The organism is Wolbachia endosymbiont (group A) of Pipizella viduata (assembly GCF_964028555.1).
Classification (GTDB): Bacteria; Pseudomonadota; Alphaproteobacteria; order Rickettsiales; family Anaplasmataceae; genus Wolbachia.
The window spans coordinates 1095757-1153427 of the sequence record NZ_OZ034787.1; the positions used below are offsets into that span (position 1 = coordinate 1095757).

56 protein-coding genes, 2 tRNA genes, 2 rRNA genes and 1 pseudogene (2 of these 61 only partly in view) are annotated in these 57671 nt (G+C 35.6%); 33 read left to right on the forward strand and 28 right to left on the reverse strand.

The window, feature by feature from the left end; genetic code table 11:
• The 3 genes in view from ABWU50_RS05260 to ABWU50_RS05270 are tightly spaced (at most 18 nt apart) and all read right to left on the reverse strand, a layout consistent with a single transcriptional unit that may run on beyond the window.
• Positions 1-1096, reverse strand: the 5' portion of a protein-coding gene (locus tag ABWU50_RS05260) for a UbiD family decarboxylase (RefSeq protein ID WP_353275620.1). It extends 392 nt beyond the left edge of the window; the window shows 1096 of its 1488 coding nt (coding positions 1-1096); it begins with the start codon at positions 1094-1096; the stop codon falls past the left edge of the window.
• 18 nt (positions 1097-1114) lie between these two features.
• Positions 1115-2584, reverse strand: a complete 1470-nt coding sequence (locus tag ABWU50_RS05265) for an AAA family ATPase (RefSeq protein WP_353275622.1) — start codon at positions 2582-2584, stop codon at positions 1115-1117.
• Complete coding sequence (locus ABWU50_RS05270; RefSeq protein WP_353275624.1) at positions 2562-2798, reverse strand: hypothetical protein; 237 nt, start codon at positions 2796-2798, stop codon at positions 2562-2564. Before ABWU50_RS05270 ends, ABWU50_RS05265 begins: the two co-directional genes overlap by 23 nt.
• A gap of 127 nt (positions 2799-2925) precedes the next feature.
• On the opposite strand from ABWU50_RS05270, the gene ABWU50_RS05275 reads away from it, so the two are divergent.
• From ABWU50_RS05275 to ABWU50_RS05285, 3 genes are all read left to right on the forward strand, one after another.
• On the forward strand, positions 2926-3708 hold the full coding sequence (locus ABWU50_RS05275; RefSeq protein WP_353275626.1) for a DsbA family protein: 783 nt from the start codon (positions 2926-2928) through the stop codon (positions 3706-3708).
• 194 nt (positions 3709-3902) lie between these two features.
• Positions 3903-5267 (forward strand): hypothetical protein, encoded by a 1365-nt coding sequence (locus ABWU50_RS05280; protein WP_353275627.1) that lies wholly within the window; start codon positions 3903-3905, stop codon positions 5265-5267.
• 52 nt (positions 5268-5319) lie between these two features.
• Positions 5320-5919: a TIGR02217 family protein gene (locus ABWU50_RS05285; RefSeq protein ID WP_353275629.1), complete on the forward strand. Its 600-nt coding sequence runs from the start codon at positions 5320-5322 to the stop codon at positions 5917-5919.
• On the opposite strand, the gene ABWU50_RS05290 is transcribed toward ABWU50_RS05285, so the two are convergent.
• Both ABWU50_RS05290 and ABWU50_RS05295 read right to left on the reverse strand, forming a co-directional pair.
• Positions 5912-8557: a 2-oxoglutarate dehydrogenase E1 component gene (locus ABWU50_RS05290; RefSeq protein WP_353275630.1), complete on the reverse strand. Its 2646-nt coding sequence runs from the start codon at positions 8555-8557 to the stop codon at positions 5912-5914. The genes ABWU50_RS05285 and ABWU50_RS05290 overlap by 8 nt on opposite strands.
• Positions 8558-8851: 294 nt before the next feature.
• Positions 8852-9682 (reverse strand): hypothetical protein, encoded by an 831-nt coding sequence (locus ABWU50_RS05295; RefSeq protein ID WP_353275631.1) that lies wholly within the window; start codon positions 9680-9682, stop codon positions 8852-8854.
• A 768-nt stretch (positions 9683-10450) separates the two neighbouring features.
• Here ABWU50_RS05295 and ABWU50_RS05300 point away from each other — a divergent pair.
• Positions 10451-10524: transfer RNA gene (locus ABWU50_RS05300), tRNA-Arg, on the forward strand.
• An 8-nt stretch (positions 10525-10532) separates the two neighbouring features.
• Here the strand turns inward: ABWU50_RS05300 and ABWU50_RS05305 are convergent.
• Both ABWU50_RS05305 and ABWU50_RS05310 read right to left on the reverse strand, forming a co-directional pair.
• Positions 10533-11483: a complex I NDUFA9 subunit family protein gene (locus tag ABWU50_RS05305; protein WP_353275633.1), complete on the reverse strand. Its 951-nt coding sequence runs from the start codon at positions 11481-11483 to the stop codon at positions 10533-10535.
• Between the two features lie 50 nt (positions 11484-11533).
• On the reverse strand, positions 11534-12910 hold the full coding sequence (locus tag ABWU50_RS05310) for a UDP-N-acetylmuramoyl-tripeptide--D-alanyl-D-alanine ligase (RefSeq protein WP_353275635.1): 1377 nt from the start codon (positions 12908-12910) through the stop codon (positions 11534-11536).
• 179 nt (positions 12911-13089) lie between these two features.
• Here ABWU50_RS05310 and ABWU50_RS05315 point away from each other — a divergent pair, with 179 nt between their 5' ends.
• Genes ABWU50_RS05315 through mdh form a run of 6 tightly spaced genes read left to right on the forward strand, consistent with a single transcriptional unit; the run spans position 13090 to position 16849 of the window.
• Positions 13090-14055: a hypothetical protein gene (locus tag ABWU50_RS05315; RefSeq protein WP_353275636.1), complete on the forward strand. Its 966-nt coding sequence runs from the start codon at positions 13090-13092 to the stop codon at positions 14053-14055.
• Positions 14056-14058: 3 nt separating this feature from the next.
• Entirely contained in the window at positions 14059-14427 is a 369-nt protein-coding gene (locus ABWU50_RS05320; protein ID WP_164224547.1) for an HIT domain-containing protein, read from the forward strand.
• 18 nt (positions 14428-14445) lie between these two features.
• On the forward strand, positions 14446-14799 hold the full coding sequence (locus tag ABWU50_RS05325; protein WP_006279576.1) for an NADH-quinone oxidoreductase subunit A: 354 nt from the start codon (positions 14446-14448) through the stop codon (positions 14797-14799).
• 3 nt (positions 14800-14802) lie between these two features.
• Entirely contained in the window at positions 14803-15318 is a 516-nt protein-coding gene (locus tag ABWU50_RS05330) for a NuoB/complex I 20 kDa subunit family protein (protein WP_164224545.1), read from the forward strand.
• Complete coding sequence (locus ABWU50_RS05335; protein WP_253307178.1) at positions 15311-15883, forward strand: NADH-quinone oxidoreductase subunit C; 573 nt, start codon at positions 15311-15313, stop codon at positions 15881-15883. The genes ABWU50_RS05330 and ABWU50_RS05335 overlap by 8 nt, the downstream gene beginning before the upstream one ends.
• Before the next feature lie 3 nt (positions 15884-15886).
• Positions 15887-16849: a malate dehydrogenase gene (gene mdh, locus ABWU50_RS05340; protein ID WP_353275638.1), complete on the forward strand. Its 963-nt coding sequence runs from the start codon at positions 15887-15889 to the stop codon at positions 16847-16849.
• Here mdh and ABWU50_RS05345 read toward each other — a convergent pair.
• The 3 genes from ABWU50_RS05345 to ABWU50_RS05355 are packed head-to-tail and all read right to left on the reverse strand — an operon-like array spanning position 16824 to position 18728.
• Positions 16824-17633, reverse strand: a complete 810-nt coding sequence (locus ABWU50_RS05345; RefSeq protein WP_353275640.1) for a TatD family hydrolase — start codon at positions 17631-17633, stop codon at positions 16824-16826. The two genes, mdh and ABWU50_RS05345, sit on opposite strands and share 26 nt — an antisense overlap.
• Positions 17630-18076, reverse strand: coding sequence for an RNA pyrophosphohydrolase (locus ABWU50_RS05350; RefSeq protein ID WP_410542071.1), 447 nt, complete (start codon positions 18074-18076; stop codon positions 17630-17632). The genes ABWU50_RS05345 and ABWU50_RS05350 overlap by 4 nt, the downstream gene beginning before the upstream one ends.
• A gap of 34 nt (positions 18077-18110) precedes the next feature.
• Positions 18111-18728, reverse strand: coding sequence for an AAA family ATPase (locus tag ABWU50_RS05355; protein ID WP_353275642.1), 618 nt, complete (start codon positions 18726-18728; stop codon positions 18111-18113).
• A gap of 180 nt (positions 18729-18908) precedes the next feature.
• On the opposite strand from ABWU50_RS05355, the gene rsfS reads away from it, so the two are divergent.
• From rsfS to ABWU50_RS05375, 4 genes are read left to right on the forward strand one after another with little or no spacing between them, the layout of a single operon-like run.
• On the forward strand, positions 18909-19235 hold the full coding sequence (gene rsfS, locus ABWU50_RS05360; RefSeq protein ID WP_253309997.1) for a ribosome silencing factor: 327 nt from the start codon (positions 18909-18911) through the stop codon (positions 19233-19235).
• Positions 19226-19420, forward strand: a complete 195-nt coding sequence (locus ABWU50_RS05365) for a hypothetical protein (protein WP_353275643.1) — start codon at positions 19226-19228, stop codon at positions 19418-19420. The genes rsfS and ABWU50_RS05365 overlap by 10 nt, the downstream gene beginning before the upstream one ends.
• Before the next feature lie 60 nt (positions 19421-19480).
• Complete coding sequence (gene tyrS / locus ABWU50_RS05370; protein ID WP_353275645.1) at positions 19481-20731, forward strand: tyrosine--tRNA ligase; 1251 nt, start codon at positions 19481-19483, stop codon at positions 20729-20731.
• A gap of 54 nt (positions 20732-20785) precedes the next feature.
• The gene (locus tag ABWU50_RS05375) at positions 20786-21346 is read left to right on the forward strand and encodes a hypothetical protein (protein ID WP_353275647.1); all 561 of its coding nucleotides are present in this window, start codon (positions 20786-20788) and stop codon (positions 21344-21346) included.
• A 98-nt stretch (positions 21347-21444) separates the two neighbouring features.
• On the opposite strand, the gene ABWU50_RS05380 is transcribed toward ABWU50_RS05375, so the two are convergent.
• Positions 21445-21666, reverse strand: coding sequence for a hypothetical protein (locus ABWU50_RS05380; protein ID WP_353275649.1), 222 nt, complete (start codon positions 21664-21666; stop codon positions 21445-21447).
• A 202-nt stretch (positions 21667-21868) separates the two neighbouring features.
• On the opposite strand from ABWU50_RS05380, the gene ABWU50_RS05390 reads away from it, so the two are divergent.
• Positions 21869-22336 carry an SWIM zinc finger domain-containing protein gene (locus ABWU50_RS05390; RefSeq protein WP_353275651.1) on the forward strand — a complete coding sequence of 156 codons (468 nt, stop codon included), beginning with the start codon at positions 21869-21871 and terminating at the stop codon, positions 22334-22336.
• A gap of 767 nt (positions 22337-23103) precedes the next feature.
• Here the strand turns inward: ABWU50_RS05390 and ABWU50_RS05395 are convergent.
• A complete protein-coding gene (locus ABWU50_RS05395) occupies positions 23104-23976 on the reverse strand; it encodes a hypothetical protein (protein ID WP_353275652.1) in 873 nt (290 codons plus the stop codon).
• A 115-nt stretch (positions 23977-24091) separates the two neighbouring features.
• Positions 24092-24442, reverse strand: coding sequence for a glutaredoxin 3 (gene grxC / locus ABWU50_RS05400; protein ID WP_353275653.1), 351 nt, complete (start codon positions 24440-24442; stop codon positions 24092-24094).
• 68 nt (positions 24443-24510) lie between these two features.
• On the opposite strand from grxC, the gene ribF reads away from it, so the two are divergent.
• The 4 genes from ribF to ABWU50_RS05420 are packed head-to-tail and all read left to right on the forward strand — an operon-like array spanning position 24511 to position 28583.
• Entirely contained in the window at positions 24511-25443 is a 933-nt protein-coding gene (gene ribF, locus ABWU50_RS05405; protein ID WP_264687999.1) for a riboflavin biosynthesis protein RibF, read from the forward strand.
• On the forward strand, positions 25440-25916 hold the full coding sequence (gene lspA, locus ABWU50_RS05410; protein WP_264731750.1) for a signal peptidase II: 477 nt from the start codon (positions 25440-25442) through the stop codon (positions 25914-25916). Before ribF ends, lspA begins: the two co-directional genes overlap by 4 nt.
• A 29-nt stretch (positions 25917-25945) precedes the next feature.
• The gene (locus ABWU50_RS05415) at positions 25946-27286 is read left to right on the forward strand and encodes a M16 family metallopeptidase (protein ID WP_353275655.1); all 1341 of its coding nucleotides are present in this window, start codon (positions 25946-25948) and stop codon (positions 27284-27286) included.
• A complete protein-coding gene (locus ABWU50_RS05420; protein WP_353275657.1) occupies positions 27273-28583 on the forward strand; it encodes a M16 family metallopeptidase in 1311 nt (436 codons plus the stop codon). Before ABWU50_RS05415 ends, ABWU50_RS05420 begins: the two co-directional genes overlap by 14 nt.
• Positions 28584-28585: 2 nt before the next feature.
• Here ABWU50_RS05420 and purN read toward each other — a convergent pair whose 3' ends face one another.
• Positions 28586-29152, reverse strand: a complete 567-nt coding sequence (gene purN, locus ABWU50_RS05425) for a phosphoribosylglycinamide formyltransferase (protein ID WP_064125413.1) — start codon at positions 29150-29152, stop codon at positions 28586-28588.
• 996 nt (positions 29153-30148) lie between these two features.
• Here purN and ABWU50_RS05430 point away from each other — a divergent pair.
• The gene (locus tag ABWU50_RS05430; RefSeq protein ID WP_353275659.1) at positions 30149-30934 is read left to right on the forward strand and encodes an enoyl-ACP reductase; all 786 of its coding nucleotides are present in this window, start codon (positions 30149-30151) and stop codon (positions 30932-30934) included.
• Here ABWU50_RS05430 and secD read toward each other — a convergent pair.
• Positions 30931-32448, reverse strand: coding sequence for a protein translocase subunit SecD (gene secD, locus ABWU50_RS05435; protein ID WP_353276374.1), 1518 nt, complete (start codon positions 32446-32448; stop codon positions 30931-30933). The two genes, ABWU50_RS05430 and secD, sit on opposite strands and share 4 nt — an antisense overlap.
• An 859-nt stretch (positions 32449-33307) precedes the next feature.
• Here secD and ABWU50_RS05440 point away from each other — a divergent pair.
• The 3 genes from ABWU50_RS05440 to murB are packed head-to-tail and all read left to right on the forward strand — an operon-like array spanning position 33308 to position 35316.
• A complete protein-coding gene (locus ABWU50_RS05440; protein ID WP_353275660.1) occupies positions 33308-33520 on the forward strand; it encodes a hypothetical protein in 213 nt (70 codons plus the stop codon).
• Positions 33521-33559: 39 nt separating this feature from the next.
• Positions 33560-34438: a hydroxymethylbilane synthase gene (gene hemC, locus ABWU50_RS05445; RefSeq protein WP_353275662.1), complete on the forward strand. Its 879-nt coding sequence runs from the start codon at positions 33560-33562 to the stop codon at positions 34436-34438.
• Complete coding sequence (gene murB, locus ABWU50_RS05450; RefSeq protein ID WP_353275664.1) at positions 34429-35316, forward strand: UDP-N-acetylmuramate dehydrogenase; 888 nt, start codon at positions 34429-34431, stop codon at positions 35314-35316. The genes hemC and murB overlap by 10 nt, the downstream gene beginning before the upstream one ends.
• Before the next feature lie 784 nt (positions 35317-36100).
• Here the strand turns inward: murB and ABWU50_RS05455 are convergent.
• From ABWU50_RS05455 to ABWU50_RS05470, 4 genes are all read right to left on the reverse strand, one after another.
• A complete protein-coding gene (locus ABWU50_RS05455) occupies positions 36101-36859 on the reverse strand; it encodes a cell division protein FtsQ/DivIB (protein ID WP_353275666.1) in 759 nt (252 codons plus the stop codon).
• A complete protein-coding gene (locus ABWU50_RS05460; protein ID WP_264732117.1) occupies positions 36840-37859 on the reverse strand; it encodes a D-alanine--D-alanine ligase in 1020 nt (339 codons plus the stop codon). The genes ABWU50_RS05455 and ABWU50_RS05460 overlap by 20 nt, the downstream gene beginning before the upstream one ends.
• Positions 37860-38174: 315 nt before the next feature.
• On the reverse strand, positions 38175-39350 hold the full coding sequence (locus ABWU50_RS05465) for a hypothetical protein (RefSeq protein WP_353275669.1): 1176 nt from the start codon (positions 39348-39350) through the stop codon (positions 38175-38177).
• 214 nt (positions 39351-39564) lie between these two features.
• Positions 39565-39939 carry a ferredoxin family protein gene (locus ABWU50_RS05470; protein WP_353275671.1) on the reverse strand — a complete coding sequence of 125 codons (375 nt, stop codon included), beginning with the start codon at positions 39937-39939 and terminating at the stop codon, positions 39565-39567.
• 61 nt (positions 39940-40000) lie between these two features.
• On the opposite strand from ABWU50_RS05470, the gene dprA reads away from it, so the two are divergent.
• Together dprA and ABWU50_RS06880 are read left to right on the forward strand one after the other, a co-directional pair.
• Complete coding sequence (dprA, locus tag ABWU50_RS05475) at positions 40001-41089, forward strand: DNA-processing protein DprA (RefSeq protein WP_353275672.1); 1089 nt, start codon at positions 40001-40003, stop codon at positions 41087-41089.
• A gap of 42 nt (positions 41090-41131) precedes the next feature.
• A complete protein-coding gene (locus ABWU50_RS06880; RefSeq protein WP_410542061.1) occupies positions 41132-41323 on the forward strand; it encodes a hypothetical protein in 192 nt (63 codons plus the stop codon).
• A gap of 118 nt (positions 41324-41441) precedes the next feature.
• Here the strand turns inward: ABWU50_RS06880 and ABWU50_RS05485 are convergent, their stop codons facing one another.
• Entirely contained in the window at positions 41442-42167 is a 726-nt protein-coding gene (locus tag ABWU50_RS05485; RefSeq protein WP_353275674.1) for a triosephosphate isomerase, read from the reverse strand.
• A gap of 24 nt (positions 42168-42191) precedes the next feature.
• Positions 42192-42264, reverse strand: a tRNA-Thr gene (locus ABWU50_RS05490).
• A 78-nt stretch (positions 42265-42342) separates the two neighbouring features.
• Here ABWU50_RS05490 and rsmA point away from each other — a divergent pair.
• On the forward strand, positions 42343-43161 hold the full coding sequence (rsmA, locus tag ABWU50_RS05495) for a 16S rRNA (adenine(1518)-N(6)/adenine(1519)-N(6))-dimethyltransferase RsmA (protein WP_264736236.1): 819 nt from the start codon (positions 42343-42345) through the stop codon (positions 43159-43161).
• Positions 43162-43192: 31 nt separating this feature from the next.
• Entirely contained in the window at positions 43193-44686 is a 1494-nt protein-coding gene (gene guaB, locus ABWU50_RS05500; protein WP_253309150.1) for an IMP dehydrogenase, read from the forward strand.
• 10 nt (positions 44687-44696) lie between these two features.
• Here the strand turns inward: guaB and fsa are convergent, their stop codons facing one another.
• The 4 genes from fsa to pstC all read right to left on the reverse strand — a co-directional run bounded on the left by fsa (position 44697) and on the right by pstC (position 48628).
• Complete coding sequence (gene fsa, locus ABWU50_RS05505; RefSeq protein ID WP_253309151.1) at positions 44697-45338, reverse strand: fructose-6-phosphate aldolase; 642 nt, start codon at positions 45336-45338, stop codon at positions 44697-44699.
• 315 nt (positions 45339-45653) lie between these two features.
• Positions 45654-45998: a F0F1 ATP synthase subunit epsilon gene (locus tag ABWU50_RS05515; RefSeq protein ID WP_353275675.1), complete on the reverse strand. Its 345-nt coding sequence runs from the start codon at positions 45996-45998 to the stop codon at positions 45654-45656.
• A 12-nt stretch (positions 45999-46010) separates the two neighbouring features.
• The gene (gene atpD / locus ABWU50_RS05520; RefSeq protein WP_353276379.1) at positions 46011-47438 is read right to left on the reverse strand and encodes a F0F1 ATP synthase subunit beta; all 1428 of its coding nucleotides are present in this window, start codon (positions 47436-47438) and stop codon (positions 46011-46013) included.
• Positions 47439-47539: 101 nt separating this feature from the next.
• On the reverse strand, positions 47540-48628 hold the full coding sequence (gene pstC / locus ABWU50_RS05525; protein WP_353275677.1) for a phosphate ABC transporter permease subunit PstC: 1089 nt from the start codon (positions 48626-48628) through the stop codon (positions 47540-47542).
• A 107-nt stretch (positions 48629-48735) separates the two neighbouring features.
• Between pstC and rpmH the strand changes: the two genes are divergently transcribed.
• The 3 genes and pseudogenes from rpmH (at position 48736) to ABWU50_RS05540 (ending at position 49527) form a co-directional block, all read left to right on the forward strand.
• Entirely contained in the window at positions 48736-48870 is a 135-nt protein-coding gene (rpmH, locus tag ABWU50_RS05530; protein ID WP_353275678.1) for a 50S ribosomal protein L34, read from the forward strand.
• Positions 48871-48937: 67 nt separating this feature from the next.
• Positions 48938-49213: pseudogene (rnpA, locus tag ABWU50_RS05535) on the forward strand (ribonuclease P protein component); the annotation flags it as partial.
• An 89-nt stretch (positions 49214-49302) separates the two neighbouring features.
• Entirely contained in the window at positions 49303-49527 is a 225-nt protein-coding gene (locus ABWU50_RS05540) for a hypothetical protein (protein ID WP_253309152.1), read from the forward strand.
• A gap of 16 nt (positions 49528-49543) precedes the next feature.
• On the opposite strand, the gene rrf is transcribed toward ABWU50_RS05540, so the two are convergent.
• Together rrf and ABWU50_RS05550 are read right to left on the reverse strand one after the other, a co-directional pair.
• Positions 49544-49650, reverse strand: a 5S ribosomal RNA gene (gene rrf / locus ABWU50_RS05545).
• 66 nt (positions 49651-49716) lie between these two features.
• Positions 49717-52482, reverse strand: a 23S ribosomal RNA gene (locus ABWU50_RS05550).
• Positions 52483-52814: 332 nt separating this feature from the next.
• Here ABWU50_RS05550 and ABWU50_RS05555 point away from each other — a divergent pair.
• The 3 genes from ABWU50_RS05555 to ABWU50_RS05565 all read left to right on the forward strand — a co-directional run bounded on the left by ABWU50_RS05555 (position 52815) and on the right by ABWU50_RS05565 (position 56604).
• Positions 52815-53891, forward strand: coding sequence for a methyltransferase domain-containing protein (locus ABWU50_RS05555; RefSeq protein WP_264329070.1), 1077 nt, complete (start codon positions 52815-52817; stop codon positions 53889-53891).
• Positions 53892-53949: 58 nt separating this feature from the next.
• Positions 53950-55734 (forward strand): ribonucleoside-diphosphate reductase subunit alpha, encoded by a 1785-nt coding sequence (locus ABWU50_RS05560; protein WP_353275679.1) that lies wholly within the window; start codon positions 53950-53952, stop codon positions 55732-55734.
• Positions 55735-56409: 675 nt separating this feature from the next.
• Complete coding sequence (locus tag ABWU50_RS05565; RefSeq protein WP_353275681.1) at positions 56410-56604, forward strand: hypothetical protein; 195 nt, start codon at positions 56410-56412, stop codon at positions 56602-56604.
• Here ABWU50_RS05565 and ABWU50_RS05570 read toward each other — a convergent pair.
• Positions 56561-57671: the 3' portion of a WPE palindromic element domain-containing protein gene (locus ABWU50_RS05570; protein ID WP_353275682.1), read on the reverse strand. 1772 nt of this gene lie beyond the right edge of the window; 1111 of the gene's 2883 nt are visible here — the last part of the coding sequence; the start codon falls outside the window, past its right edge; its stop codon occupies positions 56561-56563. The genes ABWU50_RS05565 and ABWU50_RS05570 overlap by 44 nt on opposite strands.

The following is a 57671-nucleotide window of genomic DNA, read 5'->3' on the forward strand; positions in this document are numbered from 1 at the left end:
TATATGAACAACCTTCTGGTGGTAGATAAAAATCCACTATCTCTGGAAATTGATTGATAAGAATGGGCACAAAGATTTCGTTGAGCGCTTCACCAAGAATTGATGGTTCATCAGGTGGCTTGCCAGTGAAAGTGCTGAGATAAATTGGATTTTTGCGCATAGTAATTGCAGTAATATTAAATTCTGGAAATTGCTCAACAGAATTATAGTAGCCGGTGTGATCTCCGTATGGCCCTTCATCTTGATATCTATCCAAACTTACATAGCCTTCCAGAACAATCTCTGCATGAGCTGGCACTTGAAGCGGAATAGTCTTACAATTTACAAGCTCAAGCGGTTTTTTGCGCAGCAACCCAGCAAATTGGTATTCTGACAATGTTTCTGGCACTGGAGTTACCGCAGCAATAATTGTTGCAGGATCACTACCGATCACAGCAGCAGCAGGAAATTTCATATTTTGTTCCTTCTCTTTCCATCGTTTGTGGTGACCTGCACCACCACGATGTGCAAGCCAGCGCATTAGAGTCGTTTTTTTATCTATAACCTGCATACGATATATTCCAAGATTGAAATTATCTTGCTTGTCTTCCGTTGGGCCTTTTGTCACCACAATTGGCCAGGTGATAAGTGGTGCAGGTTCATTTGGCCAGCATGTTTGAATAGGTAGCAAACTAAGATCCACCTCATCCCCAATTAGCACCACTTCTTGACATGGAGCCTTGCTCACAACTTTACTTCGCATCGACAATACAACTTTTAGTAAAGGAAACATTTTCACGGCATCTTTGAAGTTTTTTGGTGGCTCAGGTGATCGCAAAAATGCTAAAAGTTTACCAAGATCTCTTAGTTCACCAGGGTTTATGTTCAACCCCAATGCAATCCTCTTAATAGTACCAAATAAATTCACCAAAACAGGGATCAAGCTTTTACCATTCTCTTTAACAACATTCTCAAAAATTATAGCTGGCCCTTTGTTTGACAAAACCCTACGGTGAATTTCTGTCATTTCAAGAACTGTTGAAACTTCCTCCTTAATCCTAATCAGATCTTTTTTTTCTTCTAAGGCTTTAATGAAGTCGCGTAAGTTGGTGTACATATTAAAATTTAAAATAACTTAAAACAAGTCTTCTAGTGTAATCACATGATGTATCGTATCTTTTAGATATTGGTTCTCAGAAACTCCATTTGCAGCAATTAACACCCAGAATATTTGCTTCTTTGATTTCGTTTTTTCTCTATAAATTGCTTCTTTTCTTTTTAATTGTTCGACAAATTCCTTTGTTACTGTATAAGGTTTATCACTATATTTTATCTCACAGAGCATTACACATCCATCTTCTCGATCGAAAACTAGATCTATTTGAGCACCAGACTCTTTACTGTATTTTTCTGGTTGATATTGCCAATCTCCACATATAACTGCTATATGCTCTATATCTAATTTTTTTCTAATTACATTGGCATGTTTAAAACACACTGCTTCAAATGTTTGCCCTGTCCATGTTTGCCAAGCTGGTTTCTTTATTGCTAACTCCCAATAGTGAGCATCACTTATTATTGCCCTTTTTGTTACTTCCTTAAACGGCTCAATCCACGTTAGATAAAATAATACATATTCGTCCATTACCCTGTAATATACTCCTCTCTTTCCCTTGTTCAATGGTAAAAAACCACCAATAAATCCTGCTTCTTCTAAACTCCTTAATTTAGCAGTTAAGCGACCACCCTCAGTGATTTTAGTTGCTTTTATAAGTTCTTTTCTGCTTATCCCTTTTGGCTTTTTTGCAATCGCACGAATGATATTTAGATATGTCTCTGGCTCTTCATACAAGGAGTGAAACAACATATCAAATTCATCAAATAACAAACCACCCTTCTGAAAACAGATCATATTAATGTTTTGTGCTGCTGATAATCCTTTACTTACTTCCTTAAGGTAATGTGGTATTCCTCCAATAGCCATATAGATCTGTAATATCTGCTGGTGATTAAGGTTGATTCCTAAATATCTTAGATACTCTTTAGTTTCACGTAAGTTAAAAGGCTGCAAAGGTATCCTTGCGGTAATGCGGTTATGCAACCCCCCTTTGGTATAAATTATATTTTCCAACATCCAAGAAGCTGCTGAACCACATACAACCAAGATAAGCTTCTTTCGGTTTGTCCAATGTATATTCCAAAAATATTCTAACGTTTCTAGAAAACGAGACTTTCTTGTAGCTAACCATGGAAGTTCATCAAAAAATAAGACAATGTGTTCATTCTCATGTGTGTTATCAATAGCAAGTGTTAATTGTTGTAATGCATCCAGCCACACTTCAGGCAAAGCCATTTTTGCACCTTTATAAAAAGTATTTGATAACGACTGTGTAAAAATTGCAAGTTGTTCCTGCATAGTACCATTATTAAGACCTGTTTGTTCAAATAAAACATCGGCATGTTTACTGAAAAATTGTTTTATTAGGTACGTCTTACCCACACGACGCCGACCATACACTTCAATAACCTCAGCAAATGGGGAAAAGAGAAGCTTACTTTCTAGAATGGCTATTTCCTTTTCTCTACCAATTATTGGTTCGCTCATATAATTTACCGCCGCATTTGTTAGCATTATACACGGCGGTTATAAGATGATCAACTTTTTTTACCGCCATGGTTACAGTTGTTATACGCGGCGGTAAAAGATAGAGCATCTCATAATTGGCTATTCTGGCGATGGTTTGGTCATTTGCATCACCAAGTCTTCTGATGAGCTTTTCAGTAATGTGCTTGAGTTCCATTGTACGTAAAGTTTGCATTTGAGGCAAAACTGGTTATAAAATACACTTGATATAAATGTTTTCATATATTAATATTAGATGCTTCTTTTAATATACAGATAAATGTGTACTAAAGTTTTATGTTGTAGGTTTTTAAATAAATTGTATGTCTAGAATATCGTTTTTATTGATCCTTATACTGGCAGTAGCAAGTTTACCAGTAATAAACAATTGGCTTTCAAATCGCAGCCAAATGCTAAGCGATGATTATATAGGTGAGAAATTAGATAATTATATAAGTAGAAATTTTGATAAGATCGTAAAAACTCTCAAAGAGGAGTCGATTAAAAGTAGTTACGCTGCTCGAGATAATGTGACCAAAAGTAAAATTTCACAATACAAGGATCAAATATTTGACCTTACTTATCCTTACTCCGGAAATGAAAATAGTAGTGTTATAGCTGTAGGTTTCTTTGACTATTCTTGTGGATATTGCAAGACTATAAAAGACGATATAAAACAGTTAATTAACGACGGTAAAATTAAGTATATCTTTAGGGATGCTCCAATACTTGGTAATGACTCTTTAAGGGCAGCAAAAAGCGCTTTAGCTGTTTACTTTATTGATAAAGAAAAATATTTCGACTTTCACTATTCTGCTTTAAGTCACAAAGGAGGATTTTCAGACGAAAGCATATTGGATATAGTGAAAAGCATAGGGGTTAATGAAGACGACTTTAATAATTCCATGAAAAATAACGCGGACAAAATTGAGCAAATGATAAATGGCAGTAAGCTCCTAGTAAGAGATTTGGGAGTAGGTGGCACACCTTTTTTAATAATTGGGGATAGTCTGTTTGTAGGAGCAACTGATTTGAATGTATTACGCAAAAAAGTAGATGAATTAAGTCACAAGCAAAAACTAGCTTCAGCGATTAATTTGCTATAAAATTTTATTTTTTTACTTGATAACGTAAACGAATCCAATTATGAATGTGATAAATAGCAGTACGTATAAGATACGCAGTAGCTCAAGAAAAGCAGGTGATGCCTACAGTCGAGCATAACCTTAGCCTGCAAAGGTTGACTAATCCATTAAAAAGTGTTAAACTTAACATATAGCTACCATTCTGAAGTTACAATATGAAAGAGCCTAATTATACAAGAGAACCAATTGCTCTTTTTCGACAAATCAAAGAAAAGAAAAAATCAAGTGATTTACTGCATAATTTAAAAAATGCTTGTCCCAAAAATCTAAACATAGGAATTGCTATAAAGACAGGAGATTGCTTTTTTGACTCCGTGGCTCAAGGGTTGAATGAGTTAAATATAAAACCTGGTTATCGTTTTACCGCAAAATCATTAAGAAAAGATTGTGCAGATTATGCTGAAAACAAAAAGGACTCACGATGGGTTTTTAATGAAATAACAAAAAATATTGCTGAAGGATATGCTGTACCTATGATAGGTTCAAACGGAAATGTAATGAAAGATAACCAGAACAATATTATACCAGACAATATTGCATCTTTTGATAGATATTTAAAAGATATTAGAAGTATGGCTACAGAAGCTAGCCCACCTATATGGGGTCGCCCAAGGGTTGAAGGGAGAATGATATGTGATAAGTATGAAGTGGAGCTTTATATTTATTCAATAGAGGAAGATAGTCAAAAAGTTACAGTAACTAAAATTACAGCACATGATGATAATCTAGAAGTTTTTATACAAGATGTGAATCTTGATCAATTAAAGATAGATAATAGTAAAAAAACTGTAGGAGTAGTGAATTACATGCAACATTTTGTACCACTCCTTAGTGGAATTTCTGAAGATATAAAAGAAGATCAACAAGTTTCTAGTGAAGAAATTTTTAGTACAGATAAAAGAGTTCCTCCTTCTAATCAACCAGAGCAAGAAGTACAACAAGAAATAATTAATACCAGCACTAATGCGACTGTTTATACGGATAAAGAAATCCCTTTTTCTCATCAACTAGAGCAAAAAACACGACAAGAAGGAATTAATGCCAGCGCTAGTGCGACTGTTTATACGGATAGAGAAATTCCTACTTCTAATCAATCAGAGCAAAAAGTACAACAAGAAATAATTAATACCAGTACTAGTGCGCCGGTTTTACAAATTCACATAGATAAAGAAATCCCTTCCTCTCATCAGCAAGAACAAAAAACACAACAAAAAGAAATACAAAAAAAATTAATTAATAATTACAAGAAAGAAGCTGTTTATGGCACAGTTGCTGTGATAGCTGCTATAGTATTCACAGCATCTGCTATAGCTGCTATCATTACTCAAGCAATTCCTTTTGCATGTCTTGCTGGAATTGCTTTAGTTGCTGCATGTGTTTTTGTATATCAATTAACGCAGAGTCATAAGAACATTAACGAACTGAAAAGTGAGTTAGAAGAAAATAGTACCCTTACTTTTCTAGAAGAAATAGGATTAAAAATGCACGGTCTTATTAATAAAGCAACTTTAAAAATTTAAGATCTTTCCTGTTTTACTACACCACCTCAATTTTACTTTCATAGGAGGAAATATGTCATTCACAGAAATTAGATTTCCAGAAAATATATCTTATGGTTCCACTGGAGGACCGGAATTTTCCACTGACGTTGTAACAACTCATAACGGTTGTGAACAGCGCAACATCAATTGGTCTCATGCACGCACTAGATACAACATAGCTTACGGGGTCAGATCAAACGAGCAGCTAACAGAACTCATAACATTTTTTCATGCACGAAAAGGTAAAGCAATAGGGTTTCGTTTTAAGGATTGGTCAGATTTTATAGCCATTAATCAAAAGATTGGTATAGGAGATAACAAAAAAACGACTTTTCAGCTAATCAAAACTTATGTAAGTGGGGAAGATAAGCATATACGCATGATCAAAAAGCCAGTACATGGGACAGTAAAGATTTATTTAAATGGTAAAGAAGAGAGTGAATATTCAGTAAATTATTCAACGGGAGAAATAACATTTATGAAGCCACCAGTAAAAGATGCGATAATCACTGCGAGCTTCGAATTTGATGTGCCCGTGCGCTTTGATACAGATTACTTAAAAGCTTCTATTGATGACTATGGAAGCAATAGCTGGAATAACATTCCACTAGTAGAGGTGAAGTTTAATTAAGCTGCTTTAAAATTTCCTCCTGTTGCTGAGTGTGAACACTAGCATAACCACATGCAGGAGATGCAGCAGCAGGTCTTGCGATACACTTAGGTCTTTTTGCTTGAATATTGAGATCAGATAACACCTCGTCTATCAATGGGTTGACAAAAAACCATCCCCCCATATTTTTTGGTTCTTCTTGACACCATATAATTTCAGCTTTCTTGTACTTTTCAAGTTCGCTGCTTAATTTATCGGCCGGAAACGGATAGAATTGTTCTAAACGTATCACTGCTATATCGTTTATTTTTTGTGTTTCAAGCATTTCAATTATATCGTAATAAGCTTTACCACTGCATATTACAACTTTACGTATTTCATTATTTGAAACTAAACCTGTTCTACATTCTGGAATTACCGTGAGGAATTTTCCTTCAAAGTCAGATAGGTTAGAAACTGCTCTTTTATGACGCAATAGTGATTTAGGTGTAAACACTACTAAAGGCTTACGAAAGTCTCTATGCATTTGTCTGCGTAAGACGTGGAAGTAATTTGCCGGAGTGGAACAATTAACTACCTGCATATTATCCTCTGCGCAGAGTTGCAAAAATCTCTCTATACGTGCGGAGCTATGCTCAGGTCCTTGCCCTTCATAACCGTGGGGCAACAATAGAACTAGACCGCTTGATCGCAACCACTTTGTTTCTGCAGATGCGATAAACTGGTCGATCATAATTTGTGCACCATTTGCAAAATCACCAAATTGTCCTTCCCAGAGCACCAGTGAATACGGAGAATCAAGACTATATCCATATTCAAAGCCCATTACAGCATACTCTGATAAAGCGCTATCTATGACCTCAAAGTGAGCTTGCTTTTCATTTATATTGTTTAGCGGAATAAACGCTTCTTCTGTTGCCTGATCAACAAGCCTTGAATGACGGTGCGAGAAAGTCCCACGACCAGAATCTTGTCCTGATAAACGCACTCCTATTCCTTCTGTAAGCAGTGACGCAAATGCAAGACTTTCGGCAGTTGCCCAGTCTATATTGCTACCAGAATTTATGCTGTCTATTCTTCCATCGAGTATTTTTCTAACCTTATTGTTAATGTTAAAGCTACTTGGAATATTGCTATTTATATGCACACCCAATTTTTTCAACTCATCTGGCGGAACACCAGAATCCGTGTAGTATTCGCTCAAATCGTTCAGCTTTGCTCTTCTTAATTTTGACCACACTCCACCGAACCAGTCAGCTTTTTTTGGAGTGTAAGTCACTGATTCAGCAAGACTTTTATCTAATTTTGCCCTGAACTCACTGCGCAATTTATTTACTTCATCGCCATCTAATACTTTCTCTGCAGTCAATTTTTCTTCATACAATGTTCCAGGAGTTTTATGTTTTGATATCAGCTTATACATAAGTGGCTGAGTGAAATTCGGTTCATCGCCTTCATTATGGCCGTATTTGCGGTAGCATATTATATCAATCACTACGTCCTTTTTAAATTTCTGCCTATATTCCATCGCCAGACTTGCAGCAAAACTCACAGCTTCCGGGTTATCTCCATTCACATGGAAAACCGGAGCTTCTATTGATTTTGCTATGTCAGTGCAATAAAAAGAGGATCGTGCGCAGCATGGGTTAGCAGTAAAACCAACTTGATTGTTTATAACAATGTGCACAATACCACCCACTTTATAACCTTCAATGTTGCTTAGGCTCAAGGTCTCGGCAACGACACCTTGACCGATGAAAGCCGCATCACCATGAATTGATATGCCAAGCACAGACCTTATATTCTGTTTTGCTCTTATTCTTCCAGCCAAAACCGGATTTACCGCTTCAAGGTGAGATGGGTTAGGGGATAAACTTAAATGTATTTTTTTGCCACCTGTAAGTGCTCGATCAGAAGAATAGCCAAGGTGATATTTAACATCACCAGACACCTCAAGACCACTTGGGTATGCAAGGTTGCCTTGAAATTCAGATAGCATTGCCGCATATTCTTTGCCCATAACTTTGGTCAGAACATTAAGTCGTCCGCGGTGAGCCATGCCAAGAACTACTTCTTCAATGCCAAAAGCCGCAGAATCACTAATAATTCTCTCAATCGCAACAATAGCTAACTCTCCACCTTCGATAGAAAAACGCTTATATCCAGGAAATTTCATATGGAGAAATTGCTCGAACATCTCAGATTCGATCAAGTGCCTCAGGATTTCCTTTTTATCTTGTGAACTCAGCGTATAGGTTTGATTTTCGATCTTGTCCTGCAGCCATATTATCTCCTCATAAGAGGAGATATGCATAAATTCAAAACCGATATTCTTGCAGTAAATATCTCTATAGATTTCAGCGTCACTTGCCGGAGATAGATTTGAATATTTTTGGTAATCTATTTCTTGATTTTCACTTGGTGACAATGGGTTTAAGTCTGCAAAAAAGTGACCATAGGACCTGAAGAAATTTGCTAAACTAGAAACTGAATCATCTACCTTAGTTGCATTGCAGGGCTCTGCTTTATTAACTTCTAAATTGCTTGAAAAAATTCTATACCAATCTTCCCCGATTGATTTATCGCCCTGCAGATAACGGCTATACATTTCTTCCACAAATTCTGCATTATCGCCATAAAGGCAGCTTAAACTCGACATAATTACTATATAAGATATCAAACACTTATAAGTATAACTTAAGTTTTTTAAAAAAGAACTTTTTTAGTTTCTATACTTCATACTGCCGCGGTATCTCTTAGCATAGATCCCGCTAACACGTAGCGGGATGACGATTGTCAGGGTGTCATCACAGTGCCCAGACACTGGGATCCAGGAAACTTAACTCTACATCAAGTAAATGTACAATAAGAACTAGATTCCAGTGTCAGCTACTTGAATGACACCCTTCTTGGTGCAGATTGCTCTTAAATCACAATTCTCGTACAGTTGTGATTAAGCTAATGCATTGCCGCTTTCTCGAGAATTGCCTTCAGCATTTAGCCCAACATTATTTATTACTTGTTCAGCATTAACTTCATCAAAATTAGGAGAAGGCCATTTTGTTTGTACATAAAATACATCATGTATAGCTTTTGCAACAAGAAGAACTCCAGCAAGAGCAAATGCTGCCACTCCCGCATAACATAAGAAAGAGGCATCACATGAAGAGTAAATCGCAAAAGCAACATAACTTGTTAGAACTGCAAGAGCTAACTGACAAAATACACTGGATTTATCAATTCTCCCATACTCGACTAACAACTTCTCAACTTTATTCCTATAAGCTTCACTTTTATGGATGTTTAAAAATCCATCAATGTTTGTATTAGGATCTGCACCATTTTTTAAGAAAAGCTCTACAATTTCAATATTTCCATTCAATACAGCACAAGATAATAGATTTGTCCCTGCATAAGATTGGTTTATATAATCACCAAATTGTCCATTTTTGCTACTCTTGAACTTAGAAAAAAGCTTCTTTAGGTATTCTATATCTTCGCTAGAGGTAGCAGAACGGAAAACAGACTGTAGATCACTAAGAGAGTTAATATCATCATCTAAATCGACATAGTCAAAAGGCTTGGAATCTGGACCGATAAATTGTTCTGAAAGAGAGTGGGATGCAGTCATTAATTCTCTATTCTGGTCCAACGTCTTTTCGCTACTTTTATTTTGAGAAAGAGTGAAAAACAATTTCTCCTGATGTCTTTCTTTCAATTCCCATTTTTCAGGATTATCACCCTCACTAAAACCTAATATTTTTAAAGCTTCCTTTCTATTCACAATAAATTTCCTACTGAAATATATTAAGTTAAGTATAACCCAAAATTTTAAAAAGCAAAGCTTTTTATGTCAAACTGTGCCTGTTGCACAATTCCATAACTGTACAAACATTGTAATTTATCTCCATCTAGGAAAGGGTGTCATCCCAGCGCCCCTATAATGTCATCCCAGTGCTCCTATAATGTCACCCCAGTGCTCCTATAATGTCATCCGAGTAGCTGACACTGGGATCTCATTTCACTCTATAATAGCAGTGCTCCTTTCTTGTCATCCCAGTACTGATTAGCTATAAAATTTAAGAAGATATTTAAGAAATTTACCAAATAAAAAAAAGGCAAAAGAAGCCCCGTGGTGCGAGTTTTGACTCTATATTACTGTAAGTGGCGCTGTAATAATGTGCTAACGCTTAAAATAAGCGCGATTTGGCTGAATGTAGAAAAAATAAAAAAGACATGCAGCCGCTATAATTTTATGTAATCCGCCAAAAAATACCCTGAGTTTTTTACTGAATTTTGTCATTGAGCCTGCAGGTCAAAAACAAGTTTTGAGTCATGAATACCCTTATTATCATAATAAGGGGGCTGGCGGAGTTTGTCAAGCAACTTTCTATATAATATTTTCTAAAATAAATGGACTTCTCGCATCCAATTTCGGCAGCGCGTGACACACAACTGCAATGACAAGGTGTTGTAAGATATTACCACAAACATCATATTCACACGAAATACTTGACTTCACTTGTACTAAGAAGCATTTTATATATATTGTGTGCCCGTAGCTCAGCTGGATAGAGCAACAGCCTTCTAAGCTGTGGGTCGTAGGTTCGAATCCTACCGGGCACACTCTTCTATCAATACTTTCTATAAATCTTCAAGTATTCTGGCACCACATTTTCAATTGCTAATGGTCGAACCTTCATTGTTTCAAGGTCAGCTGACTTTTCGATTGAGCTATTCATCATAACTTTCACCTGATCTTGAGTAAGCACAGGGTTCGTATCTCCGGTTATTGGTTTTAGCAGCATAGAAATAATTTTATTTTCTAAAAAGAAAGCTATTAACTTTGCCATTGGAAAAGATACATTGATCAACAAACACTTTCTGTTAGTAACATTCAGAATAAACTTCAATAAGCTTTTGAAAGAGTAAAGCTTTGGTCCACCCATGTTATAAATTTTCTTGTCTTGCTTATTAAAACTGATAATACGATATACCACTTCAGCTAAGTCTGTTACACATATTGGCTGAAATTTAGTCGTTCCATTGCCAATTAGCGGCAAAAAAGGAAGAACAGTTGCTAATCTTGCAAATTTATTAAAGAAGTTATCTTCTTTACCAAATACAAGGCTTGGCCTAATTATTATTGCTTCTTGAAATGCTGAAGTTACAGCTTTTTCACCTTCCAATTTACTTTTGGCATATTTTGACAACTTGCTATTTTCTATTCCCATAGCGGAAAAATGTATCATCATAGGTACATTTTTCATTTTTGCAGCTTTTGCTATCCTTTCAGCTATTTTAACGTGAACAGCGTAAAAATCGTGCTTTTTTGCTTCATATAGTATTCCCACTAAGTTTATGGCTACATCACATTCTTCCATAACCTCTAGAACTGATTTTTTATCAAAAAAATCGCCTTTAAATATTGATATTTGTCCCAAATTGCCACACAATTTTAAACAAGCAGCTTTTTCCTGATTACGAGTGAATATCTTTATTAAATATCCTTCTGCTGCCAAGCGTCTTACGATGTGTTTCCCTATAAACCCCGTTCCACCAAAAATAATTACACGTTTTGTCACGATTAAAGTTCCTAATAATTTGTTACTGTAAATTAATACAATGATTTTGCTTAATATTCTATTATGAATTCCCGTACAATAAGATCCATTTTCATTCTTCGTGAGCCTTTAACTAGAATTGCGTCATTATTCTGAATAATGTTAGCTAAATCACTTTTCAATTGATTAGAATCATTAAAATGCGCGCCTCTTATATTATCTGGCAAAAGCTCATGCAATTCTAACATAAATTTACCAACTGTATAAATTTTATCTATATTATTTTCTGTGACAATCTTAACCAAATCTGTATGAAATTCTATGCTTTTATCACCAAGTTCCAACATATCACCAAGCAAAGCTACTTTTCTCTGATTAGAATATGTACTCAAAGTTTTTATTGCAGTTTTCATCGAAGCAGGGCTGGCGTTATAGGAGTCATCAATTAAATGTATATATTTTTTATTGTATTTGACCTTATGAATATTGCCTCTACCTTTCGTTACACTAAAATTCTTAAGTGCAAGTGGTAATTTTGATAAATCAAGTCCGAGGCTCTGCACAACTGCTGCAACAACAAGTAGCGAATAAGCAAAATGCTCACCTTGCACACGTAAATTACAGTTTATAGTTTGATTATCACTCAGCCTGATTTTTAAATTTAGTCCGTCATCATTTCTTATTAGGTCCAACAAACAAACTTCAGCATTTTTATCTTTACCGAGGCTTATTACATTTCTATTGGCGCGTGATGAGAGATAATCATAATATTTATTATCTCTGTTCAAGACCAAAGTACCATTACTTTTCATACCATATAGAATTTCTAACTTCGCTTGTGCAACGTCAAATAGTGATGAAAAATTTTCAGTATGTGCAGGTTCGATGTTGGTAATAACTGCAATATTTGGATTACTAATCTTTGATAATTCTTTTATTTCACCAGCTTTATTCATTCCCATTTCAAGGATTAAGTACTGGCAGTTTTTTGGAGCTTTTAGAATTGTCAAAGGCAATCCTATATTATTATTTAAGTTACCTTTGTTTGCATGGGACACTCCATATTGCGATAAAACAGTGTGCAGCATATCCTTTGTAGTGGTTTTTCCGACACTGCCTGTAATTGCAATAATTTTAGCATCAACAAGAATATTTCTAATATAGTATGATGCCATATCGTGCAAAGCTTTCAGGGTATCTTGTACAATAATGAGAGGGAAATTTTTATATTTACCCTCACTTACTATTGCAGCGGCAGCCCCTTTTAAAAACGCTTCATGCAAAAAATTATGGCCATCAAAATTCTTTCCCTTGAGTGCAATAAATAAATCACCTTTTTTTATGCTTCTTGTGTCCGTTGAAATATTTGAGCTATGTGTCCAATTACAACCATTTACGTCTCTTCCGCCAGTTGCATCAATGATATTATTTGTGTTCCATTTAAACATAATTTAGAGAGTACTCTTTAAAGTAAATTGAATAAAGTAGCAAATACCACATGTTTTAGACAATGTATAAATAATGGTTGCAATCCCTATAATTCTATCTTATAATGGATATAGAAGTTTAAATTTTTTCGTCTATAATTAAAACGTATTTAGTTGTAGAAAGTAACTTGGAGGTGTGTATGCCAAAAAACGACCAAAATGAAGAATCTACTTCTATACTAGCTAAAGTTGGTAATGCAGCTTCGGGGGTAGGAAGTTTTCTGGATAGAGGTGTAAAAGTCCTAGTCAAGGGTGCAGTATACCCTATATGGCCAAAGAATTGGTTTAAGTCCTGGGATGAAATGCGGCACGACATAAAAAATGGCGGGCGTTCTATTATTGGCAACCCACTTGAAGAGTATGACCCACCTATAGAAACCACACAAGCTAGTGAGAATCTTGGTGTAGAAATAACAGAGCAAAAGAAAGGGAAAGGAAAGGTAGCTTTTTTAGCGTCAAGGACTCTGACGGGAGATATACCTTATTTGAACGATGAACAATTAGGTCAAATAAAGAAAAACCTGCCAAATGTAACTATTTTTAGAGAAGAAAACAAAATTGTAATTGAAATTAACGTTGAGGAAATAGCTAACACTATTAAAACTAATCCTGATAATAAAGGCAAGAGCAAGAAAGAAATAGAAGAGCTTGTTCTTAAAGGAATTGCTAATAAAGTTGACGAAGACCTTAAGAAGCTTGCAGGAATTACTGGTGGAGAATTTAAAATTCATACAGACTTAAAATTGCTGAATGGTATTGCAGAAAAATTGTATCGAGAATATGATAACCAGAACAAACCATCAAAAACTCCAGGGCCAGCACAAACTGGAAAGTCACCAGGGCAATCTTCAGAAACTGTTACAAGTACAGATGAATTAGTAAAATCTTTTAACATTACTAATCCTAACGAGTTTCCTTTTGGTAAAAGTAAAGAAGCTATTTCTCCTATAAAAAATATGCAGTTATCAGAACGAGATATCAAAAAGCAAGCAGAAGGATTGGGAAGTACTTTTTTGAATTTTGAAGATGCCTCTGGTGAAGTAATAAAACCACTATCTACGCCTGATGTAGAAAGAAATAAAGGAAGAGGGAAAGGTCGCTCTTAAAATATGAGCAATGAAGTTTATGATAGCAATAACATCTTTGCTCAAATATTAAGAGGTGAGTTACCTTGTGAGAAGGTACATGAAAATGAAAATGTACTAGCTTTTCGTGATAAGTACCCTGACGCACCAGTTCACATTTTAGTTATACCAAAAAATCAATATATTTCATACGATGATTTTATTCTAAAAGCTTCTGAAGAGGAGATAGTAAGTTTTTTCAAAATTGTCAGAGAAATAGCACATAAATATAATTTAGAAAAAACAGGATATAGATTAGTCACTAACTACGGTGAAAATGGAGAGCAGGTTGTACCACACTTTCACGTGCATATTTTAGGTGGTAAAAAGTTAGGAAAGCATGTAAACTCATAGTGTTATATGTTTTGTTAAATGAGCGAATATCTAACCATAGTAATCTTTATCTGCGTATCAATTGTAGTATCTTTTGCTTTAGGTATATTGCCTATGTTTCTTGCAGTGAGTAAGCCAGATGGTGAAAAACTTTCCACATATGAGTGTGGCTTCAATCCACTATCCAGTGCAAGAAAAAATTTTGACATTAAATTTTACCTAGTTTCAATATTATTTATAATATTTGACTTAGAAATCGCTTTTCTTTTTCCTTGGGCTGTTTCTTTATCTAAGATAAGCTATGGTGGATTTTGGTCTATGATGGTATTTCTTGCAATACTCACTATAGGTTTTATCTATGAATGGTGTAAAGGTGCATTAGAGTGGGAGTAGTTTATGACAAATCAAATTCTATCTAATGATGACTGGGGTCGTTATAAAAAAGAAGGGTTTCTTGTTACTAAATTTGGTGATTTAATAGATTATGTAATGAATTGGGCAAGGTCTGGTTCATTGTGGCCAATGACATTTGGTCTTGCATGTTGCGCAGTTGAGATGATGCATACTGCATCCAGCCGTTATGATCTTGATAGATATGGCATAATGTTTCGTGCAAGCCCACGTCAATCAGATGTGATGATTGTTGCTGGCACACTAACTAATAAAATGGCAGCAGCATTGCGCAAGGTTTATGATCAAATGGCAGACCCGAAGTATGTTATTTCTATGGGAAGTTGTGCAAATGGTGGTGGTTATTACCATTACTCTTATTCAGTAGTCCGAGGCTGTGATAGAATTGTGCCAGTTGACGTGTATGTCCCTGGATGCCCACCAACCGCTGAGGCGTTGCTATATGGAATGCTATGCCTACAAAACAAAATAAAACGAACTCAGAATATAAAGCATGGATAAAACTGCAAGGCATATACAAAAAAAGACCAAGTGTGAGTGCATTCAAAAAGATGATGGCATTATTGTAATATATTCAACTTTAGATGAAATTGAAAAGCACCTATCCTTTCTACGTGATGATGAAAAGTGTAGGTTTGAACTATTAGTTGATATTTTTGGGGTTGACTATCCAGATCGAGAAAAGCGCTTTGAGTTAGTGTATAATTTACTCAGCATTGTGCATAATATTAGAGTACACATAAAACTTCAATTATGTGAGGGCGATATGCCTCCAAGCATAGCAAAGGTATTTAGCACAGCTTCGTGGTTTGAGCGTGAAGTGTTTGATATGTATGGAATAGAATTCTCTGATCACCCTGATTTGCGTAGGATTCTAACAGACTATGGATTCAAAGGTCATCCAATGTTAAAAGATTTCCCTCTCACTGGTTATGAGGAAGTAAGATACGATATAGAGGCAAAAAAGGTTGTATATAATCCTATAGATTTATCGCAAGATTTTCGTATGCTTGATAGCCTATCGCCTTGGGAAGGTAAAACCATAAAAGTAAATACAAAGGAGTAGAAAATGACAGTACAAAGAAAAAAAATATCTTTAATCGGTGCAGGAAATATCGGTGGAACTCTTGCCCATATGATTGCACTAAGGGAACTCGGCAATGTTGTTTTACTTGATATTAGTGATGGAATAACGCAAGGTAAAGCACTCGACATAGCAGAATCATCCCCTATTGATGGATTTAATTCTGGTTTAACTGGAACTAATCAATACAAAGATATAGAAAATTCTGATGCAATCATCATAACAGCAGGCATTGCTAGAAAACCTGGAATGAGCAGGGATGACCTCCTGCAAACCAATGCTAAAGTAATGAAGGAGGTTGGTGAAAATATTAAGAAGTATTCTCCAAATGCGTTTGTAATAGTGGTTACCAACCCTTTGGATGCCATGGTTTCAGTGGTGCATAAATTTTCAAACCTTCCAGCTAATATGGTTGTTGGAATGGCAGGAGTGCTTGATTCTTCCCGTTTCCGTTATTTTCTTGCAAGTGAATTAAATATTTCAGTTGAAGATATATCTGCTTTTGTGCTTGGAGGACATGGTGACACTATGGTACCACTCATTAATTGCACTTCTATCGCTGGCATTCCACTTACCCAAGTTATCGATATGGGTCTCATTACGCAGAAAAAAGTTGATGAAATAGTTGAACGCACTCGCAATGGCGGTAAAGAAATAGTTGATCTGCTTAAGTCTGGATCTGCATACTACGCTCCTGCATCTTCAGCTATATGCATGTTAGAGTCATATTTAAAAGATAAAAGGCGTATATTACCATGTGCTGCTTACCTTAATGGTGAATATGGTGTAAAAGATTTGTTTATTGGTGTTCCTGTAATTATTGGAAAAAATGGAGTTGAAAAGGTCCTAGAAGTTAAGATGGATAATAGTGAACGAGAAATGTTCGATAAATCTGTGAATGCAGTGAAAGAACTATTTAGGCTCATAAGCAAATCAATGGTTTTATAGAATTTCCTTGTAGCTCAAGTTTCGTAAACAGCCTAAAAAAGTTGCTTGTGGTTATTTCTGCTACTTTGTCGGGTGACTCATTCCATAACTCTGCCAAACAATCCACAACATATTTCACCATTGCTGGTTCGTTCTTTTTTCCTCTGTAAGGCTCAGGTGATAGATACGGTGCATCAGTTTCAACCAAAACACGTTCGCGTGGCACACCTTGTGCAATTTCTCTGAGTAAGCTCGCATTTTTAAAAGTAATGATTCCAGAAAATGAAATATATAACCCTAAATCTATAGATTGATAAGCAAGCTCTTTAGAGGAAGCAAAGCAGTGCATTACTCCACTAAAAGCACAGGTTTTCATTTCTGACTTTAACATATCGATCATCTCACTATCAGCACTCCTAGTGTGAATAACTAAAGGTAACCCTGTTATTCTTGCTGCTTCTATGTGTGATGCAAAACTTTTTTTCTGATTGTCTTTGTTGTCAGATTTATAAAAATCTAACCCGGTTTCACCGATACTAATTACCTTTTGATTCTTAGTAAATTCAACTAATTCATCAGCATGTATACACTCACCGTTTTCTATAGCAGCATCAAGTGGATGTATACCAACAGAGAAGTAGACTTGATCGTAGGATGAAGAAATTTTTAATAATTTAGGGATATCATCAATGCTTACGCATATGTTATGCAAAATTTTTACACCATTTTGCTCTGCCCTTGAAATTACTTTTGGTATTTCATCATCGGAAAAATAAATCAAGTGGCAATGAGAATCTACTATCATGAGCTTATTGTTGAGGCTTTTATTATAGAAGAAAACTCTTCTATCACTGTTTTATAAACTTCTTTTTTAAATGATATAGCATTGGCTACTAAATCATCTATACTTTGCCAACGCCACTCTTTGAACTCTGGATGATCAGTATAATTAATATCAATATCCTTATCCTCTCCATAAAATTTCATTAAGAACCACCTTTGCTTTTGACCAGAATATTTCCCATTCCAGCACTTTGGTATAACTTCTTCAGGCAAGTTGTAGTATATCCAATCCTTGCTTTTAGTTATAACCTTTACTTTATTAGTACCAACTTCCTCTAGCAACTCACGTAACGCTGCTTGTTCCAGTTCCTCACCATCATCAACACCTCCTTGTGGCATCTGCCAGTAAGAGTCGCTATCAAAGCGTTTTCCAATAAAGGCATGTCCTTGTCTGTTAAATAGCATTATGCCAACACAAGGACGATACTTATCTTTCTGCTCAACCACGAGTACGCTCTGTTTTTAAATGATTTGTTACAGAAGTTTTAATTAATTTTCCATTTTTTTCTTCCTTCATCTCTTCAACAATTTTCTTTGCAACTTCCTTTGCACTTAAGTTTGAGTTATCAATTTCAAGTGTACCTTCCGTTATAAATAGCCTTTTCCCTTCAATTCTTTTCATAACAAAATCCGAATCAATAATTTTATTTTTCCGGCATCTCTCCTTTGAGTGAATACGCCTTGCTAGTTCTTCGTCATTACAATGTAACACTACAGGAAGAATTTTCATATCCATTTTTTTACTTAAATTTACCACAGAGTTGTATATTCTCTGATCATAGGGGTCACCCTCTATCAATTCATTTGTAAATATATAATGTTTTAATTTTATGTAGTGTTTTTCTAGTATTGCTAATACATTTTCCCTAACTGCAAAAATTTTTTCCCATAGTTCATCTGGAACTTCAGCATCCTGCAATTTAACAATATCAAATATAATATTATTGAATAGATTATTGCTTACTATTACTGCATCAATGATTTTACACACTTCCTTTGCAGTAGTAAACTTACCACTGCCTGGAAAGCCGATTAAGTAGATGAGAGTCTTGTCCATAATGAATACTAGTAGAAAGCTATTTTCAATTATATATAAAAGTATATCATTGTATATGCTAAAAACATGATGATAAAATAGATGCAGGTAATACCTTTTTAACGAACAGTCGCGTTGAAAATAGTTCATATTTAGAGATTTTGAGTGTATAATTATAAGTAAATTAAATAATTTAAGATGATGACTAATGTATCCAGTGATACAGAATCAATAAAAAGCATGATTGTAAGTATAATAGATCAAAATAAAGGTCACGATATAGTTACTCTCGATGTGCAGAATAGAACCATTATTGCAAAATATATGATTATTGCATCTGGTGATTCAAGTCGCCATGTGAAAGCGTTAGCTGAACACGTAATAAAAAGTCTCGAGCGACATGATAAAATAGATGTAGAAGGTATGGATGAAGGCAATTGGGTGATTTTGAATTTTCAAGGCATAATGGTTCACATATTCAGGTCAGAAGTAAGGGAGTATTATAAAATAGAAGAGTTATGGAACTGATTGCCTGGATAGCTGGTGCACAACTGCACAAACGTTGTAATTTTGAAGGCAACTCCTGCACAGGTGGTGTCATTCCAGTGCTTGACGCTGGAATCCAGTTTTTCATGCAATTTCATCGAAAACGTTGTATAGTGTGCTTGTTTATAATTAAGTTTTCTGGATCCCAGTGTTGGCTACTTGGATGACATCTTTCCCTATTAGGGTTACCTTCGGCATTAATGACAGGATAGACTGGGGTTTATAAAATGAAACACAAGTCCGAGTTTTTAAATTTTATCCAAGAAAGAGGGTACCTATACCAATGTACAAATATTGAAGGGTTAGATCAGCTATTATCCGAAAATAATCATATAGTCGCATACATTGGGTTTGATTGCACAGCACCAAGTCTTCATGCTGGTCACCTAATTCAGATTATGATGCTCCGTCACCTGCAGAAATTTGGTTATAAGCCGATAGTCTTACTTGGAGGTGGCACAACAAAAATTGGTGACCCATCCTTCAAAGATAAAGCAAGAAGCATCTTGCCCGTAGAGAACATCAATCAAAATACATCCAGCATAAGGAGAATATTAGAGAAAATGGTGTCTTTTAATGACAGCAAGACTGGTGCAATGATAGTAAATAACGCAGATTGGTTGGATAACATAAAATACATAGATTTTTTGCGTGATATAGGAGCTTATTTTTCTGTAAATCGTATGCTAAGTTTTGATAGTGTGAAAACCAGGCTGGATAGAGAGCAAACCTTAAGCTTTCTGGAATTTAATTACATGCTATTGCAGGCTTATGATTTTGTTGAGTTGAATAAAAAGCATGGCTGTCGTCTGCAGATTGGAGGGTCAGACCAGTGGGGAAATATAGTAAACGGAATTGAGCTTGGAAAAAAGTTGAATTTACCTGAGCTGTTTGGCCTTACTGCCCCTCTTTTATTGAATGCTCAAGGGGTAAAAATGGGCAAAACTGAAAGTGGAGCAGTGTGGCTTGATGATAATATGCTAAAGCCTTACGACTACTGGCAATATTTTCGCAACGTTGATGATCAAGATGTTGGACGTTTTTTGAGATTGCTCACTGATGTGTCAATTGATGAGATCAAAAAGTTAGAATCCTTAAAAGATCAGGAAATAAATGAAGCAAAAAAAGTTTTAGCAACAGAGGTGACAAAAATATGTCATGGTGACAAAGAAGCGGAACTTGCACTATCTGCTGCAGTCTCTGCTTTTGAGAATGAAGATAGCTCACTACTTCCTGATTACATCATAAAAAAAGCACAAGTTGCAAGCGGCATATCCTTAGTAAACCTACTGCGTGACACCGGTTTTGAACCTTCAAAAGGCGCAGCAAAGCGTTTAATACAGGGCAACGGGTGCAAAGTTAATGATAATATTATAAATGACGTTAACTATATAATAAATTTCGAGAGCTTTAAAGGTCAGCCATTTATAAAATTATCTGCAGGAAAGAAGCGCCATGTAAAAGTCGTGGTAGATTAGGTCTCGAAGTAAGAAAACAAATTTTATACAAGTGAGAAATTAGATAATGATGATATGAATGACTTAAATCAAATATATTTATCTAATCATAAGCCTATATCGAATCTCTTTTTAAATTTGGATATTATTACGTTACGTGAAGCATTAGAATATGTACATGAGCTGCCTTATGGACGCAATTTTGACCGCATAGATTGTATATCAGTATTCAATGAAAGACGAGGAACGTGTAGTACAAAACATGCTCTGATTTATAAGTTAGGTTGCGAATGTGAAATCGACATAACGCTACACATAGCTGTCTTTATGATGAATAAAGTGAACACTCCGAAAGCTTCTGCAATTCTAAATGAGTATAACTTACTACACATTCCAGAAATGCATTGCTATCTTCGTTACGAAAGCCGAATTATTGACATAACTTTTCCAGGAAATAACATGTTATTAAAACTGACAGAGGAAGAAAAAATTGAGCCAGAACACCTTGGAAGCTATAAAATAGAAAAGCATAAACAATTTATTGAGAGCTGGCTGATCAGTAACCCAACCATACCGTATAACATGGAGCAAATTTTCAAAATTCGAGAATTATGTATAAAGCGATTGGAAAGATAGTAGAAAGCGAAATTCTATTATATATAGCTAAAGTGGCTTAGGTTTACCTACAATTTGAAAAACAACAAATTCGTCATTCCGCTACTCGTTAGCGAAATCTATGCTGAGATACCGCGAATGAATCCATAGCTGTACGAACATTCATTTTTGAAGGTAAATTGCACAGCAAATGGTGTTATTCCAGTGCTTGACACTGGAATCCAGGAATTTTGCTTATAACTGAGCTGATGAGCTAAAGGTAGTTGTCTTACGCTAAAACAAACGTTTTTAATTAAGTTGCATAGAAGCTGGATCCCAGTGTCTGGGCACTGGGATGACACCCCACTGGTGGCCCAAACTACAACGTTCGTACAGTTGTGGAATGAATCGCGGTATGACGTAGGGAAACCTTTCTTGAGTTAGCTATAGCACTATAAAGTTGTCCGCAGGGCCATATAAAAGTCGTGGTGGGTTAATAAATTTTTATGGAAGAAAGGATATATTAGAAAATTGAGGGCTTTATATATGAAATAAGGAGGCAAAATGAGACTGTATTATAAAGATATCACAGGTCTTATCAAAGAACCCTACCTCTCTAGCGGAAGAGATTATTTTAACAAAGGAAAGGTACAGATTATATCTGTTAATGAATCTCAAGCTAAATCAAAGGTAGTTGGATCAAATGTATATCGAGTAACACTAAAGCACTATGGTCCTCTTTTCAGTGGAACATGTTCCTGCCCTGCATTCTGTTACTTTGGTCCATGTAAGCATATGGCTGCAACAGGTTTTGCTTTGATTGATCTTGACAGAGAGGAGTATCGGTCGTCTGCGCGCCCAGATGAACAGACTCTCTTTGAAAGGTTTTTACTTAAAAAAACAAAGCAAGAGCTAATTTCAATAATTACTCGTTCCAGTGAACATTATCCTGAGATTTTTGAAGAACTAGAGGATAAAGAATATGAGCAATTCACTCAAAGTAAGTTTTCAAAATCCGAGAATTATGTATAAAGTGATTGGAAAGATGGTGAGATCAGGTAATCTATAGCTGATCCAAGGAAGACATCATACCGCCGCGGCGCTAACGAGTAGCAGAATGACGAGGATGCCGCCGCGAACCGTCATACTGCCGCAGACCGTCATACCGCAGCGGTATCTCAGCCGCTAACAAGTAGCGGGATGACGGTTGTCAGGCTAGCTGTCATCCGAGTAGCTTGACTACTTGGATCCAGAAAACTTAACTTTAAATAAGTGGCTGCATAATAAAGACTAGATTCCAGCGTCACGCGCTGGAATGACACCATTTTCGGTCTCTCAAATTGCTTTAGCTACAAACATTAAGAAATTTACCAAATGAAAAAAAGGCAAAGAACTCCCGTGGTGCGAGTTTTGACTCTATATTACTGTAAGTGGCGCTGTAATAATGTGCTAACGCTTAAAATAAGCGCGATTTGGCTGAATGTAGAAAAAATAAAAAAGACATGCAGCCGCTATAATTTTATGTAATCCGCCAAAAAATACCCTGAGTTTTTTACTGAATTTTGTCATTGAGCCTGCAGGTCAAAAACAAGTTTTGAGTCAGAAATACCCTTATTGTCATAATAAGGGGGCTGGCGGAGTTTGTCAAGGAAGTTTTTTCGCTTCTGCGGACTACTTGAATAACGGCTACAATGTTTGTACAGCTATGTACATAGTGCTGAACCCAAAAAAAGAACCAAGTAGCTTGGCTACTTGGATGACAGAAGGTAGTACAAGAAGTCTATTGGCTCTCGTATACCTTAATGAAATTTAACAAGTTTATCTATAGTTTTAGTGATGATTCTTGGAGTATCCGGAGAAACTGCTGAGCTCAGCTTATTTAACCGCTCTATAGCAAACTCGCTGTTCTCATTTGCTATGAAATCACATAAAATATTTTCTATATCCTTAGTAATACTTTCATGCTTTCTCAGAGGATGATTATGTGGATACCTACTGATGGTTTTGATACTGGAATATTCAACAAAAGCTTGATCCTTAAAAGCAAGTTGTCTCAATTTCTCTTTGAATTTTCCTTCTTCCTCTTTTGCTAAAAGGCGAGACTTTATCAGTGATTTTATAATCAAATTTATAGCTTGATGTATTTCAGAATGCACTATAACTTTAATGGTATTTTCTTCTACTATACAATCATAAATATTTTTTTCGCTCTGTAACGACTCTATTAATGTCTTGCTACTTTTTGAATTCAATTCCAAATTCTCTTCACTCATAGGAGTTATTATGAAGGTGTTCTTACTCACTCTGATGTTAAATTGTGGAGAGCCTTCAGAAAAAGAAAATGCTACATTCTTAGATTCAAGTGCGTGATTGTATGCAGCAAAAAGGGTGTGTGCTATAACACTGCTGGGCACCTTCATTCCATGTTTACTCAGGTGGTTCAATACATTTTCAACCTCATGATATGTAAAGTCTGTATCTTTTAGCAATTCAACAACTTCTTTGCCGTTGTGCTGTTTATACTCTATTCTCACTTCTTCTGTAAAAAGTGTTTTAGCTGCTATATGTTTATCAAGCACTGTGAAAATCTTGATGAAATTCTCTAAATCTTGTTTGTTAACTAATTCGATACTAATTAAGTTTCTGCTAATAATTGAAATATTTTTTGTCATTTTTTCCCACTAAAAAAACTCACTAAATGAATTGTATTTTTAATTCATTAAGAATTGTTTAAAGTGAGCATACTAGTTTTCATTTACGTACTACACGACAAAACAAGATAAAAAGTTACATAAAATCATCATGTGGTATAACACACTCTCCAAATTCATCATTGCTGTTTGTGTAGGTTGTGACATCAGTTTGATTGTCATTATTATTTAGCATATCATCCAACTTTCCTTCTTTTTCAAGATCCATCAATTTTTCACACCCCCCAATGTGCTTATCGTTAATAAAGATCTGTGGAACTGTTCTAACGTTATACTTTGATTTTATGTCATTAAATAGATCTGAGTTTTTGAGCACATCGATTTCTTCATATTTCACACCTTTTTTATCCAGTAACTCTTTTGCTTTTTTGCAGAATGGGCAGTGATGCTTTACATATATTATAACTTTTCCTTTAGTATTTTTCACAATTTATCTCCGTAGCTTGCTAAAATATAGTTATTATATATAAGAAACATGTAAAAACATCAAATTGTATGAAAATTATTTATAATTGTGAGCAAGGGATAGAAAATAATATAGCACTAACCTTCGGAAATTTCGATGGCATTCATTTAGGACATGAATTTGCAATTTCCACTCTAAAGAAGGTAGCACAAGAAAGAGGATTACCCTCTGCAGTTTTAACTTTTGAGCCTCACCCATCAACTGTTTTATTTGGTAGAAACAATTTTAGGTTAATAGACCAAGAACAAAAAAAGGAACTAATCAGCAGCTATGGTATAGATTACTTGTATATTATTAATTTTAGTAGAGGTTTTTCTGAGGTTAGCTGCGATGACTTTATCAGTGAGATTTTAATAGATAAATATGGCGCTAAACACATAATTGTCGGAGAAAATTGTACTTTTGGTCATAAACGATTGGGTGATATATTAACTCTAGAGAAATATTCTGAAACATATGGATACTCTTTGACTAAATTAGAGCCATTAATAATTGACGGCAAAATTTGCTCTTCTTCTTCAATCAGAGAGTATGTACAGAAAGGTGAAATAGACATTGCTAATAAATTACTTGGTAGACCTTATCAAGTTTCTGGTGTTGTGACAAAGGGTGCGTGTAGAGGTAGAGAAATAGGATTCCCAACCATAAATATTCCTATAGAAGATTGCATGATAAAACCAAAATTTGGTACATATTACGCTAAAGTGATGTTTTCTTATAATAACCCAAACTGGTTATATGGAGTAGTCAATATTGGTATGAGACCTACATTTAAGGATCTGAAAAAGCCTATAATAGAAATGCACATATTCGATTTTGATGAAGACTTATATAATCATAAAGTTAATATACAACTTTTAAAATTCATAAGGTCAGAAAAAAAATTCCATAGTATTGAGGAGTTAACAAAACAGATAAATTATGATATACTTAAAATTTATAGGTTAAAGGCAAATTTATGAAAAAGTTATGCTTAATTGTTATATTAATTATAGTATTGATTGACCAAACGAGCAAATTGTACATAAACTCATTGATTGATGAGGGAGAATCAATTGAGATCGCTAGCTTTATAAAGCTAGTTGAAGTTTGGAATTCAGGCATTAGTTTTGGAATGTGTAGCGCTTTACCGCATGGCGGTTTCTTTTTTTCAGCATTTTCAATACTAATAATTGGTATACTTGCATACTTAATATACAAGTCTGATGATCGGTCAACTTACCTTGGGTTTTCTCTGATGATTGGTGGAGCAATCGGAAACGTAGTTGATAGGATTTATTGGGGAGCTGTATATGATTTCATATATTTTCATATTGATGATTGGTATTGGCCAGCTTTTAATTTAGCGGATTTATCTATAGTTTGTGGAATGTTTACATTGTTATATAAGTGGTATATATACGATATGTTTATTTCTAAACAAAATGAGGAATAAAATAATTGTTTTTATATTAGGTCGAAATAATGCTTCATAAGTTTTTTAGTTTTCTTATACTACCTGCACTCTTTTTTACTTACCCAATTTCTTTGAAGGCTTTAAGCATAGAGCACGACATAAAACATGCTAAACTCAGTAACGGACTAGATGTCTATGTTGTTCCTAATCATCGGATTCCAGCCGTTTTACATGCAGTAATATACAAAGTTGGGGGAATGGATGATCCAATTGGCAAAGCAGGATTGGCTCACTACTTTGAACATTTAATGTTTGAAACTACAGGGAAGTTAACAGATATAGAAGCCACTATGAGTAGCATTGGGGCCCAGTTTAATGCGTTTACTACTAAGGAATATACCTGTTACTACGAATTAGTCCTTAAAAATGACTTACCACTGGCAATGGAAGTTGAAGCAGACAGAATGGGCAATTTTAATGTTACCCAAGATAAAATAGAAAGAGAAAAAAACATTGTACTGGAAGAGAGGAAGATGAGATTTGATAATCATCCTAACAGCTTGTTGTGGGAAGAAATGGATAGTGCATTTTACCGTACTGGCTATGGCAGGTCTGTTATTGGCTGGGAGAGCGATATCACAACTTACAATCAGGATGACATAACGAGGTTTCATGATAACTATTATCACCCCGGCAATGCAATATTACTGATTGTGGGTGATGTGGAATTTGATGAAGTAGTGAAGCTAGCAGAAGAAAAATATGGCGAAATTAAAGCTAAGCCTGTAATGAGACATTACCCAAATCAGGATCCAGTGCATAATGCAGGTTTATCGGTGATTTTAGAGAGCACTGAAGTAAAAGAACCAGTTTTATATTTTCGTTATCGTGTTTCTTTATTTAAGCACACAAGTGAAACCTCTGCTGCTCATTTAGCGGTTGACATTTTAGGTGGCGGCAAATCCAGCAAACTGTATAAAGATTTGGTTTTAGATAAAGATGTGGCAGTATCAGTATCTGCTTATTACAATAGTTTAACTTTTAGTGATGGCTATATTGATATTCAGGTCATTCCAAAAAGCGGGGTTAATTTAGGCACTGTTGAAAGAGAATTAGAAAATGCTATTAATAACTTCATGTCTAAAGGAATAACGGATGAGGAGTTGCAAAGCTCAAAATATAGATATAAAGCAGCACAGTTTGATAGCTTATCTAGCTTAGAGAATATAGCATTCTTTTACGTCTCACAGTTAGCGCTTGGTATTCCACTTGATGAAATAGATATTTCATATAGCAAGATTAATGATGTCAATTTAGAGGATGTAAATAATAAAATCCGTGCTATTTTTTCTGCTAATAAGTTAATTGGTCGTTTGTTGCCAAAAGGAGATGATAATGAGAATAAGTAAATTTGTACTCCTATTTTTTTTCTGTCTAGGCTTTAATTTACAAGCAAGTGGTAACCTAAATATAGAGGAGGTCACTACCCGTAAAGGATTTAAATTTCTATTTGTTGAAAACCACGATTTACCAAAAATTTCACTTAATATATCATTCAAAGATGCAGGTTATGCATATGAAAATGTAGAAAAACAAGGACTTACCTGGTTTACTTCTCTTATAATTCAAGAAGGGGCAGGAAAAAATGATGCCAAAGATTTTGCAAAAAGGCTAGAAGATAAAGGGATTAGTTTAAATTTTATTGCTGGTTTAGAAGCATTTAGAGTTTCATTAGATGCTTTATCAGAAAATCTTGAAGAAGGTATTTCATTATTGAGCGACGCTATAATGCGTCCTAAAGTTGACCCTGAAGGGTTGAATAGAGTTTTCGAGAAAGCCAAAGTTGATTTTAATAATCTTGAAAAAAATCCTTTTTTTGTTGCTGGAAAAGAATTGAATACGTTATTGTTTAAAAAACATCCTTACTCAAAAAGTGAATATGGAACTCTTGACACTGTAATGAGCATTACTAGAGATGATGTTTTAACATACATAAAGCGTAATTTTGCTAAAGATAACATAGTTATCAGTGTTGCTGGTTGTGCAAAAAAAGAAGAAATTATTACATTATTAGATAAATATTTATCTAAATTGCCGTCAAAAAGATCAAAAGTTAGAAAAATACCTGTGAAAAATGATTTTGGTCCTGCAGAGGATAAAAACATTTTTATGGATATACCACAAAGTGTGATACTTTTTGCTCAAAAAGGCATAGCTTATGAAGATCCAGACTACTATAATGCTCAAGTCTTGATTAATGCGCTTGGCAGCATGGGGCTGAATTCAATATTAATGAAAGAACTGAGGCAAAACTTAGGCATTACTTATGGTGTTTATGCAAATATTATTTCCAATAAACATGGGAACGTTATAGCTGGAAGTATTAATACTGATAGTTCTACTGCTGGCAAAGCTATATCAGCAGTAAAAGATACATTTAGCAGGATAAAAAAGGAAGGAATTGATGAGCAGTTGTTTCGGGATGCAAAAATTGGTATGGTAAATTCCTATGTTTTCTCTATGTTTAATAATAACAACATAGTTGCAAAACTAAATAATATTCAGACAAACAACCGCGATATTAACCATATAAATGATTTTGTGAGCTATATTAATGACGTTAAATTAGAGAAAGTAAACGAACTGGCAAGCTCTTTACTGGAACCCGAAAATTTATTTTTTGTTGAAGTTGGGAGAAACACTTAAGGTCAATAATTAATACTTTCTGCTATTGATCTTACTGCTTCTACATAACACTTATGCTCCTCAGCTAGAATGCGTTCTGAGAGGCTTTGAATATCATCAGCTGGTAACACTGGCACAGCAACTTGAGCAATTATGGCTCCAGCATCAATTTCAGGAGTGACGTAATGTACAGTACAGCCTGCGATTTTTACTCCTGCTTTTAGAGCTTGCTCTTGAGCATTTAGGCCCTTAAAGGACGGAAGTAGAGAGGGATGAATATTTATCACCTTGTTATTCCATTTACTGAGAAAATTAGCTTGCAGGATTCTCATAAACCCTGCAAGGCAAATTAAATCAACCTTATGTTGAACAAATATTTCATGAATTTTATCAGCATCAAGTGGTTTATCTCTAACAATAAACGCTGGCACTCCTGCTTGTTCTGCTATTTTTAGGCCAGCAGCTTCGCTATTATTTGTGATAGCGCACACAACTTCTGCAGGAAAATTACGATTTTGACATGCCTCTATCAAGGCCTGCATATTTGATCCCCTGCCTGAAATTAGTATCCCAAGTTTCACCTTTTTCATTTTGTGCAATTGATTTGGTGTAATAATTAATATTAACAAAATAACTCAAAAAGTAAATCTATACCTAAAGTGACTTAGGTTTACCAACGATTTGAAAAACAACAAATTCGTCATTCCGCTACTCGTTAGCGGAATCTATGTTGAGATACCGCGGCGGTATGACGTGGGAAAACCTTTCTTGGGTTAGGTGTGCCGTAGAGACACAAAGAATGTTCAAGTAAGAGCAAACTAAGTGCAAAAGCTACGCAATAGATGAGGGTGGGCCCCTCGGAGCCGGTTTACAAGAGCAGGCTTCAAACAGCCATAAGCTGCTTTGGTAAAGAGCTAAGGTAGTGAGCGTTATGGAAAAGGCGCAATTATGCGTCATGTATGAAATAGAGAGACGAATGGAAATGAACCACTGATAAAGTGTCGAAAGGAACTAGACGACGTCAAAACCAGGGGTCTAACCTAACCTGGGATAAATCTATCGGGAGATTGTTTACTGGATAGGTGGCGTCTGGCATAGAGGTGGCGTGAATCTATTTTAGGCTATTGTGTGGAACTACGGGAACCTGTCGTTTCGATGATAAGGGAGAAGTCCAAAGAGCTGATCTCTAAGGATGAGAGTACCGACGCGAGAAACAGGGGCGCGTAGTAGTGAAGAAGTCTCTGTAATGGAAATGGAGCGAAGGGATTTAGTTTTAATTGTTTTGTCAACCAGAAATGGGATGAGCAATTGATTAAAACAGAGTCCTTGATTATGCTATAATTAGTAGCAAGGGCCGAATAATGGTAGCTGTGTGAGTCGAGAGGTTCATGCACAGTTCTGTGAGAGGCTGGCGGGGAAGGTCCGCTGGTCTACTCTCCCTATAGAAACTCTCATCGTTGCCTTTTTGTTAACAGTGGTATTGCTAATACTAGACTTCAAGTTACTGCAAAAAATGTTTTAAAACATAGTTGATATCTTGACTTTATCTAGTTAATACTCCAAATTATAAAAAAACAGATAGTTCTATGATGACAAGTCTATTACAAGGCAAAAAGGGGTTAATAACTGGAATAACAAATAAGAGATCGATAGCATGCGGTATAGCAAAAGCTCTCTCAGAGCACGGAGCAGAACTTGCAATCACCTACCAGAACGAAATAGTAAAAGAAAAATTATTACCGATAGTAGATGAATTAAATGTGGAGCTAATATTACACTGTGATGTTTCAAATGAAGAAATCATAGATAACGCTTTTGAAATAATAGAGAAAAAATGGGGTACTCTTGACTTTTTGGTGCATGCAATAGCATTCTCCGATAAAAATGAGTTAGATGGTAAATATGTCAATACTTCACTCAATAACTTCCTCAATGCAATGCATATATCGTGCTATTCTTTCACTGCTTTAGCGCAAAGAGCTGAAAAAATGATGTCAGGTGGTGGTAGTTTACTTACTTTATCTTATTATGGCGCTGAAAAAGTTATGCCAAATTATAACGTTATGGGTTTATGTAAAGCAGCACTTGAAGCAAGTGTAAAATATATAGCATGTGATCTCGGGCCACAAAATATCAGAGTAAATGCAATTTCCGCTGGTCCAATCAGAACTTTAGCATCTTCTGGAATAAGCGATTTTCACTTCATATCAGAATGGAATAGAAATAATTCTCCGCTTAGACGCAATGTTACAATAGAGGATGTTGGCAAGGCAGCGTTATACTTATTAAGCGACTTAAGTAGTGGCACTACTGGAGAAATTTTGCACGTCGATTCAGGATATAACGTTGTGGGAATGAAGGTGGTTGACTAACAAAGCACTAGTTCCTTCGGGTTCATACACAACTCTATCAGGAGTTTTGTGACTGTGATTGCAGAAAACATCGAACATAAAATTCCTATTGATAAAGTGACAGAAAAGCCTCTAATTGCTCCGCTGCCAATAATGAACATTATTCCTGCAGCAATGAGTGTTGTGATATTTGAATCCAGTATTGTCTTTATAGCGTTTTTAAACCCTTCTTCAATAGCACGTTCCACTCTCTTGCCAGATTTGATTTCCTCTCGAATTCGCTCAAATATTAAAACATTTGCATCCACCGCCATACCGACAGTGAGTGCAATACCTGCAATTCCAGGTAAAGTTAGAGTTGCTTCAAGCAGAGTGAGAATTGATAATATAAGAATTACATTAGAAAAAAGCGCAACAGAAGCTAATATACCTAATTTGCCGTAAGTGATAATTATAAATAAAGCCACGGCTATAATAGAGATTGTTGCTGCCATTTCCCCTGCCTTTATTGATTCTTCTCCAAGGCTTGGACCAATGTTTTTTTCTTCAATTATTTTAAGTGGTGCTGGCAGTGCTCCAGATTTTAAAAGTATTGCAAGTTCGCTTGCTTGTTTTTCAGTGAAATTACCGCTAATTTCTCCCTCTCCATTTAAAATTGGCTCACGTATTGTAGGTACTGTTAAGACTGTGTTATCCAGAATAATTGCAAAAGGTTTTCCCACATTTTCTTTAGTGATTTTCGCGAATCTTTTACTCGCTATGCTGTCAAATTTAAAATGCACTGTTGGTTTACCTAAGTGACCAAATCTAACTGATGCGTTAACCAGCGAATCGCCACCTATTTCAGTTTTGCGGAATATTGGATAAGAATTACCTAAAGAATCCTTGAGCATGACAGTAGTTTCGTGATCTATATCCTGCACCTTGGCTATGTTAGTGTTTGCCAAATGAAAAGCTAGTCTAGCAGTTTTGCCAAGCAGAGATTTTATCTGCTCGGTGTCTTCTACTCCAGGCACCTGCACTAATATTTTATTCTGCCCTTGTTTTTGAACGCTAACTTCCTTTGTGCCAAGTTTGTCCAAACGCCGCTGGACATTGTTTATTGATTCTGCAGCTACTTCACTGATCAAAGAATTTTTATAATGGGGTTTATACGAAATGAGAATTGAAGAATCTTTTCTATTTAGCTCTAAATTTGGATTTATCGCATTAATCAACACAGATGCTTTTTTATAATCATCAATATTATTTAAAGTTACAATTACTTGTTCGCTATTTTGTACGTTAGATTCAATATTTTTTGTTAGCAATGTCTCTTTTATCTCACCTGCTAGCATGCCTAGCTTTTCCTTAAAATAGAAGTCTAAGTCTATGTTTAGAAGCAAAGATGCCCCTCCTTTCAGGTCAAGGCCTAAGTTTATTCTTTTTTTCGAAATAAAAAGCTTATTATCAAAGAAATTTGGCAGCGTTATGTATAAAGCAAATAAACAGATGCATAATACTGAAAAAGATTTGACTATAAGCCTGTTGTACATAAGTTGTAGGTTTAAAATTGCAGTGTAAGTTAAAAATAGATTTTTGTAAAATTCTCTGTTGCCTAAATAACCTATGGTGTCATCCAAGTAGCTATAGAAACGAAAAACTTCCTTGACAAGTTTCGCCAGCCCCCTTATCATGATAGTGAAGCTATTTATTTATCTTCTCTGTACAGATTAAATGACAAAAAACTCAACGTATCTGGCGTCTCATGTTTAATTTTTTGCACTATGTGCACTCTATGTCTTTATCAAATTTCTAGGTTTTTACCTATACAAGCTGAAATACGCTTATAAAGCATTTAAAACATTAAAAAACGCCAACTTAAAAAATGGATAGTGAATAATTAGCTACCCTAGGGTTTCTTTTGCCTTTTTTTCTGTTTAGTAAATTTCTTAAACATTTATGACTAAAGGTTAGTTGCATTAAAAAGCAGCTAAATCGCGGTTATTAAGCGTTTAGAATAAAAAAACGCCATACTTGAAAGTATAATGTAAGTAATTAGCCAACCACGGGGCTTCTTTTGCCTTTTTTTTCATTTGGTAAATTTCTTAACGTTTGTAGCTAAAGCAATTTAAGAGACCGAAAATGGTCAGTGCTCCTTTTTTTGTCATCCCAGTACCCCTATGATGTCATTCCAGTGCTTGACACTGGAATCTAGCGAACTTTGCTCGCAAACGAACTTAATGGATAAATACCAAACTTTACACTAAAACATAATACTATAGCGGAATTACATGCAAAATGGATCCCAGTGTCTGGGCACTGGGATGACAGCTACCCTGACAACCGTCATCCCGCTGCTTGTTAGCGGGATCTATGTGAGATACCGCGGCGGTATGACGTAGGACTGCTGTCATGCAAGTACTAGAATCCAGTAAGCTTATTTATGCATATAAAAGGTTATTATTTTGTAAAGGCAAAGTTGCTTTTGGTTTTAAGTTAAAGTACAATAAATGCAAAGGCTCATATGATGAATTAAACTCGATCCAAGTAGTCAGCTACTCGGATGACATCAGAGAGATGGTAACCGAAGTTAATGCGATACACGCTACCAAAGTGTTTAAATAATTAATTAGGTTAAGGTTTGGTATTCAAACAGTCATACATATGCTAGTCAAAATAGGTACCAGAGGAAGCAAGCTTGCAGTTGCCCAGGCTTTGGAAGCAAAACAAAAGTTGCTGGACTCTTTTCCTAACTTATCTATTGAAATTGTTAAGATAAAAACTTCTGGAGATAAGTATGCAAACGCAAATCTTGCTGAAATAGGAGGTAAAGGATTATTCATTAAAGAAATTGAGGCTGAATTGCTCGAAAATAATATAGATATGGCAGTTCATTCGCTAAAGGATGTGCCTGCGTTTTTCTCAGGGGGTTTAACAATTCCTTGTGTTTTAGAAAGGCTAAGTCCATGCGATGCGTTTATTTCTCATAAACACAATAGCCTTGAGTCTTTGCCACAGCAGGCTACTATTGCCACTTCTTCAATAAGAAGAAAAGTTCAGTTGTTAAATGTTAGACCAGATCTAAATATAATATCGCTACGTGGAAATGTAACAACTAGATTGCAAAATCAAAGTTTTGATGGAATAATTCTAGCTGAAGCAGGACTCATAAGATTAGAAAAGAATCACTTAATTACAGAGGTATTGCCACCAAAAGTTATGTTAAGTGCAGTGGGACAGGGAGCGATTTGTATTCAATGTAGAAGGAATGATGTAAAAATTATCGATCTTGTAGAGAAAATTAATAATAATATGTCTTTTATAAGAGTGAAATCAGAGCGCAGTTTTATGAAGACAGTGAATGGTTCATGTTTTACACCACTTGCATCTTTGGCTGAATATGTGAACGAAAATATGCTACACCTTTGTTGTATGTTAGCAAGTGGAAAAAATATATACTTCACTGAGCGCACTTCATTTATAGAAGATGCGGAGAAAATGGGTATGGATGCAGGACTAGAGTTGAAATCAAAATGCTTATAAGCTTACCTAAAGTACGTGGAATCTATCGCTATGACATCTTAATGTCTAAAGCGACGTGGTTAAACGTCGGTGGACGAGCTGATGTGTTATTTAAACCATGTGATATTGAAGATTTAACATACTTGATTAAAAATACTGAACTGCCAGTTAGCGTTATTGGTGCAACATCCAACATAATAGTACGAGATAGTGGCATTCGAGGAATAACAATAAAATTAGGTAAGGAGTTTGCATATATTAAAAGTAAGGGTAACAACTCCATTGTTGCAGGTGGTGCTGCGCTGCTCAGGAACCTTGCTTACTTTACAGGAGAGCAACAAATTAGTGGACTCGAGTTTCTAGTTGGAATTCCAGGAACAGTTGGTGGCGGAATAGAAATGAATGCAGGTGCGTATGGTAGTGACATCGCAAGCGTTGTACAATCCATAAAAGCAGTGAACCTAGAGGATGGAAACCTATATGAGTTCTCCAGCAAAGAAATGGGATATTTTTATCGTGGACATAGCTTAAAAGGAAATTGGATTTTTGTTGAAGCTGAGTTTAAAGGAGTAAACTCAGAGCATGAGCTTATATTGCAAAGGTTAAAAGAAATTGTTGAGAAAAAAAATAAAAGCCAGCCAATAAGAGGAAAAACTGCTGGGTGCATATTCAAAAATCCAAAAAACTACCGAGCATGGGAGTTAATTGATAAATCTGGCTGCCTAGGGTTAAATATTGGTGGAGCTAGAATCTCTAAGAAACATTGTAACTTCTTGCTCAATTACGATAATGCAACTGCATCTGACTTGGAAAACCTTGGCAACAGAGTAAAAGATGCAGTGAAGGATAAATTTAATGTTGAACTTGAGTGGGAAATAAGGGTTTTGGGTAGCTATTAAACAGTTTTTATAGCTGCTGTATATTCTAATCTTTCCTAATGACTTAGCATGATCGTAACCTTTCACACTTAATTAAACAGACTAAATTCTGTAATTTTGGGATGTTGAAAAATTTACCTTACGTTGTTATTCCAGCGCATAACGCTGAAATCCAGATTTATAGAAACGAAAAAACTTGCTTGACAAGTTTCGCCGGCCCCCTTATTATGACAATGAAGGTATTCAGTTATCTTCATCTGTGCAGATTAAACAGCAAGAAAACAACGTAGTTGGCGTCTTATTTTTAATTTTTTGCACTATGTGCACCTTATGTCTTCACAACATTTCTAGGTTTTTACCTATATAAGCTGAAACGCGCTTATAAGTCGTTTAAGACAGTATAGTACGCCAATTTGCAGGATTAGGAAGTGAACACTAATTACCACGGGGTTTCTTTTGCCTTTTTTTCTGCTTAGTAAATTTCTTAAACATTTTAGCTAAGGTTAGTTGCACTTAAAAGCAGCTAAATTGCAGCGTTTAAGGCTTAAAAAACGCCAAATACTGAAAATAGACAATGACCAGGGCTTCTTTTGCCTTTTTTTTCGTTTGGTGAATTTCTTAAATATTTATGGCTAAACGACAACCGTCATCCCGCTACTTGTTAGCGGCTGAGATACCGTGACGGTATGACGTAGGACTGCTGTCATCTCGCTACTTGTTAGCGGCTAATAGATACCGCGGCGGTATGACGGTTCGCGGCAGCATGACGATAAGCTCGTCATCCCGCTACTTGGATGACAGCAGATCACCTCTTCACAAAAATTTTATCAGTAATACGCATATCAATAATACTCCAATCGCTGAAAGTAAAATCAGTTGTATTGTGCAAGTGGTTTAAATAGTCCCATGCACTAGAAGGGTTATCTTCAGGCAGTTTCACTGTGGAATCGTTATCAAGTATGATATTCCATCTTCTATTCCCTATATAAGCAAAAGAAGAAATGTGGTTACTTAATTGAGTTTTACTCTCTAACATATCTCTAACAAATTCTAGGTTTGATAACGAGTTTTGTCCTGTAATTACAACAAGATCATCTACTGGATAGTCATCTACGATCACTTTGCCTTCGAAATCAATTACCGAGGTTTTGTTATTATCTTTCCAGAGAGCAAACGGTTTATGCTCATCTATATTAATATGTAGGGTATTGGGCAAAATTCTGTGAACTCTTACGTATTTTATCCATCTGCTTACGGATTGTATGTTACCGGCAAGTTTTGAAAGTGATATATACAGGATAGGTTGCGTTCTATCTGTCAAACTTAGAATATCCTTTTTGTTTGTAAATTTGTTGCCGCTCACAACTACTTCATCGATTGAAAATCCATTGCTGAGTAATAAACTGGATAGGCACTCATTACACCAAGTAAAGTAGTAATTAAATCGATTTATTATTTTATCAAGTGAACTATAAAGTACTAATGTAAAAAAAAGCGCAGTTATAATAACGAAAGCGCACTTGCGCAAAAAACTCCTTTGGCTTCTAGTAATACTGCTCAACATGACTTAAATCCCTAATATTTTTGTGCTGCAAACTATCTTCAATAATAATTTTAACTAATTCATTAAAATTGATTCCTTTTGCCAATTTTGCAATTTCTGGCACTAACGATAACTCAGTAAAGCCAGGATGTGTATTAATCTCAAGCATTTTTAAAGTGTTATTTTTGGGATTATAACGGAAATCTGAGCGGGAAATAGTTTTACAGCCTAAAAATTGATGAATTTTCAGTGCGTGTTCCAAGGTCATTTTATATATATTGTCAGGAATTTCAGCAGGAAATATATGTTCTGCAAATCCATCTGTATACTTTGCTTCATAATCATAGAATTTATTTTTTGGTCGTATTTCCATAGTGCCAATTGCTTCATCTAGCAATACAGCAGTATGTAACTCTATTCCTGGGACATATTCTTCTATGATCATCAAGTCTCTTGTCATAGAGGTAGCTGACACTGGTTCTTTTTTCTGGATTCCAGTGTCAGCTACTTGAATGACATCAAGTATGATAGCGTCATTTTTAAATTTTAAATGGTCTTCATATGAGGAAACAATATGCACTCCGATGCTAGAACCTTCGTTAATTGGTTTTAAGACGTACGGATAATCGATTTTAATATTATTTTTTAGTAGATCTTCTTGGCTAATTACATAACCTTTTGGAGTGTCGATACTAAGGGATCGAAATATATGCTTTGACATCACTTTATTCATAGCAACAGCAGAAGCCATAACTCCTGAGTGTGTATATTTTATACCTAAGATTTCCAATAAACCTTGAATGCAACCATCTTCACCATAAGGTCCATGCAGAGCGATAAAAGTAAGGCCCGGATTAATTTTTTTAAGCTTTTCAGCAATATTGCTGTCAACATCTATTTCTATTGCATTATATGAAAGGCTATCAAGTGCCTTCTTTACTGCTTTTCCGCTCATAAGCGACACTTCTCTCTCGCAAGAAAATCCACCACTTAAAATTGCTATAGTTGGAATCATGAGCATTCTATGTTTTGCTATATAGCATATAGAAGATACTTTTATCTTCAATAAAAACCTGCTTCTATAGCTAAAAATTTATCAATGAATTAATATTAACTTAGTATTAAATAATGTTAAAAACTTGATAATATGATTATTTTCAGCAATAAAAACTAAAGGTTGTGAGAACCGTTCATTTTGGAATCTGTATACCTAGCCTTTACTCCTCAAAAGATTATAAACAGGTTCTCACGACTATAATTCATCTGGCGGGTTGATCAGATAACATCTTGCTCCCTCTAACCCTTTTTCCTGATTAATTTTTGCTAGCGCTACTTGCTAGCCTATTAAGTGATAATCATGATTATAATCATCTAGCGGGTGATCAGTAGTTGTTATAACATCTTGTTGATCAGATTCCTTTAATTCTTTTTCCTGTTTCTCCTGATTAATTGTTGTTTTAGGTCTCTCTTCTGTATTTAACTCTCCTTGATTATCGTCTAATCCAATGTTTTTTAATTCTTCTGCTACATCTCTTATAAATTCGCCTCTTGGGGAAGAAGTGCCGTAATTTTTCTCATTATACAAATTTAGAGTAACATAAATCATTGTTGTCAAATCATTAGCTATAGACTCACTGTGATAATGGTATTCGTGATAATCCGCGGTAATAGAATCATAATCATCGTCAGACAAATTTGCTAAGTTGTTATATGTAAAGCCTTTAACAGTATGATCTGTGTTCATATCTAAATCATATCTCTCTTGGTAGGCATGAAAAATATAATTAGCGTATTTTTCAATCGTAAGGAGATCTTTCTCATCTAATTGATCGTAATGTATTTCATACTTAAAGTTTGTTCCCTCAATATTGATTGTTTTTGAATGTGGCAACACTGTTTTTGGACTGATTTCTTCTTGGCTACTTTTTTCCTCATCTACCTTGATTTTTCCTTCCTCTTCTGAGCCTGAAGGTTCTATTTTTTTTGGCTCTTCTTGATTAATTGTTGTTTCAGGTTTCTCCCCTGTATTTGACTCTTCTTGATTATCGTCTAATCTAATGGCTTTTAATTCTTTTTCTACATCTCTTATAAACGTGTATTTGTCTTCTGGGTAAGGAATACCGTGCTTTTCCCTATTATACAAATTTAGAGTAAAATCAATCATTGCTGTCAAGTCATGAGCTATAGATCCACTTTTATGAGGGTAGTGGTGAAAAGATGCGCCTGCATAAGCCGTGTTATGCCCTGGACGTGCATTACGCAAATCTGTTAAGCTGTTATATATAAAGCCTTTAAAAGTACGATCTGTATTGATATCTAAACCATATCTCTCTTGGTAGGCATGAAAAATATAATTAGCGTATTTTTCAATCATAAGAAGATCTTTATCATCTAATTGATCGTGATGTATTTCATACTTGAAATTTGTTCCTTCAATATTGATTGTTTTTGAGTTTGGTAATACTACTTTATGCTTTGTTGGGTTTATACTCTCTTTAGCGTGATTTTCCATTTTGATGCCTCTAAATTTTATAATACTGTCATCCTACTAAAAGTTATATAATAATTCGTTAATTCTATATTTAACATAATCTTTCGTTGTTTCCAAGTAGATTATTATTAATCTAATATTAAATATTACTAAAAACCTAAATAATGCGACCATTTTCAATAACCAAAGACAAACAGGATAAGATATAAAAGAAGTTTCTTCCTCTTCAACAGTATTACTCTAAATTTTCATCAAAATAAGTTGTTTTATCCTTTTTTTCCTTATACTCTTCTGCAGTATAGAGAGGTTGCTTTTTAGCTGTGATGTTTGGCCATTTTTGTGAGTATTCTACATTTATACTGTAAAATAACTTGAAAGTTTTTTGTTCGCTGCTCAGTAATTCTTCATCTAATTCTAAAATATCTTTTATGGAATCATCAGTTACAATTGCATCTACTGGACACTCAGGTATGCACACTCCGCAATCAATACATTCATCTGGGTTAATCACGAGCATGTTTTTACCTTCATAGAAGCAGTCAACGGGACATACTTCCACACAGTCCGTATATTTACATTTTATGCATTTATCTGTAACAAAATGCGTCATAAAACACTGTATATTTGCATTATCTTGGGTACACTAAATTGATAAGAAATTCAAGCCTTTTATGAAGATAAATAAATTGAACAACAAAGAATTAGAAGTATGGTTAAGCTTGGCTAGAACTATAGGACCAATAAAGTTTTTTAGTATACTAAGAACACATGGATCGCTAGATGAGGTGCTAAAATATCTCAATAGGGTGGCTAATAATAAGGTGTATGGCATTCAAGATGCACGAGAAGAAATCAATAATGCAGAAAGAATTGGAGCTAAAATTATACCCGCATGTGACCCAGATTACCCTGATCTTTTAAGAAATATCTCTAGTTGTCCTCCTATAATAACTGCGTTTGGTAATATATCATTATTAAGCCGTGAGATAATTGCAATAATCGGTGGGCGCAACTCTTCGATGAATGGAAGAAATTTTGCCAGTAAACTAGCACTTGATTTAAGCGAAGCTGGTTTTGTTATCGTTTCTGGACTTGCAAAAGGAATCGATACCGCAGCAAACAGTGTAATATACAAAAATCATCCCACTATTGCTGTTACAGCAAGCGGAATTGATGTGGTGTATCCAAAAGAGAATTTTGATCTATACAAAAAAATCACTGGGAACGGTGGTTTAGTAATTACTGAGCTTCCATTTGCTACTAAACCAAAGCCTCAGTATTTTCCTCAAAGGAATCGAATTATATCTGGTCTATCGCTGGGTGTTGTAGTGATTGAAGCATCGAAACGTTCTGGCTCTCTAATAACAGCAGATTTTGCTTTAAATCAAGGGAGAGAGGTATTTGCAGTTTCTGGTTTCCCTTTAGATTCACGCTGTAGTGGTAGTAATTATTTAATTAAAAACGGTGCTAAGCTTATCGAGTCCGCTGATGACATAATAGAAAGTGTTAGGTTTAGTTTACCTCCGCAGCAAAAAAACCTATTTGATGTTGAGCACCATTCTGTTAACCAAAAACAAGAAAAATTACAACAGGCAAAATCTGTTATAGTTGATCATATTAACTCTGTACCTGTTGATATAGATGAACTTATATTAGCAAGCGGACTTTCTGCCAACATAGCTCTAATGGCTCTTTTAGAACTAGAGTTGGAAAACAAAATAGAGCGTTCACCGGGGAATAAAATATCGTTAATTTTCTAGATTACTTTAGCTATAAGCCCACAACCGTACGAACATTGTGATTTGAGTCCACCAAGAAAGATGTCATTCCAGCGCGTGACGCTGGAATCCAGCCTTTATTATGCAGCCACTTGGTTGAAATTAAGTCTTCTGGATCCAAGTAGTCTGGGCACTGGGATTACACCGTCTTGGATGGAAATCAGTGTCAGCTACTTAGATGACACCACCTTTGTATGGAAACCAGTGTCACTCTGACAACCGTCATCTCGCTACGTGTTAGCGGATACCGTGACGTTATGACGAGGGAGTACGCGTTAGCGGAATCTGCTGAGACGCCCGTGATAGCCCTATTCCTATAGTGAGTAATTCCCTTTTATCTACTTTTAGAATTGATAAGAGAAAACTTTTTTTCAACTTGTTGTATGATTTTATAAAAGTGATCGAAATCTAAGCTTGCACTGCCAATTAAAACTCCTGATAAATTTGAAATATTTAACAAATTTTCTATATTTTCTGAACTGACTGAACCACCATATGTAATGTGTTTTTTACCAGTACACAATTTTATTACCTCTATCACCTCAGCAATTGCATCATTATTTGGCACATGACCTGTGCCTATTGCCCATATTGGCTCATATGCTACGGTATATTCACCGTGTGTTGGCAAACGGTTTTTGCATTGATATTCTATTACTTCTTTTGTTTTTTCATTCTTATAATCTTCTGAATTTTCACCTACACAGATAATTGGGTGTAAGCCTGATTCTATTGCTATTTCCGACTTAAGTTTTATTTCACTATCTGTTTCGTTAGCCCTTTCAGAATGCCCAAGTATTACGTAAGTACACCCTAATTCCTTTAACATTTCTGCGCTAATTTCACCTGTGTAAGAACCAGATTTTTTATAATGGCAATTCTGTGCTCCTATATTAATATTATCGCTCAACTCTATACTGTCTGAAAATGCGGTAAATGGTGGACAAATCACTAGTCTAGAAGTAATCTCATTGTTCTTGTTATTAAGTTTGCCTATAAAGTCAACAAATGAAGACCGTGTTCCATTCATCTTCCAATTTGCTACTATTAAAAAGGACATCAACTTTACTTATATGGGCGAGAGTGCCGGCTGTCGGACTTGAACTGACAACCTACTGATTACAAGTCAGTTGCTCTACCAATTGAGCTAAGCCGGCGTTAAACACATTAATAATATACAATTATCAATGGATTTTAGTCAACTGATTTTTAAAATACTGTATAATGAAAATAATATGAGAAAATTTTTACTGAAGCCAAAAAAGAGTCTAGGGCAAAATTTTATTTTATCAAGTGAGATAATAAAAAGAATAGTCGTTTTAGCTGGCAATCTAGAGAATTTTAACGTCATTGAGATTGGTCCTGGATATGGTGCATTAACAAGGGAAATATTGGTGCATAATCCAAAGTCTCTACTTTCTATAGAAAAAGATAGAGATTTAGTAAAACACCATGACCAACTGCTAAATGAGCATCAAGGAAAGTATAGAATTATAGAAGCGGATGCACTGCATGTTATAGAAGAAGAGCTGATAGAGCGCCCAGTCAAAGTTATTGCTAACTTGCCTTACAATATCTCGGTAGTGTTATTTTTAAAGTGGTTAAATAATATAAAATTTTTTACGAACTTGACATTAATGTTTCAAAAAGAGGTAGCAGATCGCATTACGGCAAGACCCAATTCTAAAGATTATGGTTCCTTATCAGTGCTAAGCCAGTTACTATGTGATATAAAAAAGGAATTTGATATTGAACCTAAAGAGTTTTTTCCAAGGCCAAAAGTACATTCTTCAGTAATTACAGTAAATCCTTTGCCTACCCCAAAGTTTGCAGTAAATTTGGAAACCTTAACAAGATTAACACGTGCCGTTTTTGCTCAAAGAAGAAAGATGCTGAGAAATAGCTTGCAAAATATAACGAACCACGCTGAAACTGTCCTTGAAAACGCTAAATTGAGTGGAAACGAACGTCCAGAAAACTTAACCATTGAGCAGTTTTGTTTGCTGGCAAATAATGTAGAATGCTTATTTTGCAAAAGCCCTATTGCAATTTAATTAATTGGCGTATAAGCTTTAAATAAAGCCTATGAAAAAAATGGAAGCTTGTTATTCGTTTGACGATATACTTCTTTTGCCAGCCTATTCTAATATATTGCCTTGCGATGCAGATACAAAAACTTATTTAACAAATAATATAGAACTAAATATCCCTCTCATATCATCTGCAATGGATACTGTTACTGAATCGGGCTTTGCAATAGCTATTGCCCAACATGGAGGGATAGGTTGCATACATAAGAATTTATCAATAGATGAACAAGTTTTAGAAGTAAGAAGGGTGAAAAAATATGAAAGTTGGATCGTGTATAACCCAATTACGATTTCACCGGATAAAACAGTTGCGGAAGCAATTTCATTAATGAGAGAGCACAATTATTCTGGCATTCCTGTAGTCGATCAACTCAAGTTAGTTGGAATTTTAACTAACCGAGATGTGAGGTTTATTGAAGACCAGAACATGAATGTAAAAGTTTCCGAAGTGATGACAAAAGATAAGTTAGTGACAGTGCGGGAGCAGGGAGTGAATAGTGCCTCAGCAATGAAATTGTTGCATGAAAATAGAATAGAAAAGCTTTTGGTCGTAGATGAAAATTCTTGTTGTATAGGTTTAATTACGGTTAAAGACATTGAAAAATACAATAGATACCCAAATTCATGTAAAGACAGTAAAGGGCGGCTCAGAGTTGCCGCTGCAATTGGCACTGGTAAAAAAGATGGTATAGAAAGATGTGAAGCTTTGATCGGAGAAGAAGTTGATGTAGTTGTTGTGGATACTGCTCACGGTCATTCCGAAAACGTTATCAATACCATTAGGGAAATAAAAAAGATGTATCCTAATACGCAATTAATTGGCGGAAACATTGCAACAAAGGAGGCTGCTGAAGCGTTGATTGATGCGGGTGTTGATGCAGTGAAGGTCGGAATAGGACCAGGATCAATCTGTACAACCAGAATAGTTACAGGTGTTGGTGTGCCACAATTCTCTGCAATCAAGAATGTTGCAGAGACGTGTAGAGCAAGAAACGTCAGACTAATTGCTGATGGTGGGGTAAAATACTCAGGAGATGTTGCAAAAGCTATTGCAGCTGGTGCTGACTCTGTGATGATTGGTTCAATTTTTGCTGGCACTGACGAAAGCCCAGGTGAGATTATCATGTATAAGGGCAGAGCATATAAAGGCTATCGAGGAATGGGATCTATTAGTGCAATGAAACGAGGTTCAGCTAGCCGTTATTTTCAAGATAAAGATTCAAAACTAAAATTAGTTCCACAAGGAGTGGAAGGAAGAGTTCCATTCAAAGGTCCAGCTTCAGGAGTAATCCATCAGTTGATTGGCGGATTGCAAGCTGCAATGGGGTATACTGGTAATAGGAATATAGAAGAGATGAAAAAAAATTGTAAATTTGTTACTATTACTGCATCAGGATTAAGAGAGAGTCATGCTCATGATGTAGTCATTACACAAGAAGCTCCAAATTACGCTTATCAAGCGTCCAATTTGTCAACCGATTCAGAGTAGTGACCGTTTATTATTTTGCACCCCAGTCTTTTTCAAATATTGCTAGCCCCTGGTCAGTAAGTGGGTGATTAATTAATTGTCTAAGTACTTTTGCTGGCACAGTAATTGAATCAGCACCAAGCCTTGCAGCTTCTATTACATGTGCTGGGCTTCTCACTGATGCAACAAGAACTTTAGTATCAAAACCGTAATTAGAATATATAGTACATATATCTTCTATTAGTGATAAGCCATCATAGCTTATATCATCAAGGCGACCAACAAAGGGAGAAATAAAACAAGCACCGGCCTTAGCGGCAAGCAGTGCCTGTCCAGGAGAAAAACATAATGTGATGTTAACAGGTATTTTATGCTCTGTCCACAACTTTTTACAAGAAATTAATCCTTCATATGTAAGGGGCAATTTTACCACAACATTATCAGCGATTTTCGCTAACTTAAGGCCTTCTTTAACCATATCTGCATGGTTATTTGCAACAACTTCAACACTAACAGGCCCCTTGATAATAGAGCATATTTCACGCACTAAATCCTCGTATTTATCTTTACGCCCGGACTTTGCTATTAAAGAAGGATTAGTTGTTATGCCGTCAATGAACTCCTTTAGTTCTTTAATTTCATTTAAATCAACGCTATCAAGAAAAATTTCCATATTAATCTCCCATAAAAAAAATACCCTTGCAAAATCTTGTCATCCAAACGCCCTCCTTTGTCATCCAAGTAGCTGACACTGGGATCCATCTTTTTTTTATTATGAACATTATATGCTCCTAGAATCTATTACCCATTGCATAATTTACAAATATTTTTACACCTAGATCCCAGTGTCACGCACTGGGATGACAAAGATGAATACTGGGATGACAGGGAAGAGAATACTGAATGACAGAAAAAAAAGCACTTGGATGACAAAAGTTGGGCTACTTGGATGACAAGAAAGTGATAACCGACTTTTTGCCTAAAATAACTAAGAAAGAAATTTCTCATCAAGATAACTTAAATATATACTAATTCTCTTATTTTTAAACGATTTCTCATCATGAATTGCACGATCAAAAACCTGAATTTGACTTGTTATAATGCTACAATTATTATTTGCAACTTCTAATACGCCACTATCAATTACAACCTTCTTTTCTGTTTGGTTACTCATTTTAATAGTAATCATACCAGGCAATAAATAAATTAAGTAAGGAGCATGGTGAGCTAAAATCATAAGCTCCCCTTCGAGCCCAGTTACTGAAAGAGAAACCACTCCACTGAATGAAATTTGATCATCAGGAGAGAAAAATTGCACTTTAAAAGTATTCATAATCTTTAACTTTTATTTAGCTTCAGCTTGTATTAATTCAGCCTTTTTTATTGCTTCATCTATATTCCCCACCATATAAAAAGCAGCCTCTGGTAAGTTATCATATTTACCTTCAACAATCTCTTTAAAACTGGAAACAGTATCAGAAAGTGAAACAAATTTACCAGGCATACCAGTAAATATTTCTGCAACGTGAAAAGGTTGAGAAAGAAATTTCTGAATCTTACGAGCCCTATCAACAATAATTTTATCTTCATCAGATAGCTCATCCATACCAAGTATTGCGATAATATCCTGCAGTGATTTATAAGTTTGCAATATACGTTTCACCTCAGAAGCTACCTTATAATGTTCTTCACCAATGATTTCAGCAGATAAAGACTGAGAATTTGAATCAAGTGGATCAACAGCAGGGTATATTCCCATTTCAGCTATTTGCCTTGACAACACTGTGGTGGCATCAAGATGAGAGAATGTAGTTGCTGGGGCTGGATCAGTTAAATCGTCCGCAGGAACATATATAGCTTGCACAGAAGTAATAGAGCCAGAAGTTGTTGAAGCTATTCTTTCTTGCATTGCACCCATATCAGTTGCAAGGGTTGGCTGATAACCAACAGCTGACGGTATTCTTCCAAGTAAAGCAGAAATTTCAGAACCAGCTTGTGTAAAACGGAAGATATTATCCACAAAAAATAGAACATCTTGGTTTTCACGGTCACGAAAATACTCTGCCATAGTAAGTGCTGTTAAAGCAACTCTAGCCCTTGCTCCAGGAGGCTCATTCATCTGACCATAAACCAAAACAGCTTGAGATTTTTCATGCTCATTTATATTTATTACATTTGAAGTGATCATCTCGTGATAAAGATCGTTACCTTCACGCGTTCTCTCCCCTACCCCGGCAAACACAGAAAATCCTTTATGAGCTTTTGCTATATTATTAATTAATTCCATTATCAGGACTGTTTTACCAACACCGGCTCCACCAAATAAGCCAATTTTTCCTCCTTTAAGATAAGGTGCAAGAAGATCTATAACTTTTATTCCCGTAACTAAAACTTCTTCCTGTATTCTCTGTTCAGTAAAACTTGGAGGTGCTCTATGTATAGGCTCTAAGTTATATTTTCCCTTCAGTGGACCACACTCATCTATAAGCTCTCCAACAACATTAAAAATCCTTCCTAAAGTTGAACGCCCAACCGGAACTGATATTGGTGCGCCTGTATCAACAAATTCATCCCCCCTTGACATGCCATCTGTGCTATCCATAGCAATACAACGAACTATATTGTCACCTATATGCTGCGAAACTTCTAAAACCAGCTCCTTATCCTTATATTTTAGTTTGCTTTTTAAAGCATTAAATATTTTAGGCAATTCACCTTCAAATTTTATATCAACAACTGCTTGAGTTACCTTAATCGCTCTACCTATATTCATCTCTTTATTTTTATCACCCAACACTATAATTCCATAAAAGAACTTCTAAAGAAAATAAATCTTATATTATTAATAGAAATTTTGCAACATTAAAACGCTTACTAGTTACGCTTCATTACAAACAATGCAAATGCATTTAATAGCCAAGTAATAATAAACAATACTAAACTAAGCGCATAAGCAGCAAGAGTTTGTACACTATTGAAATCCTGATCTCCGGTAAGTAATGTAGCGATCTGCACGGTAATGGTAGTAACTGAATTAAGAGGGTTAAAAGTCAAATTTGCGTTGATTCCCACAGCCATTAGCACAATCATCGTTTCACCTATCACTCTTGAAATTGACAATAAAATTGCACTTAAAATTGTAGGCATTGCATAAGGTATTGTTATATGCCATATAGTTTCCGCTGGAGTTGCGCCAAGTGCCATGAAGCCATAACACAAGCTTTTTGGAACAGATCTTATGGCATCTTCGAGTAAAGAAATAATAAAAGGAAGAATCATTATCCCAATCGATAAACCGGCAACTAAGGCACTTTCTGAGTGTATACTTAAACCAAAAAAATTTGCTACCTGCTTTATAAAGAAAGACAAGAACACAACCGCAAAATATCCATATACAACCGTAGGAATAGCAGATAAAACTTGCAAAGTTGTATTAACAATATAACGCACTTTCTCACTCGCATATTCACTAATATATATTGCAGAAAATAAACCAAGCGGAACGACAACTAACATTGCTATAATAGTTATAAGTAATGTACCTACTAAAAGCGGCGCTATACCAAAACATCCTATCTTCTCTTCATTGACAGTGACTACATTGTGGCCCCATTTCAAGCAAAACAAGAATTCTGAAATAGCTACTTTATTAAAAAAATTAATGGATTGAATAAAAATAGATAGCATTATAAATAAAGTGATAAAAAATGATATGGCCAAAGCCACAAATAACGAAAGTTTTATTATCTTATTTCTTTTATTTTTAAAGATAAAAGCAAGCATGAAAAAAAGTAACGCTATAGAAATAAAAGTTACAAAACAATTATTATAGAGTACTAACAACCAAGTTAGCATCCATACACAACTAAGATATAGATAAGATTTAACCTTATTTACTTCTTGAAACCTACTAAAACAAAATAAAAGGATTAGTAGGACAGGTATGACTATCACCGAATTCATTTTCCCATACATCAAATTTTATTCTACGAAAATGTCATACAAGTTCACCATCATTTGACAATAAAGTAAAACAATTTAAAATAAATAATTATATTAATATAAAAACAATGAAGAGAACATTTCAACCAAAAAATTTGATAAGAAAGCGCAGACATGGATTTCGTGCACGTATGGCAACAAGAGCTGGAAGAAAAATCCTTAATAGGCGCCGTTCATTAGGGTGTAACAAATTATGCGCATAGTAAGTATAAAAAAAAAGATTTTTCCTTTGCTTTCAAAAATAAGTTAGCACTCAGCAGTCTTTTTTATCGTGGGCTTTATATATCACTGTACGCCATAAAAGAAAGAGAACCTGAAAAGTACACTCATACTATTAGAGTAGGTCTGGCTATCAGTAAAAAAACCGGAAAAGCAGCAAAAAGAAATAAAATAAAAAGGCAATTACGAATGCTTGCTAAAATTAGCATTTTAAATATAAGCAATATAGGGCACTACTACATAATACTAACTCATAGAAACATTATGCAAGCAAATTATAAAAACTTACAAAAAGATCTAACTATTTGCTTAAAAAAGATAAAATAAAAAAAATCTCAATTAAGGTATTTACAACTATATTTTTTATGATAACATAAGTAAAATTTTTAAAATAAATTAACGGGCGTGAGTGTTTAATGGTAGAGAGTAGAAAAGAACAAGATAAAAATCTCAATATAAATACAAATAATGTTAAAGAAGATTTTTATGAATATAAAGAATCTAATTATCGTACACAATGGGAATTAGCATTTGAGCAAAGTCGATACTTAGAGCAGAATAAGAATAAGCCTAGACCACAATTATTAGACTTGAATATAGAAGCGACTTCTCGTAATAAAAGAATTATTAAAAGGCGATAAAAAGAAATTTTTATAAACTTGGCGGCGACCTACTCTCCCTTTTCAAGTACCATCAGCGCTAAAAAGTTTCACTTCCGAGTTCAAGATGAGATCGGGTGGTTCATTTTTGCTATAGCCACCAAGTCAATAAAAATTTCTAACTTAACAATTTTAACTTAATATTTAACACTGCATACACACATATAGAAAGCAAATAAATCAATCAGGCTATTAGTACTAGTTAGCTTCACATGTTACCATGCTTCCACACCTAGCCTATCAACGTGGTAGTCTTCCACGGCCTTAATTGGGAAATCTTTTTGAAGAGGGTTTCTTGCTTATATGCTTTCAGCAATTATCCCATCTATACATAGCCACCCAGCGATGCTATTGGCATAACAGCTGGTACACCAGAGGTATATCCATCTCGGTCCTCTCGTACTAGAGTCAGACCTTCTCAAATTTCCTTCACCCACGGCAGATAGAAACCGAACTGTCTCACGACGTTCTAAACCCAACTCACGTATCACTTTAATCGGCGAACAGCCGAACCCTTGGGACCTTCTTCAGCCCCAGGATGTGATGAGTCGACATCGAGGTGCCAAACGGTGTCGTCGCTATGAACGCTCGAACACCATCAGCCTGTTATCCCCGGCGTACCTTTTATCCGTTGAGCGATGACCCTTCCATACAGAATCACCGGATCACTATGACCGACTTTCGTCTCTGCTTGGCTTGTCAGCCTCGCAGTCAGGCAAGCTTATGCCATTATACTATCAAGCTGATTTCCGACCAGCTCTAGCTTACCTTCGCACGCCTCCGTTACTTTTTAGGAGGCGACCGCCCCAGTCAAACTACCCTCCATACAATGTCCTAGTTCCAGATAATGAAACATAGTTAGATATCAAAAGTGTAAAGGGTGGTATCTCAAGGTTGACTCCATTATAGCTAGCGCCATAACTTCAAAGTCTCCCACCTATCCTGCACATCACACTTTTAATAGCAATGTAAAGCTATAGTAAAGGTGCACGGGGTCTCTTCGTCTAACCGCGGGTACCCCGCATCTGCACGGGGAATTCAATTTCGCTGAAGTGATGTTGGAGACAGTGGAGAAATCGTTACGCCATTCGTGCGGGTCGGAACTTACCCGACAAGGAATTTCGCTACCTTAGGACCGTCAGTGTTACGGCCGCCGTTTACTGGGGCTTCAATTTAGAGCTTGCACCCCTCCTATTAACCTTCCAGCACCGGGCAGGCGTCAGACCCTATACTTCCACTTACGTGTTTGCAGAGTCCTGTGTTTTTAGTAAACAGTCGCTACTCCCTATTTTGTGCCACCTACTCATAGTTGCCTAAAAGCAGGTTACCCTTCTTCCGAAGTTACAGGTATAATTTGCCGAGTTCCTTCAACATCATTCTTTCAACACCTTAGTATACTCTACTCATCCACCAGTGTCGGTTTGCGGTACGGCCTCATAAATATAAGTGCTATTTCCTGGAGCTTCTTTTAAGCATAGATCAATCCAATAAGATCTATACAAATACGAAACCCGTCACACTTAAGAGGTTTAGGAATATTAACCTAATTGCCATCGACTACTCCTTTACGGACTCGCCTTAGGAACCGACTAACCCTACGCAGATTAACTTAACGTAGGAACCCTTAGATTTTTGGTGAGAGTGTTTTTCACACTCTTTTACGCTACTTATGTCAGCATTCTCACTTCCGATATCTCCAGCAGTTTTCACAAACCACCTTCACAGACTTACGGAACGCTCCGCTACCGCGCCTATTGATCGAAATCAATAAGCACTCACATCTTCGGTATACAGCTTTAGCCCCGGTACATTTTCGGCGCAGAAAAACTTATTTAGACAAGTGAGCTGTTACGCTTTCTTTAAAGGATGGCTGCTTCCAAGCCAACCTCCTAGCTGTAATGGTTTTTCTACTTCCTTCCCCACTTAGCTGTAATTTTGGGACCTTAGATAGTGATCTGGGTTGTTTCCCTTTCCACCACGGACTTAGCACCCGTAGTGTGCCTGCTGTATAATTAATTGTTGGTATTCGGAGTTTAGTTAGATTTGGTAAGACGGTGAATCCCCCTAGTCTATCCAGTGCTCTACCCCCAACAACATACATACAACGCTCTACCTAAATAGATTTCGCGGAGAACCAGCTATTTCCAAGTTTGATTGGCCTTTCACCCCTAATCACAACTCATCCAATAATGTTGCAACATTAACTGGTTCGATCCTCCAGTGTGTTTTACCACACCTTCAATCTGGTCATGACTAGATCACTTGGTTTCGGGTCTAATCCATAAAACTAAAATGCCCTATTCAGACTTGCTTTCGCTACGCCTACACCTAACGGCTTAAGCTTGCTTCATAGATTAACTCGCTGACCCATTATGCAAAAGGTACGCTGTCACTCTAAATATCAATAGATTGATATAGAGCTCCAACTGTTTGTAAGCACTTGATTTCAGATTCTATTTCACTCCCCTCCCGGGGTTCTTTTCACCTTTCCCTCACGGTACTTGTTCACTATCGGTCGTTAAGGAGTATTTAGGCTTGGAGGATGGTCCCCCCATATTCAAACAGGATTTCACGTGCCCCGCTCTACTCAAGGATTTAAAAACTTTCTACTTATACAGGACTATCACCTTCTATGGTTACTATTTCCAGAGTATTCTAATTCTTATTCTTAAATCACTAGCCTTTTCCGCTTTCGCTCGTCACTACTAACAGAATCTCGGTTGATTTCTTTTCCTTTGGCTACTTAGATATTTCAGTTCACCAAGTTTGCCTTACATACTTAGTATGTAATAACTAGCTAAGCTAGTTGGGTTTCCCTATTCGGAAATCTGCGGATCAAAATTTGTTGACAATTCCCCACAGCTTATCGCAGCCTGCCACGTCCTTCATCGCCTCTTAACGCCAAGGCATCCATCAAGTGCTCTTAATAATTTATTTATCCGACTATATGCAGAATATGCAGAGTTAAATATTATTAAAATTGAATTGAGATTAAATTAATCTCTACCATAAAACTTGTCAAACATCTAAAAACTAAATTAATCTTTATATTATAACCTAATAAATAATATGTCAACGCCTTTTTGCACAAAACATTTACTTATATTATCAACAACAATATACTAGCAATCCTAAACAGTACAATCTGAGAAATATGCGGTAAACTTATATATACAGTAAAAATTAATAAAAAAGATATTTTGTAAGATAAAATGTGTTAAAATCAATTGCCTAAAAATGATAATGAACATTCGGAGTATTTCTCATGTATGAAAAGTAATCTCTCTTTTATAAAAAACGTTGCTTTAAATTGTATGTCTAAGCTCATTGGTGTATTAAATATTAAGAAAGTAAAACACTTCATTGTGAATAAATATAATACTCTTCATAAAGAAATGACAGTGCTTCTTAAAAAATCTAAGAACCTGTTAAATACCAACATTGAAATCGGTTTATATCACTTTTATAAAGGTAGCATATCAGATGCAAAGTTACGATTTTGGTTAATTAGCATATTTTACCCCCATTTACCCATAGTCTGGTATAACATCGGAAGGTGTCATTTTGCGGTAGGGAATACTAATAAAGCTTATAATTATTTAACACAGACACTAAAATTAGATAGTGATCATGAGGAGGCATCTTACTATATAAAAAAAATGACAAACTCAGCGCCTATTACAGAATTGCCAAAAAACCTCATAAGACAATATTTTGATTACACAGGTGAATATTTTGTTGAGCATTGGTTGATTGCTAAACAGTATAGAGGGCATGAACTTGTACACATGATAATTACAAAAATCTTCAACAACTCCACTTCTGAGCTCAATATACTTGACCTTGGTTGTGGGACTGGAATATGTGGTCATTTCTTGAAAATAAATAGTACTGGAAGCCACATAACAGGAATTGACATTTCAAGTAGAATGCTAAATATCGCAAGAGGATGCTTTATAAAAGGTAAGCCTGTTTACAATGAATTAATACATATGGAAATGAAAGAGTTTCTTAAACAAAAGAAAAACCAGCAGTATGATGTAATTATCTTTGCTGAAGTGCTACATTATCTACATGACTTTCAAGAAGAATTGGAATTAGCAAAAAGATCTACGAGCAAAAAAGGGGTTATTATATGTTTAATAAGAAGAAAGGAAGGTGAAGGTATTGACTTTGTAAACAAAGGAGACTATTTTCGTCACTCAGAAAGTTATGTTCAACATGTTGCAAAAAAAATAAATATGCAGATAAGTTATATGAGTTACTGTAAAATATATGGCAGTCAGGTTGACGGTATCTTGTTTGCATTACAGCATCAACAAGAAAATCCGAAAAACCTAACTTAAAAATCGCTCAAAGTGGCTTTTAAGTATCTATATATAATAAAAGAATAAAAGGAATTTTATGAATAACATTACTATTAATTACGCAAAGGATAGCAAATTAACCGATTTTGGAAAAGCAGTTCTATCAGACAGGTATTTAATAGAAAATGAAAGTTACCAAGACCTCTTTGCACGTATTGCTAATTACTATTCTGATAACAAAGAACATGCGCAGCGTCTTTATGACTACATGAGCAACTTGTGGTTCATGCCTTCAACACCAATACTCAGCAATGGTGGCACCAAGAGAGGGTTGCCTATCTCTTGCTTTCTTAATGAAACCGAAGACAGCTTGCAGGGAATAGTTGACTTATGGAATGAAAATGTTTGGCTTGCTGCACGTGGAGGAGGCATAGGTAGTTATTGGGGAAATTTACGTTCAATTGGTGAAAGTGTAAAAGGTAGTGGTAAAACATCAGGAATTGTACCATTTATTGTGGTGCAAAATGCTCTAACGCTCGCAATTAGTCAGGGATCCTTAAGGCGAGGAAGTTCAGCAGTCTATCTTCCTGTATCTCATCCGGAGATAGAAGAGTTTCTGGATTTGCGCAAGCCAACAGGCGGTGACCCAAATCGCAAAGCGTTAAATATACATCATGCTGTAATAGTAACAGATAAATTTATGCAGGCTGTTGAGAATGATCAAGAATGGAATTTAATAAGCCCTCACAACAATAAGGTTATTTCAACTGTAAAAGCGCAGGATATATGGATCAAAATATTAACAGCAAGAGTTGAAACTGGAGAACCTTACATTATTTTCCTTGATGCAACAAATAACAATAAGCCAGAATCTTACAAAAAGCTCAACTTAGACATCAAGATGTCAAATCTATGCAGTGAAATAACTTTAACTACAGGTTATGATCACCTGAATAAGTCACGCACTGCTGTGTGTTGTCTATCATCCGTAAACCTTGAGTACTACGAAGAATGGAAAGACAATAAACTCTTCATAGAAGATATAATGCGCTTTCTTGATAATGTATTGGAAGATTTCATAAATAAAGCACCGAATGAAATGCAGCGAGCAAAATATTCTGCAGCCAGAGAACGCAGTATTGGTCTTGGTGTGATGGGTTTTCATTCATTTTTACAAAGCAAAATGGTTCCTTTTGAATCAGTAATAGCACAACAATGGAATAAAAAAATATTTAAGTATTTACGTGAGCAAGCAGATATAGTTTCTAAAAAATTAGCAGAGGAAAAGGGGGCATGTCCTGATGCCAAAGAAGTTGATCTAATGGAAAGGTTTACACACAAGCTCGCTATTGCTCCAACTGCCTCAATCTCCATTATTGCAGGCAATACTTCTCCTGGAATAGAGCCATATGCAGCAAACGTATTCATACAAAAGACACTGACAGGCTCATTTGTAGTGCGAAATAAATTCTTGCAAAAACTATTAGCAGAAAAAAATCAAGACAATGATAAAATATGGTCTTCAATTTCGACAAACGAGGGTTCCGTTCAGCATTTAGATTTTCTTAGTGAGCATGAAAAATTGACATTTAAAACAGCGTACGAGCTTGATCAAAGATGGATTATAGAACATGCAAGTGATAGAACTCCGTATGTTTGTCAGTCTCAATCAGTCAATCTGTTCTTGCCTGCCAACATACACAAACGTTACTTGCATAAAATACACATGCTTGCCTGGAAAAAAGGATTGAAGAGCTTATATTACTGCAGATCACAATCAATGCAGAGAGCTGACAAGGTTTCGCATGACATATTCAAAAAAAGTGAAATATTGCAACACAAAACAGATATTGACTACGATGAATGTTTGTCATGCCAATAGTGACCTTATTCAAAAAAAGTAGAGAGAAAGTTAAGCAAATGGGTAAGGAAATATAATAGACTTCTTGCATAACCATATAACGAACTTTTCTTGGGAATAGAAACGAAAAAACTTCCTTGACAAACTCCGCCAGCCCCCTTATCATGATAGTGAAGGTATTCAGTTATCTTCATCTGTGCAGATTAAACAGCAAGAAAACAACGTAGTTGGCGTCTTATTTTTAATTTTTTGCACTATGTGCACCTTATGTCTTCACAACATTTCTGGGTTTTTACCTATATAAGCTGAAACGCGCTTATAAGTCGTTTAAGACAGTATAGTACGCCAATTTGCAGGATTAGAGAGTGACAACTAGCTAACATGGGGTTTCCTTTGCCTTTTTTTCTGCTTAGTAAATTTCTTAAACATTTAAACTAAGGTGAGTTGCATTTAAAAGCAGCTAAATTGCAGTGTTTAAGACTTAAAAAACGCCAATACTGAAAATAGACAATGACTAGGGCTTCTTTTGCCTTTTTTTTCGTTTGGTAAATTTCTTAACGTTTGTAGCTAAAAGAGCCCAAGAGAGGTGTCATGCCAGTGCTCCTTTTTTTGTCATCCCAGTGCTTGACACTGGGATCCAGTTTTCCATATAACCTCATCGAAAACGTTGTATTTTAACGTAAAACATCTATTTTTATGCTTACCAACTTAATAAAATTCCTGGATCCCAGTGTCAAGCACTGGGATGACAAAAAAGGGGCTACTCGGATGACAAAAAAAGAGCACTGGGATGACAGGAGAAGGGGCTACTCGGATAACAAGAAAGAGGCTACTCGGATGACACCATTTACAACCACTCCCCTACCCTTTCTAGCTGTTTATAGCTATTAAATCTCAGGAATTTATCAAAATATGGAGAGGCAATAAAGGGTGTGGAATTACTTAAATAATTAGATAAAAAACCAGGCAGATCATTTTTTAATTCTTGCATTTTGTATCTATAATTTTGTATAGAAATAACTTTTATTTTATCATAATCAAGTTTCCAATAAGCAAGTTCTGAAACTTCTCTTTTTGTTATATGTTCTACCGCTAAGGCTTGCAAAATTAACTGTGGAAAAAACCCCGACATCACTTCTTCGTTGGAAGGTGGTGAACCAAGTTTATAGTCTATAATTGCTACTTGCCCACTTGGTAGATACTCAACTCTATCACATCTTGCTGTCAGTAAAATTTCTTGTGGGATCAGATCTCTATTTGTCATCCAAGCAGTTTCATACTGGGATACATCATCACAAGAAATATAGATTCCAGCGTCACGCGCTGGAATATGAAATATCGGACAGGTAAAACTCTTTTCCAACTCAACATAATTGCTTCGAGTTTCATCAAATTCGACAAAAGATTGAATTATCCTTTGCAGTCTTACCCACCACATATTTGAAAAATTAAACTGACTAGTCGAGAATGCTTTTCGTGCAATGCTCATTGGCGACTTTTTGTTGCGTAAATATCTTGCAAGAATGTTGTGCACCATAGTGCCAAATTCCAATATCGATGGCTTAAAATTCAAGTCTCTTAATTGTTTAAGGCCCAGTATATATTCAACGTAAAATGAATAAGGATTACGAATTAGCTTTTCTATTGCACTGCAAGACATCACCTGCATTTTTTCTTTTCTAACTTCGGTTTGAGGTTTTGGCATAGGCTGAGTACATGGAACAGTACATTCAGGCATATTTAATATCCTCAGCCAATCGCGATACGGCTGTTTCCCCTCCTTGAGCAGAATTTCCAAACGCTGCAATAGAATTGGTTTTCTATGGCTTAGCGATCTTGTAATATAAACCTTACTTGCACAAAACAAATTGTGTAAAGTATAAAAAAAATACCCCTGCTCTTCTTGCGCAGAAGGAAGGTTAAATTTTTCTCTCGTAAGTGCATTCAAAAGCGGACTT

Bases quoted from the DNA above. Each gene is read 5' to 3' on its own strand.
- ABWU50_RS05420 (WP_353275657.1), top strand. From the start codon at position 27,273: ATGAGAATAAGTAAATTTGTACTCCTATTTTTTTTCTGTCTAGGCTTT.
- hemC (WP_353275662.1), top strand. From the start codon at position 33,560: ATGCTAGTCAAAATAGGTACCAGAGGAAGCAAGCTTGCAGTTGCCCAG.
- ABWU50_RS05375 (WP_353275647.1), top strand. From the start codon at position 20,786: ATGAATGACTTAAATCAAATATATTTATCTAATCATAAGCCTATATCG.
- ABWU50_RS05465 (WP_353275669.1), bottom strand. From the start codon at position 39,350: ATGGAAAATCACGCTAAAGAGAGTATAAACCCAACAAAGCATAAAGTA.
- ABWU50_RS05280 (WP_353275627.1), top strand. From the start codon at position 3,903: ATGAAAGAGCCTAATTATACAAGAGAACCAATTGCTCTTTTTCGACAA.
- purN (WP_064125413.1), bottom strand. From the start codon at position 29,152: ATGAAAAAGGTGAAACTTGGGATACTAATTTCAGGCAGGGGATCAAAT.
- atpD (WP_353276379.1), bottom strand. From the start codon at position 47,438: ATGAATATAGGTAGAGCGATTAAGGTAACTCAAGCAGTTGTTGATATA.
- ABWU50_RS05290 (WP_353275630.1), bottom strand. From the start codon at position 8,557: ATGTCGAGTTTAAGCTGCCTTTATGGCGATAATGCAGAATTTGTGGAA.
- ABWU50_RS05275 (WP_353275626.1), top strand. From the start codon at position 2,926: ATGTCTAGAATATCGTTTTTATTGATCCTTATACTGGCAGTAGCAAGT.
- ABWU50_RS05285 (WP_353275629.1), top strand. From the start codon at position 5,320: ATGTCATTCACAGAAATTAGATTTCCAGAAAATATATCTTATGGTTCC.
- ABWU50_RS05415 (WP_353275655.1), top strand. From the start codon at position 25,946: ATGCTTCATAAGTTTTTTAGTTTTCTTATACTACCTGCACTCTTTTTT.
- ABWU50_RS05335 (WP_253307178.1), top strand. From the start codon at position 15,311: ATGGATAAAACTGCAAGGCATATACAAAAAAAGACCAAGTGTGAGTGC.
- rsmA (WP_264736236.1), top strand. From the start codon at position 42,343: ATGAGAAAATTTTTACTGAAGCCAAAAAAGAGTCTAGGGCAAAATTTT.
- ABWU50_RS05350 (WP_410542071.1), bottom strand. From the start codon at position 18,076: ATGCTATTTAACAGACAAGGACATGCCTTTATTGGAAAACGCTTTGAT.
- ABWU50_RS05395 (WP_353275652.1), bottom strand. From the start codon at position 23,976: ATGACAAAAAATATTTCAATTATTAGCAGAAACTTAATTAGTATCGAA.
- ABWU50_RS05345 (WP_353275640.1), bottom strand. From the start codon at position 17,633: ATGATAGTAGATTCTCATTGCCACTTGATTTATTTTTCCGATGATGAA.
- ABWU50_RS05270 (WP_353275624.1), bottom strand. From the start codon at position 2,798: ATGCAAACTTTACGTACAATGGAACTCAAGCACATTACTGAAAAGCTC.
- ABWU50_RS05485 (WP_353275674.1), bottom strand. From the start codon at position 42,167: ATGTCCTTTTTAATAGTAGCAAATTGGAAGATGAATGGAACACGGTCT.
- ABWU50_RS05455 (WP_353275666.1), bottom strand. From the start codon at position 36,859: ATGTTGAGCAGTATTACTAGAAGCCAAAGGAGTTTTTTGCGCAAGTGC.
- ABWU50_RS05355 (WP_353275642.1), bottom strand. From the start codon at position 18,728: ATGGACAAGACTCTCATCTACTTAATCGGCTTTCCAGGCAGTGGTAAG.
- rpmH (WP_353275678.1), top strand. From the start codon at position 48,736: ATGAAGAGAACATTTCAACCAAAAAATTTGATAAGAAAGCGCAGACAT.
- ABWU50_RS05560 (WP_353275679.1), top strand. From the start codon at position 53,950: ATGAATAACATTACTATTAATTACGCAAAGGATAGCAAATTAACCGAT.
- ABWU50_RS05515 (WP_353275675.1), bottom strand. From the start codon at position 45,998: ATGAATACTTTTAAAGTGCAATTTTTCTCTCCTGATGATCAAATTTCA.
- ABWU50_RS05555 (WP_264329070.1), top strand. From the start codon at position 52,815: ATGAAAAGTAATCTCTCTTTTATAAAAAACGTTGCTTTAAATTGTATG.
- rsfS (WP_253309997.1), top strand. From the start codon at position 18,909: ATGACTAATGTATCCAGTGATACAGAATCAATAAAAAGCATGATTGTA.
- dprA (WP_353275672.1), top strand. From the start codon at position 40,001: ATGAAGATAAATAAATTGAACAACAAAGAATTAGAAGTATGGTTAAGC.
- ABWU50_RS05365 (WP_353275643.1), top strand. From the start codon at position 19,226: ATGGAACTGATTGCCTGGATAGCTGGTGCACAACTGCACAAACGTTGT.
- ABWU50_RS05565 (WP_353275681.1), top strand. From the start codon at position 56,410: ATGCTTACCAACTTAATAAAATTCCTGGATCCCAGTGTCAAGCACTGG.
- ABWU50_RS05265 (WP_353275622.1), bottom strand. From the start codon at position 2,584: ATGAGCGAACCAATAATTGGTAGAGAAAAGGAAATAGCCATTCTAGAA.
- ABWU50_RS05330 (WP_164224545.1), top strand. From the start codon at position 14,803: ATGACAAATCAAATTCTATCTAATGATGACTGGGGTCGTTATAAAAAA.
- ABWU50_RS05540 (WP_253309152.1), top strand. From the start codon at position 49,303: ATGGTAGAGAGTAGAAAAGAACAAGATAAAAATCTCAATATAAATACA.
- guaB (WP_253309150.1), top strand. From the start codon at position 43,193: ATGAAAAAAATGGAAGCTTGTTATTCGTTTGACGATATACTTCTTTTG.
- ABWU50_RS05440 (WP_353275660.1), top strand. From the start codon at position 33,308: ATGCAAGTACTAGAATCCAGTAAGCTTATTTATGCATATAAAAGGTTA.
- ribF (WP_264687999.1), top strand. From the start codon at position 24,511: ATGAAAATTATTTATAATTGTGAGCAAGGGATAGAAAATAATATAGCA.
- ABWU50_RS05460 (WP_264732117.1), bottom strand. From the start codon at position 37,859: ATGCTCATGATTCCAACTATAGCAATTTTAAGTGGTGGATTTTCTTGC.
- ABWU50_RS05470 (WP_353275671.1), bottom strand. From the start codon at position 39,939: ATGACGCATTTTGTTACAGATAAATGCATAAAATGTAAATATACGGAC.
- ABWU50_RS05430 (WP_353275659.1), top strand. From the start codon at position 30,149: ATGATGACAAGTCTATTACAAGGCAAAAAGGGGTTAATAACTGGAATA.
- lspA (WP_264731750.1), top strand. From the start codon at position 25,440: ATGAAAAAGTTATGCTTAATTGTTATATTAATTATAGTATTGATTGAC.
- secD (WP_353276374.1), bottom strand. From the start codon at position 32,448: ATGTACAACAGGCTTATAGTCAAATCTTTTTCAGTATTATGCATCTGT.
- ABWU50_RS05320 (WP_164224547.1), top strand. From the start codon at position 14,059: ATGAGCAATGAAGTTTATGATAGCAATAACATCTTTGCTCAAATATTA.
- ABWU50_RS05325 (WP_006279576.1), top strand. From the start codon at position 14,446: ATGAGCGAATATCTAACCATAGTAATCTTTATCTGCGTATCAATTGTA.
- ABWU50_RS05310 (WP_353275635.1), bottom strand. From the start codon at position 12,910: ATGTTTAAATGGAACACAAATAATATCATTGATGCAACTGGCGGAAGA.
- tyrS (WP_353275645.1), top strand. From the start codon at position 19,481: ATGAAACACAAGTCCGAGTTTTTAAATTTTATCCAAGAAAGAGGGTAC.
- ABWU50_RS05390 (WP_353275651.1), top strand. From the start codon at position 21,869: ATGAGACTGTATTATAAAGATATCACAGGTCTTATCAAAGAACCCTAC.
- murB (WP_353275664.1), top strand. From the start codon at position 34,429: ATGCTTATAAGCTTACCTAAAGTACGTGGAATCTATCGCTATGACATC.
- pstC (WP_353275677.1), bottom strand. From the start codon at position 48,628: ATGAATTCGGTGATAGTCATACCTGTCCTACTAATCCTTTTATTTTGT.
- fsa (WP_253309151.1), bottom strand. From the start codon at position 45,338: ATGGAAATTTTTCTTGATAGCGTTGATTTAAATGAAATTAAAGAACTA.
- ABWU50_RS05315 (WP_353275636.1), top strand. From the start codon at position 13,090: ATGCCAAAAAACGACCAAAATGAAGAATCTACTTCTATACTAGCTAAA.
- mdh (WP_353275638.1), top strand. From the start codon at position 15,887: ATGACAGTACAAAGAAAAAAAATATCTTTAATCGGTGCAGGAAATATC.